Genomic DNA, 55,359 nt, shown 5'->3' on the forward strand with positions numbered 1-55,359 from the left:
ACGCGCGTGGGCACGGGAGCCGGCGATGTCGTAGGGCGCCAGGCGCCAGTCGAAGTGGACGGACGCGGACAACTTGGCCAGGGCCTCGGCCGGGCCGTCGGCGAACCGGCCGCCCCAGAGCCGGACGTCACCGTTGTTGCTGCTCACAGCTACTGCTCCTCAAGAGGGTGGATGTACGGCCGGCTCCCTGTCGCGGAGGGAAACAGGGAGCCGGCCTTGGTACTGCGTGAAACGACTCGGCTCAGGCGAGGTCGCGGCGCGCGGCGATCTTCGAGGACAGACCGAAGATCTCGATGAAGCCCTGGGCCTTCGACTGGTCGAAGGTGTCGCCCGAGTCGTAGGTGGCCAGGTTGAAGTCGTACAGCGACGCGTCCGACCTGCGGCCGGTGACGACGGCGCGACCGCCGTGCAGCGTCATCCGGATGTCGCCGGTGACGTGCCGGTTGGCCTCGTCGATGAAGCCGTCCAGGGCTCGCTTGAGCGGGGAGAACCACAGGCCGTCGTAGACCAGCTCGCCCCAGCGCTGCTCGACCTGCCGCTTGTAGCGGGCCAGCTCGCGCTCGACGGTGACGTTCTCCAGCTCCTGGTGGGCGGTGATCAGGGCGATCGCGCCCGGGGCCTCGTACACCTCGCGGGACTTGATGCCGACGAGACGGTCCTCGACGATGTCGATCCGGCCGACGCCCTGGGCGCCGGCGCGCTCGTTGAGCCGCTGGATGGCCTGGAGCACGGTGACGGGCTCGCCGTCCACGGCGACCGGGACGCCCTCCTTGAAGGAGATGACGACCTCGTCGGGCTCGCGCGGGCCGGCCGGGTTCGCGGTGTACTCGTAGATGTCCTCGATCGGGGCGTTCCAGATGTCCTCCAGGAAGCCCGTCTCGACGGCGCGCCCGAAGACGTTCTGGTCGATGGAGTAGGGGGACTTCTTGGTGGTGGCGATCGGGAGGTTCTTCTGCTCGCAGAAGGCGATGGCCTTGTCGCGCGTCATGGCGTAGTCGCGGACCGGGGCGACGCAGGCGAGGTCGGGGCCGAGGGCGGCGATGCCCGCCTCGAAGCGGACCTGGTCGTTGCCCTTGCCGGTGCAGCCGTGGGCGACGGTCGTCGCGCCGTGCTTGCGGGCGGCGGAGACGAGGTGCTTGACGATCGTGGGCCTGGAGAGCGCCGAGACCAGCGGGTAGCGGTCCATGTAGAGGGCGTTCGCCTTGATCGCCGGGAGGCAGTACTCCTCGGCGAATTCGTCCTTGGCGTCCGCGACCTCGGCCTCGACGGCGCCGCAGGCGAGCGCCCGCTTGCGGATGACGTCCAGGTCCTCACCGCCCTGACCGACGTCCACGGCGACGGCGATGACCTCGGCGCCCGTCTCCTCGGCGATCCAGCCGATGGCGACGGAGGTGTCAAGGCCGCCTGAATAGGCGAGTACGACGCGCTCGGTCACGGGCTTCTCCTCACGGTGCAAGCAACAACAGGCATAACTATGCACTGCTCCGTATGTTTCGTCAATCGACCGGCGTCGAGGCCTTGCCGGCGCGGTGAGGTGCGGAGCGTGGCGAACGTGGGCCCGGTGGGTGAGGGGGCGGCCTGTCGGGCGGGGACGGGGTGGGGGCGGGCGTAGCGTCTGGGGCGTGCTGCGTACCGCTCTCCTCGCCGGGTCGCTGGTGGTCGCCTGCCTGCTCCCCCACGGCTCGAAGCCCTTGCCCGCCCGTCTCGCCGACACGGGCGGCGGGAGTCAGCTCATCGTCGCCGTCGCGCCCTCGGAGGGCTCCGACGTCGGGTGGCTGACCTGGTGGGACCGGCGCGCGGGCCGGTGGTACGAGGAGGGGCGGGCGCCCGCGCGGTTCGGGGCGAAGGGGCTGGCGGAGGGGGCGAGCCGGGTCCAGGGGACGAACACCACCCCGACCGGGCTGTACGACCTGCCGTACGCCTTCGGCCTCGCGCACGCCCCGGCGGGTACCGAGTACCCCTACCGTCGGGTGTCGGAGCGCTCCTGGTGGTGCCAGGACAACGCCTCGGACAGCTACAACCGCTGGGTGGAGCCGCTGCCGGCCGACTGCGCGCCGGGCGAGGCGGAACACCTGGCCGCGTACGAGAAGCAGTACGGGCACGTCCTGGTCGTCGGCTTCAACTACGACCGGCCGGTGCGCGGCCGGGGCGCGGGCATCTTCCTGCACGTCGACGGGAAGGGCGCGACGGCCGGTTGCGTATCCGTGCCGGAGCGGAGCATGCGGGCGGTCCTGCGCTGGGCGAACCCGCGCAGGCACCCGCACATCGTGATCGGTACGGAGACCGGGCCCCTGGCCGTGACGCGCTACTAGGGCGGCGCCGGGTCGGTCCTGAGGCGGCGAGCCGGGTCAGCTCTCCTTCTGCGCCAGCCGGAGCAGGTGGTCCGCGAGGGCCTGGCCGCCCGCCGGGTCGCGACTGATCAGCATCAAGGTGTCGTCCCCGGCGATCGTGCCGAGGATCGACCGGAGTTCCGCCTGGTCGATGGCCGAGGCGAGGAACTGGGCCGCCCCCGGCGGGGTGCGCAGGACCACGAGGTTCGCGGACGCCTCCGCCGAGATCAGCAGTTCCCCGGAGAGGCGCCGCATGCGCTCCTCCTTCGCCGACTCGCCGAGCGGTGCCTGCGGGGTGCGGAAGCCGCCCTCGCTCGGAACCGCGTAGATCAGCTCGCCGCCCGTGTTGCGGATCTTGACCGCGCCCAGCTCGTCGAGGTCCCGGGAGAGCGTCGCCTGGGTGACGCTCAGTCCGTCGTCGGCGAGCAGCTTGGCCAGCTGGCTCTGCGAGCGGACCGGCTGCCGGTTGAGGATGTCCACGATCCGGCGGTGGCGGGCGGTGCGGGTCTGCGGAACGGACGGACCGCCCCCGGACTCCGTCTGGGTCGATCCCCAGGGCTCGTGTTCCTGCGCCTGACTCATCGTCGTCTCATTCCCCGGTTCGTCCGTCCCCATTGGCCCCGTCCGACGCGGCCCGGGCCGCGTCGAGGACGCCCGGCAGCGCCCGGACGAACGCGTCCGCCTCGGCCTCGGTCAGTACGAACGGCGGCATGAGCCGTACGACGTCGGGGGCGGGCGCGTTGACCAGGAAGCCGGCGTCCTGAGCCGCCTTCTGCACCAGCGGTGCGAGGGGCTCGGTCAGCACGATACCCAGCAAAAGGCCCGCGCCACGGACGTGCGCGACGAGCCCGTGCCCGGAGCCCTCGATTCCGGAGCGCAACCGCTCCCCCCGCGCCTTGACCCGGTCGAGCAGTCCGTCGGCGGCGATGGTGTCGATCACGGCGAGTCCGGCGGCGCAGGCGACCGGGTTCCCGCCGAAGGTGGTGCCATGCTGTCCGGGCTGGAGCAGGTCGGCGGCGGGACCGAAGGCGACCACCGCGCCGATCGGCAGCCCGCCGCCCAGTCCCTTGGCGAGGGTGACGAGGTCCGGCTCCACGCCCTCGTGCGCCTGGTGCTCGAACCACTGGCCGCAGCGCCCGATGCCGGTCTGTACCTCGTCGAGGACGAGCAGCGTCCCGGTGGCCCGGGTGATCTCGCGGGCGGCCGTCAGATAACCGGCCGGGGGGACGACGACACCGTTCTCGCCCTGGATGGGTTCGATCACCACCAACGCGGTGTCCTCGGTGACGGCGGCCCGCAGGGCCTCCACGTCGCCGTAGGGGACGTGGGTGACGTCACCGGGCAGGGGCAGGAAGGGGGTCTGCTTGCCGGGCTGGCCGGTGAGCGCGAGCGCGCCCATGGTCCGGCCGTGGAAGCCGCCGTCGGTGGCGACCATGTGGGTGCGCCCGGTGAGCCGGCCGATCTTGAAGGCGGCCTCGACGGCCTCGGCGCCGGAGTTGCAGAAGAAGACCCGGCCGGGGCGCCCGAAGAGCTGGAGCAGCCGCTCGCCGAGCGCGAGCACCGGTTCGGAGGCGTACAGGTTGGAGACGTGACCCAGGGTGGAGATCTGGCCGGTCACGGCCGCGACCACCGCCGGGTGCGCGTGCCCGAGGGCGTTGACGGCGATCCCGCCGACGAAGTCGGTGTACTGCCTCCCGTCCGCGTCCCAGACCTGCGCGCCCGCACCGCGTACGAGAGCGAGCGCCGGGGTGCCGTAGTTGTTGGTCAGCGCCCCCTGCCAGCGGGCCGCGTAGTCCTGGTTCCCGGTCGTGCCGGTGTCCTGGTTTCCGGTCGTGCCGGTCGTGCCGGTCATTCGGGTTCCCCTCCCTGTGCGTCGGGCACGACCATGGTGCCGATGCCCTCGTCCGTGAAGATCTCCAGCAGGATCGAGTGCGGGACCCGGCCGTCGATCACGCGGGCGGTGCTGACACCGCCGCGGACGGCGTGCAGGCAGCCCTCCATCTTGGGCACCATGCCGCTGGACAACTCGGGCAGCAGCTTCTCCAACTGGCTCACCGTCAGCCGGCTGATGACCTCGTCGCTGTCGGGCCAGTCCGCGTACAGACCCTCGACGTCGGTGAGGACCATCAGCGTCTCGGCGCCGAGCGCGGCGGCGAGCGCCGCGGCCGCCGTGTCGGCGTTGACGTTGTACACGTGGTGGTCGTCGGCGCTGCGGGCGATGGAGGAGATGACCGGGATGCGGCCGTCCGCCAACAGTGCCTCGATCGCGCCGGTGTCGATGGCGGTGATCTCACCGACCCGCCCGATGTCGACGTGTTCGCCGTCGATCCGCGGGCTGTGCTTGACGGCGGTGATGGTGTGGGCGTCCTCGCCGGTCATGCCGACGGCGAGCGGCCCGTGCTGGTTGAGCAGGCCGACCAGCTCCCGCTGCACCTGACCCGCCAGCACCATCCGTACGACGTCCATGGCCTCGGGGGTGGTGACGCGCAGGCCCGCCTTGAACTCGCTGACCAGGCCCTGCTTGTCGAGCTGGGCGTTGATCTGGGGGCCGCCGCCGTGCACCACGACGGGCTTGAGGCCGGCCTGGCGCAGGAAGACCACGTCCTGGGCGAAGGCCGCCTTCAGGTCCTCGTCGATCATGGCGTTGCCGCCGAACTTGATGACGACGACCTTGCCGTTGTGCCGGGTGAGCCAGGGCAGCGCCTCGATGAGGATCTGCGCCTTGGGCAGCGCGGTGTGCTTGCGCGCGGTTCCGGTGCCGGGCTGTCCGGCCTTGTCGTCGCTCATGAGCTGTAGGCGCTGTTCTCGTGGACGTACTCGGCGGTCAGGTCGTTGGCCCAGATCACGGCGGATTCGGAGCCGGTGGCGAGGTCGGCGGTGATGCGGACCTCGCGGTCCTTCATCGAGACCAGGTCGCGGTCCTCGCCGACGCTGCCGTTCTTGCAGACCCAGACGCCGTTGATGGCGACGTTCAGCCGGTCCGGGTCGAAGGAGGCCTTGGTGGTGCCGATCGCGGAGAGCACCCGGCCCCAGTTGGGGTCCTCACCGTGAATGGCGCACTTGAGGAGGTTGTTTCGGGCGATGGAGCGGCCCACCTCGACCGCGTCGTCTTCGCTCGCCGCCCCGACGACCTCGATGCGGATGTCCTTGCTGGCGCCCTCGGCGTCCCCGATGAGCTGCCGGGCCAGGTCCGCGCACACGGCCCGTACCGCCTCCGCGAACTCCTCGTACGCGGGCACCCGGCCCGACGCGCCGGAGGCGAGGAGCAGCACCGTGTCGTTGGTGGACATGCAGCCGTCGGAGTCGACCCGGTCGAAGGTGGTGCGGGTGGCGGCGCGCAGCGCCTTGTCGAGGGTGGCGCTGTCCAGGTCGGCGTCGGTGGTGAGGACGACGAGCATGGTGGCCAGGCCCGGGGCGAGCATGCCCGCGCCCTTGGCCATGCCGCCGACCGTCCAGCCGCCCCCACCGTCCGGATGGGAGGACCCGCGGCTGACGACGGCCGTCTTGTGGACGGTGTCCGTCGTCTTGATGGCGATGGCGGCATCCTCGCCGCCGTCGGCGGAGAGGGCGGCGACCGCCGTGTCGACGCCCGGGAGCAGCTTGTCCATGGGCAGCAGCACACCGATCAGCCCGGTGGAGGCGACGACGATCTCGCCGGCGTTGTGCTCGGCGCCGCTCCCGTGCCCGTTGAGCGCGGCCGCCACCTTCTCGGCGGTGGCGTGGGTGTCCTGGAAGCCCTTGGGGCCGGTGCAGGCGTTGGCACCGCCGGAGTTGAGGATCACCGCGCTGACGGTGCCGCCGCGCAGTACCTGCTCGGACCAGTGGACGGGCGCGGCCTTGACGCGGTTGGAGGTGAAGACGCCCGCGGCGGCCAGACGCGGTCCGTTGTTGACCACGAGGGCCAGGTCCGGGTTGCCGTTCGCCTTGATCCCGGCGGCGATGCCCGCGGCCGTGAATCCCTGTGCTGCCGTGACGCTCACTGCATCTCCTTGTTCGTGGTGGCCTCGGGGGTGACGCTCACGGAGCGACTCCGACCGCGGAGAGCCCGAGCTGCTCGGGCAGCCCGAGGGCGATGTTCATGCTCTGCACCGCTCCGCCGGCGGTGCCCTTGGTGAGGTTGTCGATGGCGCTGATCGCGATGATCCGTCGGGCGGAGCCGTCGTAGGCGACCTGGACCTGCGCGGCGTTCGAACCCTGCACCGACTGGGTGGCGGGCCACTGCCCCTCCGGGAGGAGGTGGACGAAGGGCTCGTCCGCGTACGCCTTCTCGTACGCGGCGCGGACCGCGTCGGCCGTGGCGCCGGGCAGGGCCTTGGCGGAGCAGGTGGCGAGGATGCCCCGGGCCATGGGCACCAGGGTCGGGGTGAAGGAGACCGACACCCGCTCTCCGGCGAGCGGGCTCAGGTTCTGCACCATCTCGGGGGTGTGCCGGTGGCCGCCGCCCACCCCGTACGGGCTGACGGAGCCCATGACCTCGGAGCCGAGCAGGTGCGGCTTGAGCGCCTTGCCGGCGCCGGAGGTGCCGGTGGCGGCGACGATCACGGCCTCGGGCTCGGCGAGGCCGGCCGCGTACGCCGGGAACAGGGCGAGCGAGACGGCGGTCGGGAAGCAGCCGGGGACGGCGATGCGCTTGGTCCCCTCCAACGCGGCGCGGGCGCCGGGGAGTTCGGGGAGGCCGTAGGGCCAGGTGCCGGCGTGCGGCGCCCCGTAGAAGGCGTCCCAGTCGGCGGAGTCCTTGAGCCGGTGGTCGGCGCCCATGTCGACGACGAGCACGTCCTCGCCGAGTTGCGCGGCGACGGCGGCGGACTGGCCGTGCGGCAGCGCGAGGAAGACGACGTCGTGCCCGGCGAGCACCTCCGGGGTGGTCGCCTCCAGCGTCCGGCCCGCGAGGGGTACGAGGTGCGGCTGGAGCGCGCCGAGGAGCTGTCCCGCGTTGGTGTTGCCGGTCAGCGCGCCGATCTCCACCTCGGGGTGGGCGAGGAGCAGGCGCAGGACTTCCCCGCCCGCGTATCCGCTCGCTCCGGCCACCGCTACACGTACCACCATCGGACCTCCTCCTCGATGGCATGACTATACGGTTCTACGCAGTTTTATGCAAAGGACTTCCCGGGCCGGGCGCGGTGGCTCAGGGTCGAGGCGCGGCCGGCGGCGGGTGGTCGAGCGGGGGTCGGGACCAAGGCGCGTCCAGGCCCTCGGACTCCGGCCGCGGCCCGGGTTCACGGAGCCGGTCGACCGCCGTGACGGCGGTGGGCATCGCGTTCGGGTCGGCACCGCCGCCCGCCGGCGCGGCGACGGCTTCCGCGTGGCCGGCGGCGAACGCGCCCGGCCGGACCTGCGCCTTCCCGCCCGTCAGCTCGTTCCCCTCCGTCAGCCCGGGCGCCGCCTCCAGGAGGGTGGGGGCCCGCTCCACCGGTTCGTCCGCCGCCGGGCCGGGCGCGGGAAGAGGCGCCAACCCCGCGACGCGTTCGAAGGACCGCACCCGGTACGACGTCGACTCCCGCATCCGGTCGAGGTCGGGGGCGGGGACAGGGTGGACCGGCGCGCCCGACTCGTCGGCCAGGTCGTTGTCGGCGACGTGGTCGTCCACCGGCACCACCGGCACGGTCCGTTCGTCGGTCCCGATCAGGTCACCGAGCGCGGCCATGAGCCCTCCCGCGGTCCCGGGCCGGGCGTGCCACCCCTTATGACGAGCCCTGCCGCCCGTTCGAGAGGTCGACCGCCGGTCCTTGCCGACGAGCCTACGCCGCACCCGACGGGGTGTCCTCGGGAAGCCGCCGACCCCGGCGCCGCGGGCACCCCGGACTCCCGGTCATGCGTTGCGGGCGCGGAAGGCCGCGGCCTTGGTGCGGTTCTGGCAGGCGGTGGAGCAGTACTGGCGGGCCGCGTTGCGGGAGGTGTCGACGTACACGCGGTCGCAGCGGTCGGCCCGGCACACGCCGAGCCGGCCGGCGAGGCCCCCGCCCACCGCCAGGGCCAGCGCGGTCGCGCAACCGGCGCCGCATCCCGCGGCGAAGGAGTCGTCCGGACCGTGGAAGTGCACCTGCCACCCCCCGCCGGCGGCGCGGTCCAGCCGGGGGCGCGCCGCGGTGTCGCGCAGCAGGGCGTTCACGGCCCGGGCGGCGACGTCCGGCTCCCCGTCCTGCATCGCCCGGAAGACCTCGCGCATCCGGCGCGCCGTCCCGACCATGTAGTCGGCCTGCGCGGCGTCGATGTCGCGCGGCAGCGAGGCGGCGAACCGCCCCACGGCGGCGTCGATCACCTCCGGCAGGTCCGCGGCATCCGGCGTGGCGTACGGGCGACCGCGCGCCTCCCCGTCGGTCAACGCGTTCACGAGCGAGACGGCTTGTTCCAGCAGTACCGCGACGTGACTGTCGAACATCACTTGACCAGTCACTCCCTCCATGGCTAGCGTTCCCGTGACTGACATTACCCGGTTGGACAGTTACGTGAGGGGCTTGCGGACATGCCGCGGACCGTATGGCTGCTGGTGGTGGCTCGGGCGATCAACCGGCTCGGCGCCTTCTCCCTGCCCTTCCTGACGGTCCTGATCAGTACGGACTTCGGCGCGAGCGCCGCCACCGCCGGCCTGCTCTCCGCCGCCTTCGGCCTCGCGACGATTCCCTCCCGACTGGCCGGCGGGCGCCTGGCGGCCCGCCTCGGGCGGCGGCGCACGATCGTGCTGGGCCTCACGGGTTGCGCCGTCGCGCAACTGGGGATCGCCACGGCCGGCTCCCTGGTCGCGGTGGCGGCCTTCGCGGTCCTGCTCGGACTCGTCTTCGAGCTGTACGAGCCGCCGAGCCAGGCGATGATCGCGGACGCCGTCGAGCCCGCCGAGCGGGTGCGGGCGTTCGGTCTGCTGGGCGCTGCGCTCGCCGCCGGCGGCACCGGCGCCGGCCTGATCGCGGCGGCGCTCGGCCGGTCGGACCTGCGCCTGCTCTTCGTCGCCGACGCGCTCACCTGTCTGGCCTGCGCGCTGGTCCTGCGCTTCACGTTGCCCGCCGACCGCCCCTACCGGGCGCCCTGCGGGCCAGAGGGGCGCCCGGAGCCGGTGCGGCCCTGGCGGGACCGGGCGCTGTGGGCCATGTTCCTCGCCGGCAGCGCCTTCGCGCTGGTGTCGATGCAGATCGTCGTCGCGCTGCCGCTCGGCCTGGCCCGGTCCGGCTTCGAGCCGGCCGACGCGGGACTGTTGTTCACGGTCTCGGCCCTGACCGCCGTCGCGGCCCAGCCGGCGCTGCGCCTGCGCCGCCTCGCCGCACTGTCCGCCTCGACGGCGCTCGCCCTCGGCCACACCCTGATGGCGATCGGCCTGGCGGGGTACGCGGTGGCCCACACCCTGTCCGGGTTCGTGGTGGCCACCGCGGTGTGGAGCCTGGGCGACGTGCTCGTCCTCGGCCGGGCGTTCGGTGTCGTGGCGGGGCTCGCGCCGCCGGGCGGCACGGACCGCTACCTCGCCGTGTACGGCCTCAGTTGGGGCATCGCCACGACCGCCGCCCCGGTCACCGCCACCCAGCTCCTCGCCCACGCCGGGGTCGCCGCCCTGTGGGTCGGCACGGCGGGCCTCTGCCTCGCCCTCGCCGCCGTCCAACTCCTCGTGGTCGGACCGCTCGTCGGCCGCGCGCCGCGACCCCGGGCGGCAGCCGCCGCTCGGGCCGTCCGGGTCGACTCCGGTACGGGCACCCGCTCCGGCGCCGATGCGGGCTCCGGCCCCGGTTCGAACCCCGGCCCCGGCTCCGGCCCGGGCCGGTGACCCCCGGGCCACCGGGCCGATGTCCGCCGGGCCACCGGGCCGCCGAGATGCAGGGCACCCCGTTCGGACGCACACTGAGCTTGGCCCCCGCCGATGCGGCCGGACCGGCCAAGCCAGGCGGAGTTCCTTCGGGTCCCCATGGGGAGGCTCTCGTGCTCTTCGCAGCCCTGTGCGTACCTGTGTTGATGATGCTGTTCCTGATCGGGATGGGCGCCTTCGAGGACCTCGTCTCCCGACCGGCGCCCGACCCCGTCGAGGTCACCGCCGACCAGACACCCGAAGCCTGAGGCCGGCTCCCGCGGCTTACCGCCGAGCGGGCCGGTCGAGCGGGTGGCGGACCCAGACGTTCGGTTCCACGTAGACCGCGTGGTCGTGTTCCGGTTCGCAGTGGACGGGGACGAGGGCGCCGGGCACCCGCACCGGGCCGGGCGCGTCGAACGGCAGGCCCGTCCCACCTCCGCCACTGCCCCAGTGAACCGCTGATCGTCATGGACAGCGGGGCCACCGAGTCGATGACGGCCCCCGCCCGTACGCGTACCCGCAGCCAAGGGTCGACGGGCAGCCCGTCCTCGCGGGTGCGGTACGCGTACTCCCCCATCGGGGTGTCCGGCTCGGCCGGCTTCCCGTTCGGCCGCACGGGCGCCACCACCTCCGCGAAACCGTGCGCCCGGGCGTTGTCTCGCGTGGCGGCGAGCATCCGCCCGGACAGGCCCTCGCCGTGCCGGTCGCGGGTGACCCTGATCTCGATGGCGCTGACCGTGTCCGGCCGGATCCCGGCCCGCCGGTCCGCGAAGGCCCACATCAGGACCTGGTCCCAACCCCGCGCCGGCAGCTCGCCGCCGCGACCGTCGGCGTGCAGGGCGAAGGGCACACTGAACGCCCGGGCGATCACCGCGTCGCCGTCCGTGGCGACGAACACGTACTCCGCCGGCTCCGTCACCATCCACGGGTACAGCAGCGAGGACACGGGGTCGTGGGAGGCGAACGCCGGCCACGGGCTCTTCATGTCCCAGAGCCGCTCGGCGGGTTCGGGGCGCTGGTCGAGGGTGGTGCTCACGATACCGGTCATGCCCGGAGGCCAGGGCGGCGCGGGCGTGCGCCTCAATCCCTTTACCGCGCGCCCCGCGCTCAGGGCCGCCCGCCCAGGCCGTCCCGCAACCGCCGGACCGCCTCGGTCAGTTCGGCCGCGGCCGCGACCCCGGCGAAGCTGAGCCGCACGTAGGGCCCCGGCGGCTCCGCGCAGAAGTACGACCGGCCCGGGGCGACGGCCACGCCCGCCCGCAGTGCGGCCGCCACGAAGGCGGCCTCGTCGGTGCCCTCCCCCGGACGGACCCACAACTGGTAGCCGCCGCGCGGCAGGTGCGGCAGTTCCAGGCCGGGCAGCTCCCGGCGCAACGCGCCCGCGAGCACGTCCCGGCGGTGGCGCAACTCGGCGGCGACGGCGCGCAGGTGGCGCGGCCAGGCGGGCGCGCCGACCAGTTCGAGGGCGGCCTCCTGGAGCGGTCGGGGGACGAAGAAGCTGTCCACGACCTGGATGGCGCGCAGTCGGTCCAGCACGGGGCCCCGGGCGGCCAGTGCCCCCACCCGCAGGCTGGGGGAGGTCACCTTGGTCAGGGACCGGACGTGGACCACCACCCCGTCCTCGTCCTCGGCGGCGAGCGTCGGCGGCAGCGCTCCGGCGTCCTCGTGGGCCAGCGCCCGCGCGTAGTCGTCCTCGACCACGAACGCCCCGGCGGCGCGCGCGATCCGCAGCACCTCGGCGCGGCGCGCGCCCGCCAGCACGGCGCCCGTCGGGTTCTGGAACAGCGGCTGGCATACGAAGACCCGCGCGCCCGTCGCCTCGAAGGCGGCGGCCAACAACTCCGGCCTGACCCCGTCGGAATCGACCGGGACCGGTACGGGCCGGCACCCCGAGGCGCGGGCGATCGCCAGCATGCCGGGGTAGGTCGGCGATTCCACCAGGATCGGGGCCCCGGGCGGGGCGAGCGCCCGCAGCGCGGTGGTCAGCGCGCTCTGGCCGCCCGCGGTGATCAGGACGTCGGCCGCGGTGAGGGCGCGGGTCGTTCCGCCGATCTCCCGGGCGAACCAGTCGCGCAGCTCGGGCAGTCCCTCCACGGGGGTCCGGCCCCAGGCCCCGGGGCGCCGCCCGGCCCGGGCCAGCGCCGCCGCCATGGCCCGCTCGGGCTGGAGCGAGGGGTGCAGGTAGCCGCTGTGCAACTCGATCACCCCGGGCGGCGGCGCCGCCAGCGTCACCAGCACCCCGGAGGCGTCGACGGAGCGCGGCACGACGTCCCCGGCGCCCTCGGCGGTGAGGGCGACCTCCTGCCAGGAGGTGTCCCCGGGCGCGGGGGCCGATGTACGGGGCTGCGCGCGGAACACCCCGGCACCGGGCCGGGTGACCACGAGCCCCTCGGCGGCGAGGTGCGCGAGGGCCCTGGAGACGGTGACGGGGCTGACCCGATAGCGCTCCACCAGAGCGCGACTCGACGGCAGCTTTCCACCTACCGAGTAGCGGTTGAGCTCACTACGCAGGGATTCTGCCAACGCCGCCACACTGCTACCCTCGTACATGACAGCACAGAATAGCGCTACTCTCGCCTCCCCGATAGCGGTCCGGGGATCGGCGAGGGGCGGTACGGCTCTGGCGGCGCTCGGCGTCACCACCTTCTCCCTGACCTTCCCCGGCACCGCCTGGGGCCTGGAGAGCTTCGGCCCCTGGTCGCTCGTCGCCCTGCGCGGCGTCCTCGCGGCCGTGGTGGCGGGCGGCCTGCTGCTCGCCCTTCGCGTACCGCTGCCCGCCCGCGAGCACTGGGCGGGCCTGTCGGTCGTAGCGATGGGGGTCGTCGTCGGCTTCCCGCTGCTGACCACGCTCGCGCTCCAGACCTCCACCACCTCGCACGCCGCCGTCGTGGTGGGACTGCTGCCGCTGACCACGGCGGTGGTGTCCTCGCTGCGCACCGGGGCCCGGCCCTCGGGCCGCTTCTGGTCCGCCGCCGTCACCGGGGCGGCGGTCGTACTGGGGTTCACCCTCGGACAGAGCGGCGGCTCGCTCTCGACCGGCGACCTCTACCTCTTCGGCGCGCTGTTGGTGTGCGCGGCCGGCTACACGGAGGGCGGACGGCTCGCGCGGGTGCTGCCGGGCTGGCAGGTGATCGGCTGGGCGCTGGTGCTGTGCCTGCCCGTCGGGCTGGTCGGCTCGGCGGTCGGGCTCGCGTACGAGCCGGTGCACCTGAACTGGCACGGGGTGGCCGGGCTCGTCTGGGTCGCGGCGGGGTCCTCCTTCTTCGGCCTGTACGTCTGGTACCGGGGCATGGCGGAGATCGGCGCCGTCCGGGCCAGCCAGCTGCAACTCGCCCAACCCCTGCTGACGCTCGTGTGGTCGGTCGCGTTGCTGGGCGAGCGGCTGTCGCCGGCCGCGCCGGTGGCGGCGTGCGCGGTCCTGGTCTGCATCGCGGTGACCCAACGGGTCAAATAGGGTCCTGTCGGCCTAAACTGCTAGCACGGATCGGACCGCCACCGAGGAGGTCAGCTATGCGCGCGACCGAGGGCGACCAGTTGGTGCAGCACGGCAGGATCGTGGGCCAGCACGACAAGGTCGGAGAGATCACGCAGGTCCTGGGGGAGAACGGCACCCCTCCCTACCGGGTCCGCTTCCAGGACGGGCACGAGGCCGTGATGTCACCGGGCCCCGACTGCGTGGTGAAGCACCCGACCGAATCCACCCCGTGACACGGCCAAGCGTCACCATCACGTGACACCGCCACCCGGTGACGCTACCGAGTGGCTCACCCGTTGAAGGTTGAACCCCGCCTTCCCCTCCGCCTCCCTTCCTCCCCCTCTCCCGTGAACCCGCCCGCGGCCGGGTTCAGCGCGGTGGCACGCGCGTCGGATAGTGATCGGCGACCACCCGGGCCATCGCCCCGTTGGGGTCCGCGACCACCTGCTTCGCCGAGAAGTAGACGTGGCCGCGGACCTCGGGGCAGTCCTTGGCAAAGCTCACGTGCCGCGACAGTTCCGCCGGATCGCGCCAGGCCTCGGTCGCGCTCTCGGCGTCGCAGCGGTACAGCGCCTCCCCCACGTACAGGCTCACCCCCGTGCCCGCGACGGTGCGGGCCCACCAGGGCACGATCTCGGCGTAGTCGGCGCTCGGGTGGCCGAGCTGCCAGTAGGCCTGCGGCACGATGTAGTCGACCCAGCCTTCCTTGACCCACTTGCGGGTGTCCGCGTACAAGTCGTCGTACGTCCCCACGCCCGCGCGGGTGCGCGACCCCAGCGGGTCGACGTCGTCGTTGCGCCAGACGGCGAACGGGCTGACGCCGAACCGGGTGGCCGGCCGGATGCGGCGCAGCCGCTCGGACATCTCCCGCACCAGGGTGTCCGTGTTGTTCCGGCGCCAGTCGGCGCGGGAGTCGAAGGAACCGCCGTACTCCTCGAACGCCGCCTCGTCGTCGAAGTCCTCGCCCTGGACCGGATACGGGTAGAAGTAGTCGTCCCAGTGGACCCCGTCCACCGGATAGCGGGCCACCGCGTCGGCCATGGCGTCCTGCACGAACCGCCGCACCTGCGGCAGCCCGGGGTTGTAGTAGAGCTTCCCGCCGTACGGCAGCACCCACTCGGGGTTACGGCGGGCCGGGTGGCCGGCGGCGAGCCGATCGGGGTCGGTGTGGTTGGCCACCCGGTACGGGTTGAACCAGGCGTGCAGCTCCAGCCCCCGCTCGTGCGCGGCGGCGACCGCCGTGCCCAGCGGGTCCCAGCCTGGGTCGCGCCCCTGCGTCCCGGTCAGCCACTGCGACCAGGGCTCCAGCGGCGAGGGCCACAGGGCGTCCGCCGTCGGCCGCACCTGGAGGACGACGGCGTTCAGCCGGCGCTCGACGGCGGTGTCGAGCAGGGCCAGCAGCTCCGCGCGCTGCCGGTCGGCGGACAGGCCGGTCTTCGAGGGCCAGTCCACGTTCTCCACAGAGGCGATCCACATACCGCGGAACTCGGCGGCCGCGCCCCCCGCCGCGCCCCCGCGGCGCTGCGCCGCGGGCTCCCACGCGGCCCGTGCGGGCCCGGCCGCGGCCCCGGCGGCCAGCAGGCCGGCGGCTCCGGCCAGCAGCCCCCGTCGTCCGATGTGCGTCATGTGACGGCTCCGTTCCGTTCTGTGACATCACTCGCGTCCGCCCAGCATGCCCGCCCCGGGCCCGCACCCGGTGGATGGTCGGGGGTAACGTCGTGGGGCGTGGCGGGCGCCGGCCGGCAGTTACCACTGCGGAGCACGGGGGACCCGCCGACGGATGAGCAGCGAAAGGCACGAAGTGACTGACCTCCCTTCCGACATCACTCGAGTCGGCGTAGTGGGCTGTGGCCAGATGGGCGCGGGTATCGCCGAGGTGTGCGCCCGCAGTGGCCTTGAGGTCAAGGTCGCCGAGACCACGGGCGAGGCCCTGGAGATCGGACGTACCCGGCTGTACAACTCCCTGACCAAGGCCGCCGAACGCGGCAAGATCAGCGAGGAGGAGCGGGACGCCACCCTGGCCCGCCTCACGTTCACCACCGACCTCGGCGAGTTCGCCGACCGTGACCTCGTCATCGAGGCGGTCGTCGAGAACGAGCAGGTCAAGACGGAGATCTTCCAGGTCCTGGACCAGGTGGTCACCCGCCCGGACGCGATCTTGGCGTCCAACACCTCCTCGATCCCGCTGGTCAAGCTGGCCGTTTCGACCTCGCGGCCCGACCAGGTCATCGGCATCCACTTCTTCAACCCGGCCCCGGTGCAGCAGCTGGTGGAGCTGATCCCCGCGCTGACCACCGGCGACGAGACCGTCAAGCGGGCCGAGGCCCTGGTGCGGGACGTGCTCGGCAAACACGCGATCCGCGCCCAGGACCGGTCCGGCTTCGTGGTCAACGCGCTGCTCATCCCGTACCTGCTGTCCGCGATCCGGATGTTCGAGTCCGGCATCGCCAGCCGCGAGGACATCGACAACGGCATGGAGCTGGGTTGCGCCCACCCGATGGGCCCGCTGAAGCTGGCGGACCTGATCGGCCTGGACACCGTCGCCTCGGTCGCGGACAGCATGTACGCCGAGTTCAAGGAGCCGCTGTACGCCGCTCCCCCGCTGCTCCAGCGGATGGTGGACGCCGGCCGCCTCGGCCGCAAGACGGGTGCGGGCTTCTACCCGTACGGCTGAACCGGGCGGGACGCACCGGGCGGGCAGGGCGGCGGCCGGGCAGGGCTCAGCCCAGGCGCAGGTGACGCAGCAGGAGCAGGCCGGCCGCCATGTTGGCGGCCGGTATCTCGCCGCGCGTGATCATGTCCGGGACCTGTTTGAGCGGGACCCAGGCGCGGCGCGACGACTCGAAGTCGTCCTCGGGGTGGCCGGTGTACGTCGCCCCTTCCGCCCAGTAGAGGTGGTGGCGGGCGTCGGTCAGCCCGTTGGAGGGCTCGACCGTCATCAGGTGGTGCAGTGGGCCGGGCCGCCAGCCCGATTCCTCCTCCATCTCGCGGGCGGCCGCCGCCGCGAGGTCCTCGCCGTCCTCCACCACCCCGGCGGGCAGCTCCCACCCCCAGCTGTCGGTGATGAAACGGTGGCGCCACAGCAGCAGCACCTCGTTGGCGTCGTTGACGGCCGTGGCCGCGGCGACGGGCCGCAGCCGGATCACGAAGTGGTCCAGGTGCCGCCCGTCGGGGAGTTCCACATCCGCGAGGTTCACATCGAACCAGCGGTTCTTGTACACGGTCTGCTCACTCAGGTTCGTCCACTGCACGGCTTTGCCACCTTTCTTCAACGGGTGGCAACATGGCAGCAGTCGCGGCCGTCACAGGGGAACGCGCAGCGCCCCGTCGATGAGCCGGGCGGTCTCCTCGGCGCCCGCGCAGCCGCTGGTCAACAACTGTTCCCGGACCGTGCGCAACCGGTCGCGCAGTCGCAACGACTCCATCCCCTTGGCCCGTTCCGCCATCTCGGCCGCGGACGCGACCGCCCGGTCCGCCTCCCCCCGGCGCAGTTGCACCTCGCACAGCATGGCCAGCCGGTGGACCCGGCCGCGATCGTGTGCCGGGGTCCCGGCGGCCGCCGCCGCCTGGGCGTGCGCGGCCGCCAGATCGCCCAGGCTGAGCAGCGCCTCGGCCACCTGTACGTTGACCAACCCGGGCTGTACGTACCCGGTCTCGGCGGGCTCCGCGCCCGGGTGGATCCGCTCGGCGGCCGCCTCCGCGCGCCGGATGCAGGCCAACGCGGCCGCGGCGTCGCCGAGTCGGGCGTAGGCCTTGGCCTGCATGGCGTAGAGGTCGGCGGCCAGGGCCGGGGTGGTCTGCCGCCCGGCGGCGCGCAGCGCGGCCTCGGCGAAGGCGACGGCCTGCCGGTGGTCGCGCAGGTGCAGCGACTGGTTGACGAGCAGTGCGATCACGTACGCCCCCAGACCCCGGTCGCCGCTCGCCTTGGCGAGCCGCAGCGCCTGGTGGAAGTACCGCTGCGCGAGACCGTGGGCGTCCGAGTCGTACGCGCAGATCCCCGCCACCGCCACCAGGGACCCCGTCGCGCGGTGCAGTTGGCGTCCGAGGGCGTCGGGGTAGCTCCCGCGCAGCATGGGCGCGGTCTCGCTGCCGAGGAAGCGCACGATGCGGGCGCGGGTGGCCAGGCCGCCCGAGCGGCGGTACATCAGCTCGTAGTGGGCGCGGGCGGCACGCAGGATCTCGATGTGCTCGGGGCCGACGCGGTGGGGGCCCTCGCGGGACACGTCACCGTCCTCGGGCGGGTTCTCCCATTCCCAGACCGGGATCACGGCGGGCGTTCCGGTGAGCGCCTCCGCGGCCGTCGGCAGGGACCGGCCCTGCTCGTCGGCCCGCCAGAGCGCGGCCGCGCGGTCCACGAAGCCGCTGAGCGGGGTCGGATGGAGCGCCGGCCGCCCCGGCGGGCCGAGGCCGGCGTCGTCCAGGGAGACGGGCCGCCGCAGCCGTCCGCCGAGCACCTCGCAGATCAGCTCGGGCACTTGGCCGCGGGGCCGCTGCCCCTTCAACCAGCGGGAGACGGCGGTGTGTTCGTAGCGCAGCGCGAGTCCGCGGGACCGGCCCGCCTGGTTGACGTGCGCGGCGAGGCCCGCGTGTGACATTCCCGCCTCGGCGAGGAGGGCGTCGAGCAGGGCGTTGGGCTGCATGGGCCCCTCCAAGGGCTCTGTCCCGCTCAGGCTAGTGGGTGCGCGCTTCACACGGGGTGTGAACCGAGTACGCGCATAAATGCGATACGCACCCTGCCGCGGGGGCGCCCGGGGGCGCTTCACTTAAGGGCCTCGCCAAGAGGCCGCTCGGGTCGTCGGCTCCCCCTCGTACAGTGCGACGACCCGGCACCGCGCCGCCCGTCCTGTTGTCTGCCCGACACTCCACGGCAGGCGGGCGGCGCGCCGCGGTTCCGCCGCCGCCCGGTTGGTCGCCGGGCCCGGCGGGAACCGCGGCGACCGCGCACCGGGCCCTTCCACCGGGACCCGGTGCGCCGTCCCGCCCGGGGGCCGCTCCACGACGCCGAACCCTCGCGAGGCTGCCCGACCCCCACTCCACTTCGGCCCGAACCCACGCCTCAACACCGGCGGGCTGGACCCACGGCCCCCGCGCCCCGCCCCCGTCGGCAGAGGCGCGGGTGCGGAAGGCGCGGCCCACACTCCGGAGCCGGTCCTTCGGCCGTGCGAGGCAGGAGGCGAGGACCACGGGGCCGAGCCGCTCTCGCGGCCCCGCCTGCGATGGAGGCCTCGGGCGGCGACGAGCGCCGGAAGGTTCCGGGCGGTTCGCGCGGCGGCGCCGCCCCGACCCACGTCCCGGCGCAGGCTACGGACGAGGAAGAACCTCCGGCAAGCGGGCGGGGTCGATGCTGCGGTACCGGGGGCGGGTTGGGCCAGGGGGGAATGAGTGAGGGGCGCATCCGGAATCCGGCTGCGCCCCTCGGCAGAGCCCGCGCCGACTACGCGCCGCGCAGCGCCGCCCCCGTGCGCTCGGCGGCCAGCGCCACGGCCGCGTCGCGCGCCGCCGTCGACTCCTCCGCCGTCAGCGTCCGGTCGGCCGCGCGGAAGCGCAGCGCGTACGCCAGGGACTTTTTGCCCTCCCCGACCTGCTCACCGGTGAACACGTCGAACAGCCGCAGCGACTCCAGCAGTTCGCCCGCGCCCTTGCGCAGCGCGTCCTCCACCGCCGCGGCCGGCACGGAGGCGTCCACGATCAGTGCGACGTCCTGGGTCGCCACCGGGAAGGTGGAGATCCGGGGTGCCTGGACGGCCTCGCCGCCGGCCGCCGCGAGGCGGTCCAGGTCGAGTTCCATGGCGCTGGTGCGCGCCGGCAGACCCATCGCCTTGACCACCCGCGGGTGCAGCTCACCGGCGTGGCCGATGACCGTCTCCACCCCGTCCAGGGTGACGACCAGTTCCGCGCACCGGCCCGGGTGCCAGGGGCCGTACTGGCCCTGACGCACCACCAGCTCGGCGCCGGCCTCGACGGCCAGCGAACGCGCCGCCTGGACTGCGTCCGCCCAGTCCGCCGGACGGCCCTTGCCCCACCAGCCGGCCTGCTCGCGCGCCCCGGCCAGCACGACCGCGGCGTACCGCGGCTGCGCCGGGAGAGCGGCGTTCAGCGTGGCGATCTCCTCGTCCGTGGGACGGCGGTCGACGGGCAGTCGCACGGCGACACCCGGCTGCCCGGCGGCGAGGAAGACCGAACCGGTCTCGAAGAGCGCGAGGTCGTGGCTGCCCCGGCTGTCGTTGCGGCGCAGCGCTCCCAGCAGACCCGGCAGCAGCGTCGTGCGCAGCGCCGGCTCCTCGTCGGAGATCGGGTTGACCAGCTTGACCACCTGACGTGCGGCGTCGTGCCCGGGCAGCTGGAGCTGGTCGAGGACGCCCTCCCCGATGAAGGGGTAGCTGAGCGCCTCGACGTACCCCGCGCCGGCCAGCGCGCGACCGACCCGGCGGTGCAACTGCTGCCGGGCGGTCAGGCCGCGGCCCGAGGGCACCTGCGGCAGGGTCGACGGGAGGTTCCCGTAGCCCTCCAGTCGGATGACCTCTTCGGCGAGGTCGTTGGGCTCGGCGAGGTCGGGCCGCCACGACGGGACGGTGACGACGAGCTCGTCCTGCCCGTACACGTCGCAGCCGATCTCCTGGAGGCGGCGCACGACGGTCTCACGGCCGTACTCCATGCCCGCCACCCGGTCCGGGTGGTCCGCGCGCATCGCGACGGTGCGCGGGGCTCCCGGGGCGGTGAGCTCGGTGACGCCGGCCTCGGCGGTGCCGCCCGCGAGCAGCACGAGCAGGTCCACGGTCCGCTGCGCGGCCGCGGCGGCGGCCTGCGGGTCGACGCCCCGCTCGAAGCGCTTGGACGCCTCCGAGGACAGCTTGAGGCGGCGGGCGGTGCGCGAGATCGACACGGCGTCGAAGTGCGCGGCCTCGATGACCACGTCCGTGGTGCCCGCGACCCGGCCGGTCTCGGGGTCCGTCACGGAGTCGGCGATCTCGGTGTTCGCGCCGCCCATGACACCCGCGAGCCCGATCGGCCCGTTGTTGTCGGTGATCACCAGGTCCTCGGCGTCGAGCGTGCGCTTGACCCCGTCGAGGGTGGTGAACGTCTCGCCCTGCTCGGCGCGGCGGACGCCGATGGCGCCGTCCAGGCGCGAGCGGTCGTACGCGTGCAGCGGCTGGCCGAGCTCCAGCATCACGTAGTTGGTGATGTCGACGGCGAGCGAGATCGGGCGCATGCCCGCCTTCTGCAGGCGGCGCGTGAGCCAGATCGGGGAGCGCGCCTCCGGGTCGAGACCGGTCACCGTGCGGGCGGTGAAGCGGTCGCAGCCGGCCGGGTCGTCGATCTTGACGAGGTAGCCGTAGGAGTTCGGCGCGGGCACGTCCAGCAGCGCCGGGTCGCGCAGCGGCAGGCCGTAGGCGGTGGCGGCCTCGCGGGCCACGCCGCGCATCGACATGCAGTAGCCGCGGTCGGGGGTGATGTCGATGTCCAGGACCTCGTCGACGAGCTGGAGCAGCTCGATCGCGTCGGTGCCGACCTCGTGCTCCGGCGGCAGCACGATGATGCCGTGCGTGCCGTCGTCGCCCATGCCCAGCTCCTCGCCGGAGCAGATCATGCCGTGGGAGGTCTTGCCGTACGTCTTGCGCGAGGCGATCGCGAAGTCGCCGGGCAGCACCGCGCCGGGCAGGACCACGACGACCTTGTCGCCGACGGAGAAGTTCCGGGCGCCGCAGACGATCTCCTGCGGTTCGCCGGTGCCGTTGGCACCGCCGACGTCGACCGTGCAGAACCGGATCGGCTTGCGGAAGCCCTCCAGCTCCTCGATGGTCAGGACCTGACCGACGACGAGGGGGCCCTTGAGCCCGGCGCCGAGCTGCTCGACGGTCTCGACCTCCAGGCCGGCGTCGACGAGCTTGGCCGCGACGTCGCGACCGGTTTCACCCGCGGGGAGGTCGACGTACTCCCGCAGCCAAGAAAGCGGGACCCGCATCAGATCTCCATCCCGAACGGCCGGGTGAAACGGACGTCACCCTCGACCATGTCTCGCATGTCTTCGACGTTGTGGCGGAACATCAGCATCCGTTCGATGCCGAACCCGAAGGCGAACCCGCTGTACTTCTCGGGGTCCACACCGCAGGCGACGAGCACCTTGGGGTTGACCATGCCGCAGCCGCCCAGCTCGATCCAGCCCTCGCTGGAGCAGGTACGGCAGGGGCGGTCGGGGTTGCCCACCGACTCGCCGCGGCAGACGTAGCACTGCATGTCCATCTCGGCGGACGGCTCGGTGAAGGGGAAGAAGTGCGGGCGCAGGCGCGTGGTGGTGCCCTCGCCGAAAAGCTCCTGGACCATGTGGTCCATGGTGCCCTTGAGGTCCGCCATGGTCAGGCCCTCGTCCACGGCGAGCAGCTCGACCTGGTGGAAGACCGGGGTGTGCGTCGCGTCGAGCTCGTCGGTGCGGTACACCCGGCCCGGGCAGACGATGTAGACGGGCGGCTTGCGCTCCAGCAGCGAGCGCGCCTGCACCGGGGAGGTGTGGGTGCGCAGCACGACGCCCGACTCGTCGCCCTCGGTGCCTTCCGGCCCCCGGACGAAGAAGGTGTCCTGCATCTGGCGCGCGGGGTGGTCGGGCGTGAAGTTGAGGGCGTCGAAGTTGAACCACTCCGCCTCGACCTCGGGGCCCTCCGCGACCTCGTACCCCATGGCCGTGAAGATGTCCGCGATGCGGTCCATCAGGGTGGTCAGGGGGTGCCGGGCGCCGGCGGGCACCCGGTCGTAGGGCAGCGTGACGTCCACGGCCTCCTCGACCAGCACCCGCTCGTCGCGCTCGGCTTCGAGCTCGACGGTGCGGGCCCCGAAGGCCTTGTTCACGGCGCCGCGGGCCTGGCCGACGCGCTTGCCGGCCTCGGCCTTGGCCTGGGGCGGCAGGGCGCCGATCTCCCGGTTGGCGAGCGCCAGGGGCGAGCGGTCGCCCATGTGCGCGGTCTTCGCCTCACGGAGCTCGTCGAGGTCGCCGGCGGCCGCGAAGGCGGCGAGCGCCTCGTCCCGCATGCGCTCGATCTCTTCCGGTTTCAGTGCCTCGACCTCGACAGGGTCGTACGACTTGTTCGGTGCCGACATCTCTTCCCGTACTTCCGATGGCTGGCTGGTGGTCCCCGTACGACTCGATCAGACCGATCGAAGCAGAGACACAAAGGTGCCAAAGCACGAGTCTAAAGGTCGCCCGGGGTTGAAGGAGCCCGTGGGCCGCCTGGCGAGACGCTCCGCAGGGTTACTGCGTGAGGTAGGCCGGGGCGGCGACGGGCAGGATAAATCGGAACTCGGCGCCGCCGCCCGGGCCGCGGCCGACGGTGATGGTGCCGCCGTGGGCCTCGACGATGCCCTTGACGATGTAGAGGCCGAGGCCGGTGCCGCCGCGTTTGCTGCCCCGCCAGAAGCGGGTGAACACGCGGCCCATCGACTCCTCGGGGATACCGGGGCCCTCGTCGGTCACGGTGACGGCGGTTCCCTTCTCGGTTTTCCCCGCGGCGTTCGCGAAGGTGGTCGGCGATACGTCGATGGTGACGGTTCCCTCACCGTGCCGCACCGCATTTTCGAGCAGGTTGCCCAGGATCTGGTCGATCTTGTCCGGGTCGGCCCACAGGTCGGGGAGCGGTCGGCCGACCCGTACGAGGAACCGGTCCGGGGCCTGCCCGTTGGCGGTGAGCGCCTGGACGTGGCGGCCGACGGCGGTGGCGATGTCCACCGGCTGGCGGCGCACCTCCAGCCGCCCCGAGTCGATGCGGGAGATGTCGAGCAGTTCCGTGATCAGCCGCGTGACGCGGTTGGCGTCCGCGTCGACGGTTTCCAGCATCAACCGCTTCTGGTCGTCCGTGAAGCGGCCCCACTTGGCGAGCAGGGTCGCGGTGAAGCCCTTGACGGAGGTCAGCGGCGAGCGCAGCTCGTGCGCGACGGTGGCGATCAGCTCGGCGTGACTGCGTTCGGTGCGCCGCCGGGCCTCGGTGCCGCGCAGGGTGATCACCAGGCGGCGCAGCGGGCCGGTGGGGTGGGTACGCACGTAGCGGGCGGACACCAGGACCTCCCGGCCGCCCGGGAGCAGCAGGTTCCGCTCGGGCTGCCCACGCCGCGTGGCCAGGCCCCCGTACGGGTCGGTCAGCGCCCACCAGCGGCGGCCTTCGAGGTCCTCCAGCGGCAGCGCCCGGTCGATCCGCGCCCCGAGGGCCTCGCCGGGTGCGAGCGCGGTGATCCGGGCGGCGGCGGCGTTGAAGCAGATGACCCGACCGGTGGCGTCGGCGACGACCAGCCCGTCGGGGAGGTCGTCGGCGTCTATCCCGAGGGCCCCGAGGTCCGCCGGGCCGGCCTCCGCGGGAACGGCGCTGCCCGCCGGCCCGGCCGCTCCGGCGGCCGCCGGCGAGCTGTTCGTACCGACGCTCATGTCCCCGTACCCCACATCTCCGAGTACCGCGGTGGGTCCCCGGGCCGCCACATTACTAGCTGGGGGTCACGGAGCGGCACCCTCCGGGCGCCCGCTGTGCACGCGCGGAGGCGTACAGGCACACCGCGGCGGCCGTGGCGAGGTTCAGGCTCTCCGCCTTGCCGTGGATCGGGACGCGTACGACGGCGTCCGCCAGCGCCCGCGTCTCCTCGGGCAGCCCCCACGCCTCGTTGCCGAAGACCCAGGCGGTGGGCCCGCCCATGGTGCCCGCGTCCAGCTCGGCGTCCAGGTCGTCCGTGCCCGCCCCGTCGGCCGCGAGGATGCGCACGCCCGCGGCCCGCAGCCCCTCCACGGCCTGCTCCACCGGCACGCCGACGGCCACCGGCAGGTGGAAGAGGGAGCCCACCGAGGCCCGGACCGACTTCGGGTTGTACAGGTCCACGGAGGCGTCGGTCAGCACCACGGCGTCGGCGCCGGCCGCGTCCGCGCAGCGCAGCACCGTACCGGCGTTGCCGGGGTCGCGTACGTGCGCGAGGACGGCCACCAGCTTGGGGCCGGCCGCGAGGATGTCCTCGAACGGCGAGTCCAGGAACCGGCAGACTCCGACCAGGCCCTGGGGGGTGACGGTCTGCGAGACCTCGGCCAGCACCTCGTCGCAGGCGTAGTGCACCCGTGCCCCGGCGAGCAGCGCGGCCTCGACGATGTCGGCGTAGCGCTCGGCGGCCTCGACGGTGGCGAACAGCTCGATCAGGGTCGGCGCGCCGTCGGGGCCGCGGTGCTCGACGGCCTCCCGGACCGCCTGCGGGCCCTCGGCGATGAACCGGCGCTCCTTGGTGCGGAAGTTGCGCCGCGCCAGGCGCCTGGCGGCGGCCACCCGCGGGGACCGGGGGGAGATCAGCTCGGCGGGGGTGCCCATGGCGTCAGCGGTTCTTTCTCGGGTGTCCTGGGGCCGGCTCCGGCGGGATGCGGGCCCTCGGGGGCCCGGCCGGTCGGAGACGGGCGGGGGTTCGCGGGCCCCGGCGCGCGGGGCGAAAGCGCACGGACCCGCAGGCGATTCGCCTGCGGGTCCGTGGGTGCCGACTGCGTCAAGCGGCCGGCCAAGTCCTTAGGCAGCGGCCTTCGGGGCGTTGACGTCGGCCGGGAGGGCCTTCTGCGCGACCTCGACGAGCGCGGCGAACGCGTTGGCGTCGTTGACGGCCAGCTCCGCGAGGATCTTGCGGTCCACCTCGATGTTGGCGGCCTTGAGACCCTGGATGAGGCGGTTGTACGTCATGCCGTTCTGGCGGGCAGCGGCGTTGATGCGCTGGATCCACAGCTGACGGAAGTCGCCCTTGCGCTTCTTGCGGTCGTTGAAGTTGTAGACCAGCGAGTGGGTGACCTGCTCCTTGGCCTTGCGGTACAGGCGCGAACGCTGACCGCGGTAGCCGGAGGCCGCCTCGAGGATCGCCCGGCGCTTCTTGTGGGCGTTTACTGCCCGCTTGACGCGTGCCACTTTTTAACTCCTTGTAGCGGGGCCGTGGGTGTCTTCACACGGCCCGAATTCAGATGGGGTCCCGGTCGTGAACCGCCCGCTCCCGGCACGGGAGCGGAAGCGGATCAGATGCCGAGAAGCTTCTTGATCTTCGCGGCGTCGCCGGGGGCCATCTCCGCGTTGCCGGTCAGGCGGCGGGTGACACGGGACGACTTGTGCTCGAGCAGGTGGCGCTTGCCGGCGCGCTCACGGAGCACCTTGCCGGAGCCGGTGACCTTGAAGCGCTTCTTGGTACCGCTGTGCGTCTTGTTCTTCGGCATGGCGCCGTTATCTCCTCGTCGGTGGCGCTCCCGCCGGTCCTGGGGACCGGCTCACGGGAGCGTCATGTTGTGTCGGTGATTCCGAGACGGGCTGCCTCGGGATCAGGCCTCGGCAGATGCCTCGTGGGAGGTGTCCGCCTCGTCGGAGGCGGCCTCGGCGGAGACCACTGCCTCGTCTGCGTCGGCCTCGACGGCGGTGGCGGCTTCCTCGGAAGCCTCCTCCTCGCCGGCGGGGGCGACACCCTGGCGCTCGGCCTTGCGGGCGGCCTGCGCCTCGCGGGCTTCGGCCATCGCCTCGGTCTTCTTCTTGTGCGGACCGAGAACCATGATCATGTTTCGGCCGTCCTGCTTCGGGTTCGACTCGATGAACCCGAGGTCCTCGACGTCCGAAGCGAGGCGCTGCAGCAGTCGGTAGCCGAGTTCCGGCCTGGACTGCTCGCGACCGCGGAACATGATCGTGATCTTGACCTTGTCGCCCTGCTTGAGGAACCGAACGACGTGACCCTTCTTGGTGTCATAGTCGTGCGGGTCGATCTTCGGCCGGAGCTTCATTTCCTTGATGACCGTGTGCGCCTGGTTCTTGCGCGCCTCACGGGCCTTCATGGCCGACTCGTACTTGAACTTGCCGTAGTCCATGAGCTTGCAGACCGGCGGGCGTGCGGACGCCGCGACCTCGACCAGGTCGAGGTCGTACTCCTGCGCGAGCTCAAGCGCCTTGGCAAGCGGCACGATGCCGACCTGCTCGCCGCTGGGACCGACGAGTCGTACCTCGGGAACGCGAATCCGGTCGTTGATGCGGGGCTCGGTGCTGATGGATCCTCCTCGGTAGCACCACACGACTGCCTGGCAGACAGCCGTTGACGTTGGTGTCGTCAGACCGGCCTCGGCGGGATATGAAAAAAGCCCCGCCGGGACACAGGCAGGGGCTCCAACACAACCGGAGCACCGTCGCGTGCGAACCGCGGGGCGCAGACTCGGGCGGCTTTCCATCGTCCGTACGGAACGATGGATGCCACCTGACCGGTGACCCGCCGCCCCGGAAGGCGGTCAGGTGGGAGAATCGGAGCCTCCACTTGTGGGCCGGGGACACAGGTCTCCGGCCGGTCGTAGCCCAATATAGCATTCCGCACCAGAGCCGCTCACCCCGAGCGGGCGGTCGGCGGCCCGGGCGACCCGGCTTATCGTGTGAGGCATGACTGACGCGACCCCCACCCCCGCCACCGAGGCCGGCTCCACGCCGGACGCTCCCGACTACGACGCCATGACCCGCGACATCGCGGACGTGCCCGCCGTCGAGGTGATCACCACGGTGGCCGTGCACCTGCTGAGCGCCGCGGCGGTCAATCTGGGGCTGGACAAGCCCGACTCCGAGCACAAGGACCTCGACGAGGCCCGCAAGCTGATCACCGCCCTCGCCGGACTGGTCACCGCGAGCGCCACCGAGATCAGCTCCTTCCACGCGGCCCCGCTGCGCGACGGCCTCAAGTCGCTCCAGCTCGCCTTCCGCGAGGCGTTGATCGTCCCGGACGAGCCGGGCCAGGGGCCGGGCGAGAAGTTCACGGGGCCGGTCTACTCCTAGCCCTCGCCCGACGACCCCGAAGGGCCGGGACCGCCGCGCGGCGGTCCCGGCCCTTCGTCGTACGTACGCGACGCGCGCGCCCGGCCGGTGGCCTCAGCGGGTGAAGAGCGGCTCCCCCGGCGGCGCCGCGGCGGTCGCCGGCAGCAGGGCCAGGTCCAGCCCGCGTACCAGTCGGCCGCGCAAGGTCTCGTCGGCCGCGAGTGCCTCGGCCACCCGCCGGGCGGCGGCCGGGCCGCCCGCGTCGGAGCTCGGCACGATCGCGAGGGTGCCGTCGGAGCCCGCGCCCCCGGGGCCGAGGTGGGCGCGCAGCACGTCCGGCTCCCCCGCCACCGCCGCCCGCACGGCCTCGCGCACCGCGGGGTCCGCGAGCGGGTCGGGGTCGGTCCGGCCCTCGGCGAGGGCCAGCAGCGCGGGGCCGGTGAGCTGGTACGGGACGGGACCGGCCAGGTCCAGCACGATCGTGTCGGCCTTCTCGTGCGCGGCCGCCGCCAGGGCCTGGTGCAGCGGGACCGCCACGGGGCGGGCCGCCGGGTCCCACAGCGCCAGGGAGGCCGTCGAGGTGAAGGCGGGCAGCGCCCGGCGGTCGCCCGCGGTCAGGGTGGGCACCGCCATGTCGCTGGTCTTCTCGCGCTTCAGGCCCGTCTCGGGGTCGGTCTCGACCTCGCCGAGCATGGCGACGACGGGGACCAGCAGACGGGCGCCCTTCAAGGCGGCCAGTACCTGCGGTTCGCGCGAGCGGTCCTGCGCCCAGGCGGCCAGGGCCGCCCTCAGGGCGGGATCGGCGGAGCCGTCGTCGTCGGAGAAACCGGGGTCGGGGATGTTCTTGTTCGCCACAATCAACCGACCCTATCCCGCCGAGCGACGCGCGGACGCCGGGCCAGTACGCCGGCCACCCCCAGCAGCGCCACGCCCGCGACGGCCGCCGCCCCGGCGCCCAGCCGGGGCCGGCGCTCGGGGTGGGCGGCCCGCTCCGGGCCGGGGCCGAAGTAGGGCCGTCCGGCCGCCACGGGCGTGGGCAGCGGGGCTTCCGGGCGCAGTCGCTCCGCGCCGTGGAGCGCCGCGACGGCGTCGACGGTGCCGTAGCCGCGGGCGTCGTCGCGTCCGCCCGCCGGGGCGTCCGCGGCGGTGTCCCGCAGAAGCTTCTTGATCTGGGCCGGGGACAGTCCGGGGTGGGCGGCCTTGACCAGGGCGACCGTGCCGGAGACGAAGGCGGCGGCGGCACTGGTGCCCCAGCCCTCGTAGTAGCTGCGGTCGGGGTCGGCGCTGACCACGTCGACGCCCGGGGCGCTGACGGTGGCGTACCAGTGGCGGGTGGAGAAGTCGGCCCTGCGGCCCTTTCGGTCGACGGCGGCGACCGCGATCACGCCGGGGTAGGCGGCCGGGTAGGAGATGGGGTCGCCGTGTTCACCGCCGTTGCCGGCGGAGGCGACGACCACCGCGCCCTTGCCGAGGGCGTACTGGACCGCCTCGTCCTCGGCTCCCTCGTGGTGGGCGGATTCGCTGTCGTCGCCCAGGGAGAGGTTGATGACGTCGGCGCCGTGGTCGGCGGCCCAGCGGATGCCTTCGGCGAGGGCGCCCGCCTTGCTGTCGCGGGCCTTGGCCCGGCCGGGGTCGCTCTCCTCCAGGATCACCCGGACCGGGAGGATCTTGGCGTGCGGGGCGACGCCGAGCACACCGTCGGCGTGGTCCGGGCCGTGGCCGCGCCCGGCGATGATGGCGGCCATCGCGGTGCCGTGGCGGGCCCAGGCGCGGTCGCCCCGGCCGGCGCCCATGCCGACGAGGTCGGCGCCGTCGAGTACCTGGCCGGTGAGGTCGGGGTGGCTGCCGTCGACGCCGGTGTCGACGACGGCGACCGTGACCCCCTCGCCCTGGGTGGTGCCCCAGGCCTCTTCGGCGCGCAGGGTGAGCAGGCCCCACTGGTGGTCGCGGACGGTGTCGGCGCTCGCGGGGTGGGCGGTGGCGGCGGTGACGAGGGCGGCGACGGTCAGGGCCGTCGCGGTACGGGTTCGGCTCATCGGGCGGACTCCGGGTCCGTGCGGTGCGGCGCCGGCGGGACGGCGAGGTCCTCGACGGCGCGTTCGAGGCGCCCGGCGACCGCCTTGGCCTCGTACCCCAGTCCCGCCTGCGCCGCGGCCCCGGTGGCGGCGGGCCGCGCGGCCTCCTCGGCCGGCTGGGGCGCGTCCTGGACGCGTCCGTCGGCGAAGGCGGAGACGGCGTAGACGACGGCCGGCGCCCCGGGGACGACGCCCGCGGCCCAGGTGGCGCGTTGCGGGTCGGCGAAGCCGTAGCCGGAGGGGGCCGGGAGTCGGCCGCGCAGCCCGTCCATGGTGGCGGGGTCGGCGGTGGTGAAGACCAGGCCGACGCTGACCAGGGAGCTGCGGGTCGAGTCGGTGTAGGTGGCGCGCAGGACGCGGGCGCAGCCGGTGGTGGCCAGGGCGGCCCGCCAGTCGGCGCCCAGGGCGGCGGGGCCGCAGTCGGCGTCGGGGGCGAGGGCGATCCTGGTCCAGGTCCGGTCGGCGCCGCCGGGACCGTCGCCGGGTCCGTCGAGCACGGGCGGGAAGAGGCGGTCGACGGGGGCGTCGCGCCACAGCGACGCGGCCGCGTGGTAGGCGGCTCGGGCCGGCGGGGGGCGGTGGGCGGTGCGGTGGTCGTTCCAGGCGGTGGCGGCGGCCCCGGCGGTGAGGCCGGTGCCGAGCAGCGCGCAGAGCACGGCGGCGGTGACACGGGCGGGGCTCCGGCGGCCGGTACCCGCCCCCGGTCGGGGCTCGGCGAGGTCCGCGGGCAGCGGTGTGGACGTCGTCATCCGGCGGCTCGGCCCCCCGTTCGTCAGCTGCGGCCTTCGTCCGTACTCTACGAGGTCGCGCGGGCCGGCCGGCGGCGTCCCGGATGGTGGGACGTCCCCATGGAGCGCGGCCGACCCCTTACCCGCGGGTACACCCGCGTGGCAGGCTGCGGCCATGACTTCCGACCGTGCCCGGTACGACGCGGCCACCGCCCACCTCGACGCCCCGCTGGCGATCGTCGACCTGGAGGCGTTCGACGCCAATGCCGACGACCTCGTCCGCCGCGCCGGCGGCAAGCCGATCCGCGTGGCCAGCAAGTCCGTGCGCTGCCGGGCGCTGCTCGAACGGGTGCTGGCCCGGCCCGGGTTCGCCGGGATCATGTCGTACACCCTGGCGGAGAGCGTCTGGTTGGCGCGCTCCGGTTTCGAGGACGTGCTCCTCGCCTACCCCTCCGCCGACCGCGCCGGTTTCGCCGAGCTCGCCGACGACCCGAAACTCGCCTCCGCCGTCACCGTGATGGTCGACGACCCCGCGCAGTTGGACCTGATCGACCGCTCCCGCGACGGCGGCGCCCAGGAGATCCGGGTCTGTCTGGAGCTGGACACCTCGCTGCGCCTGCTCGGCGGCAGGGTCCGCGTCGGAGCCCGCCGTTCGCCGCTGCGCGAGCCTGCCGAGCTCGCGGCGCTCGCCCGCGCGGTGAGCGCGCGGCCGGGGTTCCGGGTGGTGGGGCTGATGGGCTACGAGGGCCACGTCGCCGGGGTCGGTGACCTCCTCGCGGGACGCCCGCTGCGCTCCCGGGCGATCCGGCTGATGCAGGCCGCGGCGCGCAAGGAGCTCGCCGCCCGCCGCGCCGAGGCGGTACGGGCCGTGCGCGCCGTCGTCCCGGACCTGGAGTTCGTCAACGGCGGCGGCACCGGCAGCGTGCAGCAGACCGCCGCCGAGGATGCCGTCACGGAGATCGCCGCCGGATCGGGGCTGTACGTGCCTCGATTGTTCGACAACTACACCTCCTTCCGGGGCCGGCCGGCCGCGCTCTTCGCCCAGCCGGTGGTCCGCAGGCCCGGCGTAGGCGTGGTCACGGTGCTGGGCGGCGGCTACCCGGCCTCAGGCGCGGCCGGCGCGGACCGGCTGCCCGAGCCGTACCTGCCGCGGGGGCTGCGCTACGACCCGCAGGAGGGCGCGGGCGAGGTGCAGACACCGCTGCTGGGCAGCCCGGCCGACGACCTGCTGATCGGGGACCGGGTCTGGTTCCGCCACGCGAAGGCCGGTGAGCTGTGTGAGCGCTTCGACGCCCTGCACCTGGTAGAGGGCGATCGGGTGACGGCCACCGCCGCGACCTACCGGGGCGAGGGCCGCACCTTCCTGTGACCGCGAACGGCGGCGACGGACCAGGAGGGGGGCCGGGGGGAATATCGGATGACCCGGCTCCGTACCGGCACGTAACCTGCCGCCCATGGACCCGCTCACCGAACAACAGATCCGTTCGTCCTTCGTGAACTGCAGCAAGGGCGAGGCGGCCCGGCTGAAGCTGCCCCTGGACTTCGCCGAACTGCCCTGGGACGACTTGGACTTCCTCGGCTGGGTGGATCCCGGCGCGCCGCTGCGCGCCCACATCGTGCGTCCCGGGACGGACGGTCCCCCCGTCGGCATCACCCTGCGGGTGCCCGGCGCGAACCGGGCGGGCGCCTTCAAGTCCAGCATCTGCCAGATATGCCTGACCGGGCACGCCTCCTCCGGCGTCGCCCTCCTCGTCGCCCCCTTGGCGGGGGCCCGGGGCCGGGAGGGCAACAGCGTGGGGACGTACGTCTGCGCCGACCTGGCCTGCTCCCTCTACATGCGGGGCAAGCGGCAGCCGAAGCTGCGGACGCGCGGCTACGAGGAGACGCTGACCCTGGAGGAGCGGGTGGCGCGCGCCGAGGCGAATCTGGACGCCTTCGCCGCCAAGGTCACGGGCTGACGGCCGCGGGCGGGAACACCGAGTCCGTCTGATCGGGGACGACGCTCCCGTCGGCGCGGCGGACGGGGCCGGGCGTGCCGTCGTGGTCGACGTAGCCCGTCGTCGCGCAGGGGTACGGGGCGATCCTGCGCTTCTTGGGCTCGATGAACATCGGGTTCACGATCCACGCGCCGTCGCCGTTGTCGTAGGCGCGGCACATCAGTTCGTCCTTGTTCCGGTTCAGCACGAGCCGCAGCGCGGTCGCGTCGCTCAGGAACGAGACGTCGGTGTCGGAGTCGCCCGCCGCGAAGACCTGTCGCCGGGCGGCCGGCCCGATCTTCTGCGCGGCGGCTCCGCGCACGTGGAAGACCTCCTGGTTGATCCAGCAGCGCTTGCCGTCGATGTAGGTGATCATCGTGTCCGCGCCGTCCGGCACCGACCCGCAGCCCTTGAGGTGGGTGGTGAACCTGCCGTCGGGTGCGGTGGTGTTGCGGATGCCGATGACGTGGTCGGCGGCGACGCCCACGCCCTTCGCCCAGACCTCCACGACGGGCTGGGGCGAGGCAGAGGTGATCCACACGTCGAAGCCGGCCTTCCGGAGTACGTCGATGAGGTCCTTCTGCTGGTCGTAGTAGCGGACCCAGCCGGTGACGGTGGCGCTGCCGACCCGCTGTGTGGCGTCTACGGGCGCGGCGAGGTTCTCGGCGCGGGCGGCGGCGGCGAAGGCGCGGACCTCGGCGGCGCTCCGCCCTTGCGTCAGTTGGGCGAGCCAGGCGTAGGCGGGTTCGACCGTGCGGTGGTCCCAGCCGGTGAAGGCGGGTGCGCCGGCCCGGGTGGCGGCGGTGCCGTAGACGGCCGTCACCTCGTCCGCGCAGGCCGTGCCCGACGGGGTGCCGGTGGGCAGCGGGGCGCCGGGGCGGGCCAGGGCGTCGCAGGCGTCGGCGAGGGCCGAGGCGGCGGCCGGGGTGAGGTAGCGGCTGGTGGACGCCCAGTCGCCGGTGTCGGGCCGGCGGATCTTCCCGTTGCGCAGCATCCAGTACATCGTGGCGTCCCCGACGTCGTTCTTGACGACGGTGTTGTCCCAGTCGAAGACGGCGACGGGCTTGGCGCGGGCGGCCCGGTAGGGGGCGCACCGCGCGTACCGGTCGATCAGGCGCTGGAGCCGCTCCCGGTTCTCCCCGTACCAGCCGCCCGCGACCTCGGGGGTGGCGCAGCGGGCGCCGGGCACGGCCTGGGCGGTGGGGACGGTGGCCGCGAGGGCGCCGGCGGCGAGGGTGAGGGCGGCGGCCGCGGCCCGGAGCCGGCGCGCGCGGGTGGGTCGGGTCATGGGGGTCGCTCCTGCTCTGCGAAGAACACCGGGAGGTACGGGGGACGGTCCGGAGCACGACAGCCGGGCGTCGTGCGACGCCCGGCTGTCGGGGGTGCGGGACGGGACGGGCGTGGGGGCCCGGGCGTCCTACAGGGGGGTGACGTACGCGCCGGCGATTCCGCCGTCCACGAGGAAGTCGGTGGCGTTGACGAAGGAGGAGTCGTCGCTGGCGAGGAACGCGACGGCGGCGGCGATCTCGGTGGGCTCGGCGAACCGGCCGAGCGGGATGTGCACCAGGCGCCGGGCGGCCCGCTCGGGGTCCTTGGCGAACAGCTCCTGGAGCAGCGGGGTGTTGACGGGTCCCGGGCACAAGGCGTTGACGCGGATGCCCTCGCGGGCGAACTGCACGCCCAGTTCGCGGGACATGGCCAGGACGCCGCCCTTGGACGCGGTGTAGGAGATCTGCGAGGTGGCGGCGCCCATGACGGCCACGAAGGAGGCGGTGTTGATGATGGAGCCGCGGCCCTGGCGCCGCATGTAGGGCAGCGCGGCCTTGCAGCAGAGGTAGACGGAGGTGAGGTTGACGTCCTGGACGCGCTTCCAGGCCTCCAGGCCCGTGGTGAGGATGGAGTCGTCCTCCGGCGGGGAGATGCCGGCGTTGTTGAAGGCGATGTCGACGGAGCCGTAGGTGTCGAAGGCGGTCTTGAAGAGGGCTTCGACTTCCTCGGGGCTGGTGACGTCGACCTTGACGAAGGTGCCGCCGACTTCCTCGGCCGCGGCCTTGCCCGCGGTCTCGTCGATGTCGCCGCAGACGACGTGGGCGCCCTCGGAGGCCAGGCGGCGGGCGGCGGCGAGGCCGATGCCGCTGCCGGCGCCGGTGATGACGGCGGTACGGCCGACCAGGCGGCGGCAGACGATCTCTTCGTTCACTCGACTGGACATGGGTTTTCAGGCCTCCGTGCTGATGAAGACGTTCTTCGTCTCGGTGAATGCGGTCAGGGCGTCGGGTCCGAGCTCCCGGCCTAGGCCGGACTGCTTGTAGCCGCCGAAGGGGGTCCAGTAGCGGACGCTGCTGTGGGAGTTGACGGACAGGTTCCCGGCGGCGACGGCGCGCGAGACGCGCAGGGCGCGGCCGATGTCACGGGTCCACAGGGAGCCGGAGAGGCCGTAATCGGTGGCGTTGGCCAGGCGTACGGCGTCCTCCTCGTCCTCGAAGGGCAGGACGACGGCGACGGGTCCGAAGACTTCCTCGACGGCCACGGGCGCGGTGGGGGCGACGTCCGTGACGAGGGTCGGCGGGTACCAGAAGCCGGGTCCCTCGGGGGCCGTGCCGCGGACGGCGGTGAGGTCGTCGGTGACGTATCCGCGGACGCGTTCGAGCTGGGCGCGCGAGATGAGCGGGCCCATCTGGGTCTTCTCGTCGGTCGGGTCGCCGACGCGTACGGCTTCGACGGCGGGGGCGACGAGTTCGAGGAACCGGTCGTAGGCGGAGCGCTGGACGAGGATGCGGGTGCGCGCGCAGCAGTCCTGGCCGGTGTTGTCGAGGAAGGCCATGGGGGCGGCGGCGGCCGCGGCCTCGATGTCGGCGTCCGCGAAGACGATGTTGGGGCTCTTGCCGCCGAGTTCGAGGGTGAGCCGTTTCACCCGGTCGGCGCACTTGGACATGATCTGCTTGCCGACCGCCGTGGAGCCGGTGAAGACGATCTTCGCGACTGTGGGGTGGTCCACGAGCGCGTCGCCGGTGACGGTGCCCGGCCCGGGGAGCACCTGGAAGAGGTGCTCGGGGATCCCGGCTTCCAGGGCCAGTTCGGCCAGGCGCAGGGCGGTGAGGGGGGTGGTCTCGGCGGGTTTGAGGAGGACGGCGTTGCCCGCGGCGAGGGCCGGCGCCAGCGCCCAGGCGGCGATCGGCATGGGGAAGTTCCAGGGGGCGATCACGCCGATGACGCCGAGGGGTTCGAGGAAGGTGACGTCGATGCCGCCGGCGACGGGGATCTGGCGGCCGGAGAGCCGTTCGACTCCCCCGGCGGCGAAGTCGAGGAGGTCGCGTACGTTGCCCGCTTCCCAGCGGGCGTTGCCGATGGTGTGGCCGGCTTCACGGACCTCCAGCAGGGCGAGTTCCTCGATGTGTCCGTCCACCACGGCGGCGAAGCGGCGCAGCAGCCGGGCCCGGTCGGCGGGGGCCGCCGCCGCCCAGCCCCGCTGCGCGGCGGCGGCTCTGGCGACGGCCGCGTCGACGTCGTCCCGTGTGGCGGTCGGGACGGTGGCGACGAGTTCCTCGGTGGCCGGGTTCAGCACGCGCAGGGCGGAAGGGGCCAACACATCGGACACGTGGTGCCTCACAGACTTCTCCAGGGGGTTACAGGCGTTCGAAGGAGCGGCGCAGTTCCCAGTCGGTGACCGCCGAGTCGTAGGCGTCCAGTTCGACGCGGGCCATGTTGCGGTAGTGGGCGACGACCTCGGGGCCGAAGGCGGCCTTGGCGATCTCGCTGTTCTCCCAGAGTTCCGCGGCCTCGCGCAGGGTGCTCGGGACGTGCGCGTAGTCGGCGGTGTAGGCGTTGCCGGTGCAGGCCTGGGGCGGTTCGAGGCGGTTCTCGATCCCGTAGAGCCCGGCCGCGACCAGTCCGGCGACGGCGAGGTAGGGGTTGACGTCGCCGCCGGGGAGGCGGTTCTCGAAGCGTGTGGAGCGGCCGTGACCGACCACGCGCAGGGCGCAGGTCCGGTTGTCCACGCCCCAGGCGACGGCGGTCGGGGCGAAGGAACCGGGCCGGAAACGCTTGTACGAGTTGATGTTCGGGGCGTAGAGAAGGGAGAAGTCGCGCAGCGCGGCGAGTTGGCCGGCCAGGAAGTGCCGCATCACCGTGGACATGCCGTCGGGGCCGTCCCCGGCCATCGCGTTGTGTCCGTCGGCGTCGGCGAGCGAGAGGTGGATGTGGCAGGAATTGCCCTCGCGCTCGTCGTACTTGGCCATGAAGGTGAGCGAGACGCCTTCCTGGGCGGCGATCTCCTTGGCCCCCGTCTTGTAGACGGAGTGCTGGTCGCACGTGGTGAGCGCCTCGTCGTAGCGGAAGACGATCTCGTGCTGTCCGAGGTTGCACTCGCCCTTGGCGGACTCGACGACCAGACCGGCGGCCTGCATCTCGTTGCGGATGCGGCGCAGCAGGGGCTCGACCCGGCCGGTGCCGAGGACCGAGTAGTCGATGTTGTACTGGTTGGCGGGGGTCAGGCCGCGGTAGCCGGAGTTCCAAGCCTGTTCGTAGGTGTCCTTGAACACCATGAACTCCAGCTCGGTGCCGACCATCGCCTGGTACCCGTGTTCGGCGAGGCGCTCCAGTTGGCGGCGCAGGATCTGCCGGGGCGCGGTGACGACGGGCGTGCCGTCGTTCCAGGCCAGATCGGCCAGGACGAAGGCGCTGCCGGGGTTCCACGGGATGCGGCGCAGGGTGGCGAGGTCGGGGTGCATGGCGAAGTCGCCGTAGCCGCGGTCCCAGGAGGACATCTCGTACCCGTCGACGGTGTTCATCTCGGTGTCGACGGCGAGCAGGTAGTTGCAGCCCTCGGTGCCGTGGGCGAGGACCTCGTCGAGGAAGAACTGTGCGGCGAACCGCTTGCCCTGGAGGCGCCCTTGCATGTCGGGGAAGGCCAGGACGACTGTGTCGATCTCGCCGTCCGCGACCAGGGAGCGGAGCTCCTCGGGCGCGAGCGGCGGCTTGCGGTCTACCACTGGAATCTCTCCTTCGGTGAGCCGAGTGGGCCTAAGGTATTGAACAGAACCATTGCTTGGGAAGGGGTGGAGCCCAGATGACCGACACGGCGGGCGAGGGCGACGCGATCGCGCGGTTGAATCCCGTGCTGCGGCAGGTGCGGGCCGGCAACGGTTTCGAGGAGGCGCTGGAGCAGATCCTCCAGGTGGTCCGACTGGGGCTGGTGCCGGGCGGGGAACGACTGCCGCCCGAGCGGGAGTTGGCGGAGCGGATGGGCATCAGCCGGGTCACGTTGCGCGAGGTGCTGAAGGTGCTCCAGGACCAGGGGCTGGTGGAGGCCCGGCGCGGCCGGTACGGCGGAACGTTTGTGCTGGCCCGCCCCGACACACCGGCCGACGGCGCGGAGCGGGAGCTGCGCCGTCGGGTCGCACGGGTGGACATCGAGGACGCCCTGCGGTTCCGCGAGGTCCTGGAGGTGGGCGCGGCGGGGCTGTGCGCCGCGCACGGGCTCACCGAGGAGGGGACGGAACGGCTGCTGGCCGCCTTGGCCGCCACCCACGACGCCCCGCTCCAGGACTACCGCCGCCAGGACACCCTGTTCCACCTCACCCTGTGCGAACTGGCCGGGTCCCCCACCCTGACGGCCCAGTACGCCGCGGTCCGGGCCACCGTCAACGAGCTGCTGGACTGCATCCCGCTGCTGGTGCGCAACCTGGAGCACTCGCAGCAGCAGCACACCGCGCTCGTCGAGGCGGTGCTGGAGCGGGACGCGGACACGGCCCGCGAGACGATGCGCGAGCACTGCTGCGGCACGGCCGCTCTGCTGCGGGGCTTCCTGGCGTGAACGGTCGGCGGCGGCGCCGGGTCGAGGGGGTTTCGTAACGCCTGTTTAACGCGGGGGACTTGCGCGTTCCACCCACATGACGCAAAGGTACGCCTCACAACCATTGCCTTGACCACCCTCGCACGCGCCACCCCACCACCCGTTGCACCACCTTGCCCCAGGCAGGAGCGCACATGGCCGACGACATCGAGGCCCGGCTGACCGCCGCGCCCGGACCCACCAAGGCCCCCGAGGCCGGCGACACGTACCTGGAACGGCGCACGCTGCGCCGCGGCAGCGCCGGTTGGCTGCTGCTCACGGGCCTCGGCGTCGCCTACGTCGTCTCGGGGGACTTCTCCGGCTGGAACGTCGGCCTCGCCCAGGGCGGGTTCGGCGGCCTCGCCATCGCCACCGCCCTGATGGGCGCGATGTACGCCTGCCTGGTGTTCTCGCTGGCCGAGCTGTCCGCCATCCTGCCCACGGCGGGCGGCGGTTACGGCTTCGCCCGCCGGGCGCTGGGCACCTGGGGCGGCTTCCTCACCGGCACCGCCATCCTCATCGAGTACATCCTCGCGCCCGCCGCGATCTCCATCTTCATCGGCGACTACGTCGAGTCCCTCCACCTCTTCGGACTCACCTCCGGCTGGCCCGTCTACCTCGCCTGCTTCGCCGTGTTCATCGGCATCCACCTGTGGGGGGTGGGCGAGGCCCTGCGCTTCTCGCTCGTCGTCACCGCCGTCGCCGTGCTCGCCCTCCTCGTCTTCGCGCTCGGCGCGTTCACCGAGTTCGATCCGGCCCGTCTGGACGACATCGCCGTCGACACCTCGGCCGCCGGCGCGAGTTCGTGGCTGCCGCTCGGCTTCCTCGGCATCTGGGCCGCGTTCCCCTTCGGGATGTGGTTCTTCCTCGGGGTGGAGGGCGTCCCGCTGGCGGCCGAGGAGGCCAAGGACCCGGTGCGCTCCATGCCCCGCGCGCTGTCGATCTCCATGGGCATCCTCGTCCTGCTGGCCCTGATGACGTTCCTGGCCTCCACCGGCGCGCGCGGCGCGGACGCCATCAAGGACGCGGGCAACCCGCTGGTCGTCGCGCTGGAGGGCGACGCGGGGCTGTCCTGGCTCAAGACCTTCGTCAACTACGCCGGTCTCGCCGGGCTCGTGGCCTCCTTCTTCTCGCTCATCTTCGCGGGCTCCCGCCAGCTCTTCGCGCTCTCGCGGGCCGGCTACCTGCCGCGCTTCCTGTCGCTCACCTCGAAGCGCAAGGCCCCGTACCTGGGCCTGCTGATCCCCGGCGCGATCGGTTTCGCGCTGGCCGCCGCCACCGGCAACGGCCCGCGCATGCTGAACATCGCGGTGTTCGGCGCGACCATCTCCTACGCCCTGATGGCCCTGTCCCACATCGTGTTGCGGCGCCGCGAGCCGGGTCTGGAGCGCCCGTACCGCACCCCGGGCGGCGCCGTCACCTCGTCCGTGGCCTTCGTCCTGGCCCTGTCGGCCCTGGTCGCCACCTTCCTGGTGGACAAGGACGCGGCCCTCATCGCGCTGGCCGTCTACGCCGTCGCCCTCGCCTACTTCGCCTTCTACAGTCGCCACCGGCTCGTCGCCTCCGCGCCCGAGGAGGAGTTCGCGGCGCTGGCCGAAGCCGAGGCGGAATTGACCCGTGACTGAAATCCTGACGCCGACTCGGCTCCCGTCCACCCGGAGGTAGAAACGTGCCCAGGCCGCTCATCGGCATCACCACCTACGTGGAGGAGTCCACCCGCTACGGCGTGTGGGACCTCGCGACGTCCCTCGTCCCCTCCGGGTACTACGAACTGGTCCAGGCGGCGGGCGGGGCGGCCGTCCTGCTGCCCCCGGACGACCCGTCCCGGGCGGCGGAGGTGCTGGGCCGGGTGGACGGTCTGGTCGTCGCGGGCGGCCCCGACGTGGACCCGGTGCACTACGGCGCCCCGCGCGACCCCCGTACGGGCGCGCCCGCGACGGTCCGCGACACGTGGGAGCTCGCGCTCATCCGGGCCTCGCTGGACTCCGGCGCCCCGCTGCTCGGCATCTGCCGGGGCATGCAGGCGCTGAACGTGGCCCTGGGGGGCACCCTGATCCAGCACATCGACGGTCATGTGCACACCCCGGGCGTCACCTCGTGGCACCCGGTCCGCCCCGTCGACGGCACCCGTTACGCGTCACTGGTCCCGCAGGAGGCGGAGGTCCCCACCTACCACCACCAGGCGGTGGACCGGCTGGGCGAGGGGCTGGTGGTCTCGGCACACGCGCTGGACGGCACGATCGAGGCGATCGAACTGCCCGACCCGGACCGGTGGGTGCTGGGCGTGCAGTGGCACCCGGAGCGCGACAGGGACACAAGGGTGATGGCGGCCCTGGTGGATGCGGCCGCCACCGTCCCGGCCCTCGTCGTCTGACGACTCAGGCGTGCTGCGGGACCTCGTCCTTCATGGCCGTCTTGAGCTGCTCGCGCAGTTCCGGGCCCGCCGTGTGCCCGTGCACGGACACGGCGTGCTCCTCCGCGGCGCGGACGAGTTCCGCCTCCTCGCCCGACATGAAGAGGCTGCAGTTCGATTCACTCGGGAATTCGCGACAGTCGATCATCTTGCGCATCACGCGCCTCCTCGGATCCGACTGCCTCCATTGTCCGCCCGTACCGTCACGGTGGCGAACACGGGTTCCGGCCGGCCGTGGTCGGCTCGGGCCGGTGGTCAGGAACGCGCCCGGGTCAGCGACAGCAGGTCGCGGGCCGGACCGGCCGGGCGGGCGCCCGTCGGCCAGACGGCCCGCAGCGCCCGCGCCAGCCCCGCCCCGACGACCGGGACCTCCACCAGTCGCCGGGACCCCAGCTCGTCCCCCACCGCCAGCTCCGACAGCACGCACGGCCCCGCCCCGCTGAGCGCCGCCGACTTCACCGCGGTGGTCGACGCCAGCTCAAGCAGCGGCTGCGCCGACCCCCCGGACGCGGCCAGCGCCGCGTCCAGGACCTGCCGGGTCCCCGACCCCCGCTCGCGCAGGATCAGCGGGGTCGCCGCCAGTTCCGCGGCCTCGACCCCCCGCGAGCGCCGGGCCCAGGGGTGCCCCGGCGCGACCGCCACCACGAGCCGGTCCTGCGCGATGACCACGGCGTCCAGTCCGTCGGGTACCGAGAGCCCCTCCACGAAGCCCAGGTCCGCGTCGTGCGCGAGGACCAGCTCGGCGACGAGCGCCGAGTTCCCCGCGTGCAGGGACACCGCCGTCCCCGGCCGTTGCCCCCGCAGCGCGATCAGCCACCCCGGCAGCAGGTACTCCGCGATCGTCATGCTGGCCGCCACCCGCAGCCGCGAGTCCCGCCGGCCGCGCAGCGCCTGAGCGCCCACGTCGAAGGCCTCGGCCGCCTCCACCACCCGCCGGGCCCAGTCCGTGACCAGGGCGCCCTCCGCGGTCAGCGTCGATCCGCGCGGCGAGCGGTCCACCAGGGCCACGCCCAGCCGGGTCTCCATCGCCCTGATCCGGCTGCTCGCCGCCGGCTGGGTGATCCCCAGCCGGCGGGCCGCCCCGCTCAGGCTGCCGACCCGCGCGACCGCCAGCAGCAGCTCCAGCGCGCCCAGGTCCGGCACGCGGTGCGCCAGCGGCACCCAATCCTCGTTACCCATAAATGCAGTTTATGCCCTCATACGAAACCACCCCCTGCCCCCGACCCCGCCCCGACGCGAGGCTGGGACCATGGTCACCACCCTCGTGCGACCCCGCACCGCCACCGAAACCGAGCCGCGCGCCCACAAGGCCCCCGCGCTCCGGCACCTCGGCCCCAACTGGTACGCCTCCGTGATGGGCACGGCGATCGTCGCCAACGCGGGCGCCACCCTCCCGTACCAGCTCCCCGGCCAACCGGTGGCCTGCCGGCTCGTCTGGGCACTGTCCGCCGCGGCCCTCGCCGTGCTGCTCACCGCCCGCGCCGGGCACTGGCTCCACCACCGCGACCAGGCGCGCGCCCACCTCCGCGACCCCGCCGTCGCGCCCTTCTACGGCTGCCTGGCCATGGCCCTGCTGGCCGTCGGCGCCGGCGCCGTGATCGTCGGCAAGGACCTCGTCGGCATCCGCGCGGCCGTCGCCGCCGACGCGGCGCTGTACACCGCCGGGACCGCGATCGGGCTGCTGACGGCCGTACTGATCCCCTACCTGATGGTGGTGCGGCACGAGGTCGAGCCGCGGCAGGCCACACCCGTGTGGCTGCTGCCCCTGGTCTCCCCGATGGTCTCCGCCGCCCTCGGCCCCCTGCTCATCCCCCACCTGCCCGCCGGCCAGGCCCGCGAGGCGATGCTGCTGGGCTGCTACGCCATGTTCGGCCTCAGCCTGCTGGCCACCCTGACGGTGCTGCCCCTGGTGTTCGGCCGCCTGCTCGTGAGCGGGCCGCTGCCCCTGGTACTGACCCCCACGCTGTTCCTGGTCCTCGGCCCCCTCGGTCAGTCGACCACCGCCGTCAACCAGCTCGCCGACGTGGCCCCCCTGTCGATCGGCGCCCCCTACGCGGAGGCGTTCGGCGCCTTCGCCGTCGTGTACGGCGTGCCCGTGCTGGGATTCGCCCTGCTGTGGCTGGCCCTCGCCGCCGCGATGCTGCTCCGGGCGGCCCGGGCCGGCATGGGCTTCGCGATGACCTGGTGGGCGCTGACCTTCCCCGTCGGCACCTGTGTGACCGGGGCCGCCGGGCTGGCCCGCCACACCGGTCTGACCGCCTTCTCGTGGCTGGCCTGCGCCCTGTTCCTGACCCTGCTCACCACCTGGTTCCTCGCCGCCGGGCACACCCTGCGCGGTCTGTTCTCGGGCCGGCTGTTGCCCCGCTAACGGGCGGCCCGCAGGGCCCGCGCCAGTACCGTCGGAGCCTCCACCAGCGACGGCCCGTACCAGGTCAGGTGCCGACCGCTGACGAGCGCGGCCGGCAGGCCCGGGAAGGCCTCGGGGCCGTCCTGCGCGGTGAACCGGTACGGCTCGTCCGGCAGGACCACCAGATCGCAGCCCGCGGCGTCCGCCTCGGCCGGCGTCACCCGCGGATATCGCTCGGCGTGCCCGGCGAAGACGTTGCGCACCCCGAGGCGGCCCAGCAGGTCCCCGGCGAAGGTGTCCCGCCCCAGGACCATCCACGGTCGCCGCCACACCGGTACGACGGCGCGCAGGGCGTCCGCGGGCTCCACCGCCGCCCACGCCTTCTCGGCGTCGTCCAGCCAACCCGGACGCGCCGACCCCAACGCCTCGACCAGCAGGCGGTCCAGCTCGCGGAAGGCCTGCGGCAGCGAGCGGACCTCGGTGACCAGCACCCGCACCCCGGCCGCCCGCAGGGCCGCCAGGTCCGGGGCCCGGTTCTCCTCCTCGTTGGCGACGACGAGGTCCGGGCGCAGTGCGACGATCGCGGACACGTCGGGGTTCTTCGTCCCGCCGATCCGCAGCGCTCCCCCGAGGTCCTCGGGACGCGAGCACCAGTCGGTGACCCCGACGAGCAGGCCGGGGGCGCTGACCGCCACCGCCTCGGTCAGCGACGGGACCAGCGAGACGATCCGCCGCACGCCGCTCAGTGCTCCGGCGAGGGCGGCTCGGACGTCGCGTGGATGTGCTCGCCCACCGCCACCACCAGGATGCGGGTGTCCTCGCTCACCGCCCGCCAGCGGTGACGCACACCGCCGGACAGGAACAGCGCGTCGCCGTTCTCCAGCCGGTACGCCCGTCCCTCGGCCTCGACCTGGCAGGCGCCCGCGACGACGTACATCAGCTCGTCGTTGCGGTGCTGGTACTCACGGCCGGCGTCCTGGTCCCCGGTGAACTCCAGGGCGTGCAATTGGTGGTGCCCGCGCACGAGGGGACGCACGCCCGGGGCCGGCGCCAGACCGGAGTCGTCCCCGGCCCGCACGAGGTCCACCGTGCGCGCGGTGTCGGAGGCGGCCAGCAACTCGACGGCCGTGGTCTCCAGCGCGTCCGCGACCCGCTCCAGGGACCGCATGCTCGGCCGGGCCCGCTCATTCTCTATCTGGCTCAGGAAGGGAACGGACAGGCCGCTGCGCGCCGATACGACGGCCAGGGTCAGGTGGAGCGCGCGGCGCCGCTTGCGCACGGCCACGCCCACCCGAAGCGGTTGCTCCTTGGCGTCCTTCTCCTTCTCGTCCCCGTCCTGCGTGCCGATCTTGCCGTCCCTGCCGTCCTTGCCGTTCATGTCGGGGCTGCCCTCCCCTAATCCACTCGTCGCACATCGGTGTGCTGTAAGCACCTTACGCAGCAACCGCCCCCGGATTCGCGTTCACGGCAGGACCGGCCGGCGTCGGCGGCCGGCGCGGCGGCTGCGGCATCATCGTCAGCGTGACGACACGACGCCTGATGCTCCTGGACACCGCCTCCCTCTACTTCCGCGCGTACTTCGGCGTGCCGGACTCCGTGAAGGCCCCCGACGGCACGCCGGTCAACGCCGTGCGCGGCCTGCTCGACTTCATCGGGCGACTGGTCCAGGACCACCGCCCCGACGACCTCGTGGCCTGCATGGACGCCGACTGGCGGCCGCAGTGGCGGGTGGACCTGATCCCTTCGTACAAGGCGCACCGGGTCGCCGAGGAGACCGAGAGCGGCCCCGACGTGGAGGAGACGCCGGACACCCTCACGCCTCAGGTGCCGATCATCGAGGCCGCGCTGGACGCGTTCGGCATCGCCCGGGTGGGCGTCGCCGGGTACGAGGCGGACGACGTCATCGGGACCCTCACCGCCCGGGCGACCGGCCCGGTGGACATCGTCACGGGCGACCGGGACCTGTACCAGCTGATCGACGACGGGAAGCGGCGACGCGTCCTCTACCCGCTCAAGGGCGTCGGCTCGCTCCAGGTGACGGACGAGGCGTGGCTGCGGGAGAAGTACGGGGTGGACGGTCCCGGCTACGCGGATCTGGCGCTGCTGCGGGGCGACCCCAGTGACGGCCTGCCGGGGGTCCCCGGGATCGGCGAGAAGACGGCGGCGAAGCTGCTGGACGCGTTCGGCGACCTGGCCGGGATCATCGCGGCGATCGACGACCCGAAGTCGGGGCTGACCCCCACGCAGCGCAAGCGGTTGGACGAGTCGCGGCCGTACCTGGCGGTGGCCCCGAAGGTGGTCAAGGTCGCCTCGGACGTCCCGCTTCCCCCCTTCGACCCGGCCCTTCCGGCGGCTCCGGCCCGGCCCGAGATGGTCGACGCGCTCGCCCGCCGATGGGGTCTGGGCGGAGCCGTGGCCAGGCTGAGCAGCGCGCTGCACCACTGAGGTGCTAACTTAGGGGAACCTAAGTTTCTGGGGAGTCAGGGGAGAAGCCGTGGCAGAAGGACGCGTTCGCACCGTCGGCACCGCCGTCGTCGTACGCACCGAGCGGCTGACGCCGCACATGGTGCGCGTGGTGCTGGGCGGTGACGGCCTGGCCGGATTCGACGCGGGCGAGTTCACCGACCACTACGTGAAGCTCCTCTTCGCCCCCGAGGGCGTCCGTTACGCGGCTCCCTGGGACCTGGAACGGATCCGCGCGGAGCACCCGCGCGAGGAGTGGCCGCGCCAGCGGGCGTACACGGTCCGCAGTTGGGACCCGGTGCACCGGGAGCTGGCCCTCGACTTCGTGGTGCACGGCGACGAGGGCGTGGCCGGACCGTGGGCCGCCGCCGTCGAGCCGGGCGAGGAGGTCCGTTTCCTCGGTCCCGGCGGTGCCTATGCCCCCTCCCCGACGGCGGGCTGGCACCTGCTGGCGGGCGACGAGAGCGCCCTGCCGGCGATCGGCGCGGCGATGGAGCGGATGCCGGTCGGCGCGGTGGTGCACGCGTTCGTGGAGATCGAGGGCCCGGCGGACGAGCAGAAGATCGTCACCCCGGACGGTGTCGTCCCGGTCTGGCTCCACCGCGGCGACCGCCCGATCGGCGAGGCGTTGCTGGCGGCGGTCTCGGCGCTGGAGTTCCCCTCCCGGGACGTCCACGCCTTCGTCCACGGCGAGGCGGGCTTCGTGAAGGACCTCCGCCACCACCTCCGCGTGGATCGCGGCATCCCGCGCGAACGCCTCTCCATCTCGGGCTACTGGCGCCTGGGCCAGACGGACGAGGCATGGCGCGCGATCAAGCGCGACTGGAACGCCAGGGTCGAGGCGGAACAAGAACCCGCCACGGCAGCCTGACCCCCACCGCACCCCGGCCGCCCACCCGGCACCGCCGCACCCGACCCGGCCCTGCCGCCCGAACCGCCACTACCACCCAACCCAACCCCGCCCCGCCGACGACTGAGGCGCGGGGCGGAGCCCCACAAGGCCCGGCGCGGCCGCGACGGCGTCGGCGAGACCGACCTTCACCCGGCAGTAGCCGCCCCCTGACGCCGACCGGGCAGCGCCTACGCTGGACCCCGATGAGACGCAGATCCCACATCCCTCCCGCGCCCCTGCCCCAGCGGGCCGGCATCGACCCGGTCCGGCTGCGGCTGCCCCCCGACCCGGACGGGCTGTGGCCCGACCTCGGCGCCTACCTGACCGCCCGCTACGCCGGTACCCGCGGCGCCGAGTCCATGGCGCGCCTGTTGGAGTCGGGCCGGGTGCTCGGCCCCGGCGGGCGCGTCCTACGCCCGGAGGACCCGTACGAGCCGGGCGCGTTCCTGTGGTTCCACCGGGACATGCCGCCCGAGCCCGTCGTGCCGTTCCCGATCCGGGTCGTCCACCGTGACGAGCACCTGCTGGTGGTGGACAAGCCGCACTTCCTGGCCACGACCCCGCGCGGCACCCACGTCTTCCAGACCGCCCTGGCCCGGTTGCGCGCGGAGCTGGAGCTGCCCGCCCTCAGCCCGGCGCACCGCCTCGACCGGATGACGGCCGGACTGGTGATGTTCAGCATCCGTCCGGAGGACCGCGGAGCCTACCAGTCCCTGTTCGAGCAGCGGAAGGTGTTCAAGGAGTACGAGGCCGTCGCACGGCACGACCCGCGGGTCGGCCTTCCCCGTACCGTGCGCAGCCACATCGAGAAGGTCCGCGGGCAGATGGCCGCGGTGGAGGTCCCCGGCGCCGAACCCAATGCCGAGAGCGTCGTGGAGCTGATCGCCACCCGCGGGGAGCTGGGCCGCTACCGGCTGACCCCGCGCACGGGGCGCACCCATCAGCTGCGGGTGCACATGAACAGTCTGGGCCTGCCGATCCTGGGCGACCCGGTGTACCCGGCCGTCGCCCCGGCGGCCGATCCGGCGGACTACCGGCGCCCGCTCCAACTACTGGCCCGCACCCTCGCGTTCACCGACCCGCTGACGGGGACGGAGCACCGCCTGGAGAGCGGCCTGACGCTGCGGGCCTGGGACGACCTGCCCGGCTGGGAGTCCGGACCCTGAACCACTCCGCGCCCCGCGCGCTCACCCGCCCCGGACCTTCTCCCTGACCCCCGCGACCCGCAACGCCGCGTCGGCGGCCGCCTCCGCGAAGGCCGCGACCGGTCGCGCCGGGTCGGAGCGGTGGACGAGCATGACGCCCTCGACGAGTCCGAAGACGAGGTCGTTGCGCAGCGCCAGGCCGGCCTCGTCCCCGGCCAGTTCGGCCCCGACCGAGGTGGCGCGCAGCAACTCCCGGTACGAGTCGCGCAGTTCCCGGCGCATCCGGTGGAACCGCGCGAAGCGTGCTCCGCCCACTTCGGGCAACAGGTAGAGCGCCCCCAGGTTGTACGGGCCCCCGCACAACAGCAGGACATCCGAGCGGCACAGCTCCCACAGTCGGCGTGCGCCGGGCAGTGCGGTATCGGCCACCAGCCGCCGGGCCAGCGCCAACGAGGGCGCGACCGTGGACTCCAGCAGTTCGGCGAGGAGTTCCTCCTTGCCGCCGAAGTAGTGGTACATCGTCGCCTGGCGCATTCCGGCCCGTTCGGCGACGGTGCGCGTGGTGGTCGCCGCATACCCGTGCACCGTGAACAACTCGGCCGCCGCACAGAGGAGTTCCTCGCGCGGCGGCCGGTCGCCGTGCCGTCTCGCCTGATCGGCGCGTGGCCGACCGACCCGTCTCGGCCCTTCGTCCGCTCCCGCACTCATGCGTCGATCGTCGCACAGGACACGTCGGATCGATCATGGCAAGAGATGAGATCCGGCCTTCCCGCCTCTCGGAGGAAGACCCAAATCCGCTTAGCCGACAGAGCTGTAGGCCACCACACCGCGAAGGAGCTGGTCGACGGCCTTGCGGGCGTTTCGCGCCACCGTGCTGCCGCCCTGGGAGGACGGCGGGGCGGAGGACGAGGGGGCCGCCGCGGCGATCTGCCCGAGCACGTCGATGACCTGCTTGCACCAGCGCACGAAGTCGCCCGCCGGCATCTCCGCCTCGCGCAGCACCTCGTCCAGGCTCTTGTCGGACGCCCACTGGTAGGCGGCCCACGCGAAGCCGAGGTCCGGCTCGCGTTGGCCCACGCCCTCCGCCTGGTTGATGCGGTGCTCCTCCTCCAGCGCGTCGAGCCGGCCCCAGATCCGGACCATCTCGCCGAGCGCCGCCTTCGCCGCGCCGCCCGGCACCTTGGGCGCCACCGCGTCGTCGGACTGGCGCGCCTCGAACACCAACGCCGAGACGCACGCGGCCAGTTCGGCCGGGCTCAGGCCCTCCCAGACTCCCTCGCGCAGGCACTCGGACGCCAACAGGTCCAGCTCCCCGTAGAGCCGGGCGAGCCGCTTGCCGTGCACGGTGACCTCGTCCTCGCGCAGGTAGTCCAGCTCGGTCAGCAGGGCGTGGATGCGGTCGAAGGTGCGGGCGATGGTGTTCGTCCGCCCCTCGATGCGCCGTTCCAGTTGCACGGTGTCCCGCTTGAGCCGGTGGTAGCGCTCCGCCCAGCGGGCGTGGTCCTCCCGCTCGTCACAGCCGTGACAGGGGTGCGCCCGCAGTTCGGCGCGAAGCCGGGCGATCTCGCGGTCGTCGGCCGCGGCGGCCCGCCCGCGCCCGCGCCGTTCCGGGACTATGTGCCCGGCCTTGGCCCGCAGCGCGGACGCCAGGTCCCTGCGGGACTGCGGCGAACGGGGGTTGAAGGTCTTCGGGATGCGCATCCGGTCGATGGCCTCCACCGGCACCGGGAAGTCGATCGCCGCGAGCCGCTTGACCTGCCGTTCCACGGTGAGCACCAGCGGCCGCGGGCCCTCGGTGTACTCGTACCCGCGGTGCCCGTTGGACCGGCCCGCCGGCATGCCCGGGTCCAGGACGAGCGCGAGGCCGGCGAACTTGCCGGTCGGCACGTGGATGACGTCGCCCGGCTTGAGCTTCTCCAGCGAGCCGGCCGCCTGGACGCGCCGCTGCGCCGCGCCCTGCTTGGCCAGCTCCGTCTCGCGGTCCTTGAGGTCGCGGCGCAGCCGCGCGTACTCCTCGAAGTTCCCGAGGTGGCAGGTCATGCCCTCCCGGTAGCCGTCCAGGCCCTCCTCGTTGCGCTGCACCTGCCGGGAGATCCCGACGACCGAGCGGTCGGCCTGGAACTGCGCGAACGAGGTCTCCAGCAGCTCGCGCGAGCGATGCCGCCCGAACTGCTGCACGAGGTTGACGGCCATGTTGTAGGAGGGCTTGAAGCTGGAGCGCAGCGGGTAGGTACGGGTGCCCGCGAGCCCGGCGAGCGCCACGGGGTCCATGCCCCGCTGCCACAACACCACCGCGTGGCCCTCGACGTCGATGCCGCGTCGCCCGGCCCGGCCGGTGAGCTGCGTGTACTCGCCGGGGGTGATGTCGGCGTGCTGCTCGCCGTTCCACTTGACCAGCTTCTCCAGAATCACCGTGCGCGCGGGCATGTTGATGCCGAGCGCGAGGGTCTCGGTGGCGAAGACGGCCTTGACCAGGCCGCGGACGAACAGTTCCTCCACGACCTCCTTGAAGGTCGGCAGCATTCCGGCGTGGTGCGCGGCGATGCCCCGCTCCAGCCCCTCCAGCCATTCGTAGTACCCCAGGACGTGGAGGTCCTCGGTGGGGATGGAAGCGGTCCGTTCCTCGACGATCTCCCGGACCCGCAGGCGGGCGCTGTCGTCGTTGAGCCGCAGCCCCGCGTACAGGCACTGCTGGACGGCGGCCTCGCAGCCGGCGCGGCTGAAGATGAAGTTGATGGCCGGGAGGAGGTCCTCGTTGTCGAGGCGGGCGATGACCTCGGGCCGGCTGGGGGTCCAGATCCGACCGCGGGAGCGCCGCTCGCGCTCGCGGTCGGCCTCGCGGACCATCTTGCCGCGCCGCCGGTCCTTCGGGTTGTACGTGCGGCTGTTCTCCTCCCGCGCCATGCGCAGCAGGTCGGGGTTGACCTCGCGGCGGCCGGAGCCGCGGCCGCCGTGGTCGGACTCCTCCTCGAAGAGGTCGTAGACCTTGCGGCCGGCCATGACGTGCTGCCACAGCGGTACGGGCCGCTCCTCGGAGACGATGACCTCGGTGTCCCCGCGCACGGTGTCGAGCCAGTCGCCGAACTCCTCGGCGTTGGAGACGGTGGCGGAGAGCGAGACCAGGGTCACCGACTCCGGGAGGTGGATGATCACTTCCTCCCAGACGGCGCCGCGGAACCGGTCGGAGAGGTAGTGCACCTCGTCCATGACCACGTAGCCGAGGCCGCGCAGCGACTGGGAGCCCGCGTAGAGCATGTTGCGGAGCACCTCGGTGGTCATCACGACCACCGGCGCCTCGGAGTTGACGCTGTTGTCACCGGTCAGCAGGCCGACCTTCTCGGCGCCGTAGCGCTTGACGAGGTCGGCGTACTTCTGGTTGGACAGCGCCTTGATCGGCGTGGTGTAGAAGCACTTGCGGCCCTGCGCCAGCGCCAGGTGCACGGCGAACTCGCCGACGATCGTCTTGCCGGAGCCGGTGGGGGCGGCGACGAGGACGCCCTTGCCCGCCTCCAGGGCCCGGCAGGCCTCGACCTGGTACGGGTCCAGGTCGAATTCGTACATCTCGCGGAAGGGAGCCAGGGCGGTGGCCTCTTCGGCGGCGCGGAGCCGGGCGGCGGCGTACCGCTGCGCGGGTGAGAGTTCTTCGGTCATCTTGTCTTCGAGCCTACCCGCCGCCTGTGACAACAGTCGGATCTTTACGGGGAGCGCGACGACCGGGCCTTGGCCGCGCCGCGGGCCGGGGACGGGCCCTTCGGGGGCCCGTCAGGTCGCGTCGTCGTAGCCGTTGATCCGCTCGCGCCCGCCGTCGTCCTGTACGGGCAGCGCCGAGGGGAGCGGGGCGGCCTCGACCGCGCCGATGGGCGCGGGCGTCAGGTCCAAGACGGAGGCCTCGTCGTCGTCGAGGTCGGCGTCGGGGTTGCGGCGCTTGCGCCTGCGGTCGTTGATCAGGCACAGGCCGAGCGCGAGGAAGTACAGGGCGATGATCGGGGCGGCCAGCGACATCATGGTGAGCGGGTCACCGGTGGGCGTCGCGAACGCCGCGAAGATCGTGATGCCGAGCACCATGATCCGCCACCAGCTCGCCAGCCGCTTCGCGGTCAGCACACCGGTGAAGTTCAGCAGGATCAGCAGCAGCGGCAGCTCGAAGGCGAGACCGAAGACGACGACCATGCGCGTGACCAGGTCGAGGTAGTCGTCGACCGGCAACAGGTTGCGCGCGTTGTCCGGCGTGAACTCCAGCAGGATCATCGCGGTCTGCGGGAGGATCTTGTACGCGAGGACGGCGCCCGCGGCGAACAGCGGCGCTCCGGCCCCGACGAACCCGACGGCGTACTTCTTCTCGTGGCTGTGCAGACCGGGGGCTACGAACGCCCACAGCTGGTACAGCCACACCGGCGCCGAGAGCACCACACCGGCGGTGAGCGAGACCTTCAGGGCGATCGAGAACGGCGCGATGAGGCCGTTCACCGTCATATCGGCGCAGGGACGGCCGTTGCGCTGGGAGACCACACCGTTGGTGCAGCCCACGGAGTCCAGCATCGGCTTAAGCATGAAGTCGATGAGGTTCTTGTAGAAGAAGGCCGCCACCACGGTGATCACGAGGATCGCCAGGACCGACTTCATCAAGCGGTTTCTCAGCTCACGCAGGTGCTCGACAAGGGGCATACGCCCTTCGGCGTCCTTGTTCGCTTGACCCTGCTTGCGGGCAGACTTGAGCAACCCACGTCCCTTGTCTCGTTGCAGATGACTGGCGTGACCGGTGAGGTCGCGAACCGTCAGCCCTGGGTGGTGCGGTTCGGCTCGCCGACCGGACGGGCGCTGGTGACGTCACCGGGCGAGGCCTGGATCGTGCGCGCGGCGGTCGGCTGCTGCGGGGCCTGGTCGGCGACGGGGGCCGCGACGTCCTCGGCCTGGCCGTCCTGCTTCATCGCCTTGGCCTCGCTCTTGAGGATGCGGGCCGACTTGCCGAGGGAGCGCGCCATGTCGGGGAGCTTCTTGGCACCGAACAGCAGGAAGATCACGGCGATGATCAGGAGGAGTTCAAGAGGCTTCAGGTTGCCGATCATGGGCTGACTTCCTTCTCACCGAAACGGCTGGTTGGGGTGGCGGGCGGCCCGGGCCGAATATCCCGTCACCGCTCCTGCATGGATCGTAACCCCCGGCGGTTAACGCCAGGCAATCCCCCGGCTCTCCCCGCCCACTGCGGCGCGATCGGACCCGGGTCCGGTCAGGGGATGGTACGACCCCGTACCAGAGGTTTCTACGAGGGTACGCCTACCGGCTCGCGGCCCGACCGGCGCGGGCCAGGTCCGAGGCGGCCCGCTCCAGGTCGCCCGCCGCCTCGGTGACCCGGCGGTTGGCCTCGGCCACCTGCGCCGACAGCCGCCGCACCTCCAGGAAGACCCGCACGGCCGGCACCGCCAGCACGACGAGACCCAGGAAACCCAAGGCAATTGCGAGCATCGGCCACATCATGGGAGGAGCCTAGCGCCGCCGGCGCCTCAGACGCTGCGCAGGGTGCTCACACCCCCGCCCGTGAGCAACTCCACGATCCGCTCCCCTGCGGGCTTGCGCACCTGCGCCCCGCACTCGGGACACGTGAAGGAGTAGAAGGTGCTGCGGCGGCTGCCGCCGATCGCCAGGCGCAGCGCACCCGCCGCGAGCTCGAAACGCCCCCGGCACTGCGGACACCCCGCCTTGAAGGTGACCGGACCGCCCCCCGGTGATGACGGCATCGCTCCCCCTAGCCCTGTTCCCCGTATCCCGCGAGTGCCGCGCGTGCGGCGCTGCGCGCGCTCTCCGCCAGCTCCGGGGGGGACACGATCCGCCCCTCGCGGCCGAGCCGCAGCGCGAGCCGGCGCAGCGACGCCGGGTCGGGGCTGCGCAGCGTGATCCGCAGACCGCCGCCGGCCAGCTCCTCGGCGCTGTCGTGCGGGTAGTACTCGGCGACCCAGCGCCCGCCGGGGCCGACCTCGACCACGACCTCCGGGTCCTCGGCGGCCGGCTGCACCAGCCCCTCGGACAGGTCACGGGGCTCGATCGCGGGCGGCTCGGCCCGCTCGTCCAACAGCCGGATCTCCGCGACCCGGTCCAGGCGGAAGGTGCGCCGGGCCTCGGAGAGGTGGCACCACCCCTCCATGTACGTGTGGCCCACCGCGAACAGCCGGATCGGGTCGACCTTGCGCTCGGTCAGCTCGTCCCGGGCGGGCGAGTAGTACCGCAGCCACAGCCGGCGGCGCTCCGCGATGGCCCGGTCGACGTCCGCGAAGACCCCGCCCTCGGACTCGAAGGTCACCGACAGGCGGGAGCTGGCCCCCGCCGCCTCGCCGGCGGCCGCCTCCAGCTTCGCGGTGGCCCGCAGCAGGGCGTCCCGGTCGCTCTCGCGCAACCCGGGCAGGGTCGCCACCGCGCGGGCCGCGACCAACAGCGCGGTCGCCTCGTCCGCGGCCAACCGCAGCGGCTCGGCCGTCGACTCCCCCGACGCGTCGGGGTTGCGCCACCAGATGCGCTCCCCGTCGGTGTCGATGTCGAGCAGGTCCCCGCCCCGGAAGCTCGTCCCGCACATGGGCAGCACGTCGAGGTCCGAGATCAGCTCGTCCTCGGTGATCCCGAAGGCACGCGCGACGTCGGCGACGTGCGCCCCGGGGCGTTCACGCAGATACGTCACCAAGGACAGCATCCGGCGGGTCTGGTCAATGGCGTTCGCAGCCATGCTGGTACGTCTCCCCCTCAGGGCGTGCGTTCATGACATCCGAGCGGTACGGATTTCCCCGGCGCGGCCGCTCCCCGCCGCGGCCGGTCAGCCGAGCGCGACGGCGCGCAACCGGTCCACCACGTCCGCGCGCAGGTCGGCGGGCTCCACCACCACCACGTCCGGGCCGAACTCCACGAGCCAGGCGTCCAGTCCGTGCCCGTACGGGATCTCCAGTTCGTCCCAGCCGTCGCCGCCCTCCTTGACCGAGGCGGCCTTGGCCCGCAGCGGGTAACCGGACCCGGCGCGCAGCCGGATGCGCGCGGTGCGGTCCGCGCTCTCCCCGGCCCAGCTCGCCACGGTCTCCCGCACCGTCACCACGTCCGGCACCGGCGCCGTGTACTTGCCGGCCCGCGAGCGGACCTTGCCGGTGATCCGCGACAGCCGGAAGACGCGCTCCGCCCCGCGGTCGCGGTCGAAGCCCGCCAGGTACCAGTGGCCCCGCCAGCACTCCAGCGCCCACGGCTCGACCTGTCGGGTCTCGGGGTGGGCCGCCGTGGACTTGCGGTAGTCGAACACCACCGGCCGCCGGTCCCGGCAGGCCAGCATCAGCGGCTCGAAGGCCGCCTCGTGCACCGGGATGCGCGGCTCGATCGCGCTGTGCTGGCCCTCGTACGGGTCACCCGCCTCCGGCATCCCGCCCGCGCGCAGCTTCTGGAGCGCCCCGCTGGCGGCGCCCGCCAGCCGGGCCTGCTGCCACACCTTGGCCGCGAGCCCGAGGGCGGCGGCCTCCTCGGCGTCCAGGGAGACGGGCGGCAGCCGGTTGCTGTCCCGACGGGCCAGATAGCCGGTCTCCCCCTCCAGGTTCTCCACCGTCTCGATCACCAGACCGAGTTCCCGCAGATCGTCCTTGTCGCGCTCGAACATGCGGTTGAAGGACTCGTCGTTCCCCGCTTCCAGGTACGCCTCGATGGACCCCCGCAGCTCACGCTTGCTCAGCGGCCTACGGGTCCCCAGCAGGCACAACGCCAGGTTCATCAGCCGCTCGGCCTTGGCAATCGCCATCGACGCCCTTCCGCCCTTCCCCACGTACACCCGCCGGTGTACACACCCGTGACCGTGACCGTACCGCCCCGGCGGTCCCGCGCAAAAGCGAGGGCCCCCGCCTCACGGCAGGGGCCCCACGGCTGTGACAGCGCGGTCGATCAGGCCGACACCAGGTCACAGACGAAGATCAGCGTCTCGCCCGGGGCGATCACGCCGCCGCCCGCGCCACGGTCACCGTACGCGAGGTCCGCGGGGATCGTGATCTTGCGGCGGCCGCCGACCTTCATGCCCTGGACACCCTGGTCCCAGCCCTTGATGACCTGGCCGACACCGAGCTGGAAGTCCAGCGGGGCGCCGCGGTTCCAGGAGGCGTCGAACTCCTCGCCGGTCGAGAACGCCACACCCACGTAGTGGACCTTGAC

At 73.1% G+C, this 55,359-nt stretch carries 56 protein-coding genes and 1 pseudogene (2 of these 57 only partly in view); 16 read left to right on the forward strand and 41 right to left on the reverse strand.

Going from position 1 to position 55,359, the window contains the following annotated elements:
- Nucleotides 1-147 carry the 5' end (the start) of an argininosuccinate lyase gene (argH, locus tag E6R62_RS02975; protein WP_136211033.1) on the reverse strand. It extends 1,281 nt beyond the left edge of the window, so 147 of the gene's 1,428 nt are visible here — the first part of the coding sequence; its start codon is at nt 145-147; its stop codon lies beyond the left edge, outside the window.
- Nucleotides 148-241: 94 nt separating this feature from the next.
- On the reverse strand, nt 242-1,435 hold the full coding sequence (locus tag E6R62_RS02980) for an argininosuccinate synthase (protein ID WP_136211035.1): 1,194 nt from the start codon (nt 1,433-1,435) through the stop codon (nt 242-244).
- A gap of 217 nt (nt 1,436-1,652) precedes the next feature.
- Between E6R62_RS02980 and E6R62_RS02985 the strand changes: the two genes are divergently transcribed.
- Complete coding sequence (locus E6R62_RS02985; RefSeq protein WP_240801450.1) at nt 1,653-2,312, forward strand: L,D-transpeptidase family protein; 660 nt, start codon at nt 1,653-1,655, stop codon at nt 2,310-2,312.
- 36 nt (nt 2,313-2,348) lie between these two features.
- On the opposite strand, the gene E6R62_RS02990 is transcribed toward E6R62_RS02985, so the two are convergent.
- The 7 genes from E6R62_RS02990 to E6R62_RS03020 all read right to left on the reverse strand — a co-directional run bounded on the left by E6R62_RS02990 (nt 2,349) and on the right by E6R62_RS03020 (nt 8,709).
- Entirely contained in the window at nt 2,349-2,912 is a 564-nt protein-coding gene (locus E6R62_RS02990) for an arginine repressor (RefSeq protein WP_136211039.1), read from the reverse strand.
- A gap of 7 nt (nt 2,913-2,919) precedes the next feature.
- A complete protein-coding gene (locus E6R62_RS02995) occupies nt 2,920-4,182 on the reverse strand; it encodes an acetylornithine transaminase (protein ID WP_136211041.1) in 1,263 nt (420 codons plus the stop codon).
- Nucleotides 4,179-5,117: an acetylglutamate kinase gene (gene argB, locus E6R62_RS03000; protein ID WP_136211043.1), complete on the reverse strand. Its 939-nt coding sequence runs from the start codon at nt 5,115-5,117 to the stop codon at nt 4,179-4,181. Before argB ends, E6R62_RS02995 begins: the two co-directional genes overlap by 4 nt.
- Nucleotides 5,114-6,310 carry a bifunctional glutamate N-acetyltransferase/amino-acid acetyltransferase ArgJ gene (argJ, locus tag E6R62_RS03005; protein WP_136211045.1) on the reverse strand — a complete coding sequence of 399 codons (1,197 nt, stop codon included), beginning with the start codon at nt 6,308-6,310 and terminating at the stop codon, nt 5,114-5,116. The genes argB and argJ overlap by 4 nt, the downstream gene beginning before the upstream one ends.
- 37 nt (nt 6,311-6,347) lie before the next feature.
- Nucleotides 6,348-7,376, reverse strand: a complete 1,029-nt coding sequence (argC, locus tag E6R62_RS03010; RefSeq protein WP_136211047.1) for an N-acetyl-gamma-glutamyl-phosphate reductase — start codon at nt 7,374-7,376, stop codon at nt 6,348-6,350.
- Between the two features lie 79 nt (nt 7,377-7,455).
- Complete coding sequence (locus tag E6R62_RS03015) at nt 7,456-7,974, reverse strand: hypothetical protein (protein WP_136211049.1); 519 nt, start codon at nt 7,972-7,974, stop codon at nt 7,456-7,458.
- A 165-nt stretch (nt 7,975-8,139) separates the two neighbouring features.
- Nucleotides 8,140-8,709: a CGNR zinc finger domain-containing protein gene (locus E6R62_RS03020; protein ID WP_136211173.1), complete on the reverse strand. Its 570-nt coding sequence runs from the start codon at nt 8,707-8,709 to the stop codon at nt 8,140-8,142.
- Between the two features lie 84 nt (nt 8,710-8,793).
- Here E6R62_RS03020 and E6R62_RS03025 point away from each other — a divergent pair, with 84 nt between their 5' ends.
- Together E6R62_RS03025 and E6R62_RS41655 are read left to right on the forward strand one after the other, a co-directional pair.
- Nucleotides 8,794-10,077 carry an MFS transporter gene (locus tag E6R62_RS03025; protein ID WP_136211051.1) on the forward strand — a complete coding sequence of 428 codons (1,284 nt, stop codon included), beginning with the start codon at nt 8,794-8,796 and terminating at the stop codon, nt 10,075-10,077.
- Between the two features lie 152 nt (nt 10,078-10,229).
- Nucleotides 10,230-10,364: a hypothetical protein gene (locus tag E6R62_RS41655; protein WP_276615516.1), complete on the forward strand. Its 135-nt coding sequence runs from the start codon at nt 10,230-10,232 to the stop codon at nt 10,362-10,364.
- A gap of 16 nt (nt 10,365-10,380) precedes the next feature.
- On the opposite strand, the pseudogene E6R62_RS40610 reads toward E6R62_RS41655, so the two are convergent.
- Both E6R62_RS40610 and E6R62_RS03035 read right to left on the reverse strand, forming a co-directional pair.
- Nucleotides 10,381-11,146 (reverse strand): annotated as a pseudogene (locus E6R62_RS40610) (N-acetyltransferase).
- 59 nt (nt 11,147-11,205) lie between these two features.
- Nucleotides 11,206-12,648 (reverse strand): PLP-dependent aminotransferase family protein, encoded by a 1,443-nt coding sequence (locus E6R62_RS03035; RefSeq protein ID WP_136211053.1) that lies wholly within the window; start codon nt 12,646-12,648, stop codon nt 11,206-11,208.
- On the opposite strand from E6R62_RS03035, the gene E6R62_RS03040 reads away from it, so the two are divergent.
- Both E6R62_RS03040 and E6R62_RS03045 read left to right on the forward strand, forming a co-directional pair.
- The gene (locus tag E6R62_RS03040; RefSeq protein ID WP_136211055.1) at nt 12,647-13,552 is read left to right on the forward strand and encodes a DMT family transporter; all 906 of its coding nucleotides are present in this window, start codon (nt 12,647-12,649) and stop codon (nt 13,550-13,552) included. The genes E6R62_RS03035 and E6R62_RS03040 overlap by 2 nt on opposite strands.
- A gap of 56 nt (nt 13,553-13,608) precedes the next feature.
- The gene (locus E6R62_RS03045; RefSeq protein WP_136211057.1) at nt 13,609-13,806 is read left to right on the forward strand and encodes a DUF1918 domain-containing protein; all 198 of its coding nucleotides are present in this window, start codon (nt 13,609-13,611) and stop codon (nt 13,804-13,806) included.
- A 136-nt stretch (nt 13,807-13,942) separates the two neighbouring features.
- Here E6R62_RS03045 and E6R62_RS03050 read toward each other — a convergent pair whose 3' ends face one another.
- Nucleotides 13,943-15,199: a glycoside hydrolase family 10 protein gene (locus tag E6R62_RS03050; RefSeq protein ID WP_136211059.1), complete on the reverse strand. Its 1,257-nt coding sequence runs from the start codon at nt 15,197-15,199 to the stop codon at nt 13,943-13,945.
- A 154-nt stretch (nt 15,200-15,353) separates the two neighbouring features.
- Between E6R62_RS03050 and E6R62_RS03055 the strand changes: the two genes are divergently transcribed.
- A complete protein-coding gene (locus tag E6R62_RS03055) occupies nt 15,354-16,247 on the forward strand; it encodes a 3-hydroxybutyryl-CoA dehydrogenase (protein ID WP_136211061.1) in 894 nt (297 codons plus the stop codon).
- Nucleotides 16,248-16,293: 46 nt separating this feature from the next.
- Here the strand turns inward: E6R62_RS03055 and E6R62_RS03060 are convergent, their stop codons facing one another.
- From E6R62_RS03060 to infC, 9 genes are all read right to left on the reverse strand, one after another.
- Nucleotides 16,294-16,824 (reverse strand): NUDIX hydrolase, encoded by a 531-nt coding sequence (locus E6R62_RS03060; protein WP_136211063.1) that lies wholly within the window; start codon nt 16,822-16,824, stop codon nt 16,294-16,296.
- 51 nt (nt 16,825-16,875) lie between these two features.
- A complete protein-coding gene (locus E6R62_RS03065; RefSeq protein ID WP_136211065.1) occupies nt 16,876-18,213 on the reverse strand; it encodes a transcriptional regulator in 1,338 nt (445 codons plus the stop codon).
- Between the two features lie 794 nt (nt 18,214-19,007).
- Nucleotides 19,008-21,536: a phenylalanine--tRNA ligase subunit beta gene (gene pheT, locus E6R62_RS03070; RefSeq protein ID WP_136211067.1), complete on the reverse strand. Its 2,529-nt coding sequence runs from the start codon at nt 21,534-21,536 to the stop codon at nt 19,008-19,010.
- Nucleotides 21,536-22,663 (reverse strand): phenylalanine--tRNA ligase subunit alpha, encoded by a 1,128-nt coding sequence (gene pheS, locus E6R62_RS03075; RefSeq protein WP_136211069.1) that lies wholly within the window; start codon nt 22,661-22,663, stop codon nt 21,536-21,538. Before pheS ends, pheT begins: the two co-directional genes overlap by 1 nt.
- Nucleotides 22,664-22,814: 151 nt before the next feature.
- Nucleotides 22,815-23,978, reverse strand: a complete 1,164-nt coding sequence (locus tag E6R62_RS03080) for a sensor histidine kinase KdpD (RefSeq protein WP_136211071.1) — start codon at nt 23,976-23,978, stop codon at nt 22,815-22,817.
- Between the two features lie 55 nt (nt 23,979-24,033).
- The gene (locus tag E6R62_RS03085; protein WP_136211073.1) at nt 24,034-24,894 is read right to left on the reverse strand and encodes an RNA methyltransferase; all 861 of its coding nucleotides are present in this window, start codon (nt 24,892-24,894) and stop codon (nt 24,034-24,036) included.
- Between the two features lie 189 nt (nt 24,895-25,083).
- Nucleotides 25,084-25,470, reverse strand: a complete 387-nt coding sequence (rplT, locus tag E6R62_RS03090; RefSeq protein ID WP_007263143.1) for a 50S ribosomal protein L20 — start codon at nt 25,468-25,470, stop codon at nt 25,084-25,086.
- A 104-nt stretch (nt 25,471-25,574) separates the two neighbouring features.
- On the reverse strand, nt 25,575-25,769 hold the full coding sequence (rpmI, locus tag E6R62_RS03095; RefSeq protein ID WP_030012385.1) for a 50S ribosomal protein L35: 195 nt from the start codon (nt 25,767-25,769) through the stop codon (nt 25,575-25,577).
- 102 nt (nt 25,770-25,871) lie between these two features.
- Entirely contained in the window at nt 25,872-26,606 is a 735-nt protein-coding gene (gene infC, locus E6R62_RS03100; RefSeq protein WP_136211074.1) for a translation initiation factor IF-3, read from the reverse strand.
- Between the two features lie 355 nt (nt 26,607-26,961).
- Between infC and E6R62_RS03105 the strand changes: the two genes are divergently transcribed.
- Complete coding sequence (locus E6R62_RS03105; protein ID WP_136211075.1) at nt 26,962-27,348, forward strand: DUF1844 domain-containing protein; 387 nt, start codon at nt 26,962-26,964, stop codon at nt 27,346-27,348.
- Nucleotides 27,349-27,441: 93 nt separating this feature from the next.
- On the opposite strand, the gene E6R62_RS03110 is transcribed toward E6R62_RS03105, so the two are convergent.
- The 3 genes from E6R62_RS03110 to E6R62_RS03120 are packed head-to-tail and all read right to left on the reverse strand — an operon-like array spanning nt 27,442 to nt 30,151.
- Nucleotides 27,442-28,182 carry an SseB family protein gene (locus tag E6R62_RS03110; RefSeq protein ID WP_136211076.1) on the reverse strand — a complete coding sequence of 247 codons (741 nt, stop codon included), beginning with the start codon at nt 28,180-28,182 and terminating at the stop codon, nt 27,442-27,444.
- Nucleotides 28,183-28,184: 2 nt separating this feature from the next.
- On the reverse strand, nt 28,185-29,363 hold the full coding sequence (mycP, locus tag E6R62_RS03115; protein ID WP_136211077.1) for a type VII secretion-associated serine protease mycosin: 1,179 nt from the start codon (nt 29,361-29,363) through the stop codon (nt 28,185-28,187).
- A complete protein-coding gene (locus tag E6R62_RS03120) occupies nt 29,360-30,151 on the reverse strand; it encodes a hypothetical protein (protein WP_136211078.1) in 792 nt (263 codons plus the stop codon). Before E6R62_RS03120 ends, mycP begins: the two co-directional genes overlap by 4 nt.
- A 154-nt stretch (nt 30,152-30,305) precedes the next feature.
- On the opposite strand from E6R62_RS03120, the gene E6R62_RS03125 reads away from it, so the two are divergent.
- Nucleotides 30,306-31,499, forward strand: coding sequence for an amino acid deaminase/aldolase (locus E6R62_RS03125; RefSeq protein WP_136211079.1), 1,194 nt, complete (start codon nt 30,306-30,308; stop codon nt 31,497-31,499).
- Nucleotides 31,500-31,584: 85 nt separating this feature from the next.
- Nucleotides 31,585-32,088, forward strand: coding sequence for an FBP domain-containing protein (locus tag E6R62_RS03130; RefSeq protein ID WP_136211080.1), 504 nt, complete (start codon nt 31,585-31,587; stop codon nt 32,086-32,088).
- On the opposite strand, the gene E6R62_RS03135 is transcribed toward E6R62_RS03130, so the two are convergent.
- The 4 genes from E6R62_RS03135 to E6R62_RS03150 form a co-directional block, all read right to left on the reverse strand.
- On the reverse strand, nt 32,078-33,394 hold the full coding sequence (locus E6R62_RS03135) for a haloacid dehalogenase-like hydrolase (RefSeq protein ID WP_136211081.1): 1,317 nt from the start codon (nt 33,392-33,394) through the stop codon (nt 32,078-32,080). The genes E6R62_RS03130 and E6R62_RS03135 overlap by 11 nt on opposite strands.
- 129 nt (nt 33,395-33,523) lie before the next feature.
- Nucleotides 33,524-34,306, reverse strand: coding sequence for a 3-oxoacyl-ACP reductase (locus E6R62_RS03140; protein ID WP_136211174.1), 783 nt, complete (start codon nt 34,304-34,306; stop codon nt 33,524-33,526).
- Nucleotides 34,307-34,324: 18 nt separating this feature from the next.
- Nucleotides 34,325-35,695: an aldehyde dehydrogenase gene (locus E6R62_RS03145; RefSeq protein WP_136211176.1), complete on the reverse strand. Its 1,371-nt coding sequence runs from the start codon at nt 35,693-35,695 to the stop codon at nt 34,325-34,327.
- A gap of 37 nt (nt 35,696-35,732) precedes the next feature.
- Entirely contained in the window at nt 35,733-37,097 is a 1,365-nt protein-coding gene (locus E6R62_RS03150) for a glutamine synthetase family protein (RefSeq protein WP_136211082.1), read from the reverse strand.
- Nucleotides 37,098-37,174: 77 nt separating this feature from the next.
- Between E6R62_RS03150 and E6R62_RS03155 the strand changes: the two genes are divergently transcribed.
- From E6R62_RS03155 to E6R62_RS03165, 3 genes are all read left to right on the forward strand, one after another.
- Nucleotides 37,175-37,921, forward strand: coding sequence for a FadR/GntR family transcriptional regulator (locus E6R62_RS03155; RefSeq protein ID WP_136211083.1), 747 nt, complete (start codon nt 37,175-37,177; stop codon nt 37,919-37,921).
- Between the two features lie 173 nt (nt 37,922-38,094).
- Nucleotides 38,095-39,564, forward strand: coding sequence for an ethanolamine permease (eat, locus tag E6R62_RS03160; protein ID WP_206308629.1), 1,470 nt, complete (start codon nt 38,095-38,097; stop codon nt 39,562-39,564).
- Nucleotides 39,565-39,608: 44 nt separating this feature from the next.
- Complete coding sequence (locus tag E6R62_RS03165) at nt 39,609-40,313, forward strand: gamma-glutamyl-gamma-aminobutyrate hydrolase family protein (RefSeq protein ID WP_136211084.1); 705 nt, start codon at nt 39,609-39,611, stop codon at nt 40,311-40,313.
- Nucleotides 40,314-40,317: 4 nt separating this feature from the next.
- Here E6R62_RS03165 and E6R62_RS03170 read toward each other — a convergent pair whose 3' ends face one another.
- Nucleotides 40,318-40,509 (reverse strand): DUF1059 domain-containing protein, encoded by a 192-nt coding sequence (locus tag E6R62_RS03170; protein WP_136211086.1) that lies wholly within the window; start codon nt 40,507-40,509, stop codon nt 40,318-40,320.
- 98 nt (nt 40,510-40,607) lie between these two features.
- Nucleotides 40,608-41,531 (reverse strand): LysR family transcriptional regulator, encoded by a 924-nt coding sequence (locus tag E6R62_RS03175; RefSeq protein WP_136211088.1) that lies wholly within the window; start codon nt 41,529-41,531, stop codon nt 40,608-40,610.
- Nucleotides 41,532-41,601: 70 nt separating this feature from the next.
- Between E6R62_RS03175 and E6R62_RS03180 the strand changes: the two genes are divergently transcribed.
- Nucleotides 41,602-42,720 carry a TDT family transporter gene (locus E6R62_RS03180; protein WP_136211090.1) on the forward strand — a complete coding sequence of 373 codons (1,119 nt, stop codon included), beginning with the start codon at nt 41,602-41,604 and terminating at the stop codon, nt 42,718-42,720.
- Here E6R62_RS03180 and E6R62_RS03185 read toward each other — a convergent pair.
- Complete coding sequence (locus E6R62_RS03185; RefSeq protein WP_136211092.1) at nt 42,717-43,436, reverse strand: helical backbone metal receptor; 720 nt, start codon at nt 43,434-43,436, stop codon at nt 42,717-42,719. The two genes, E6R62_RS03180 and E6R62_RS03185, sit on opposite strands and share 4 nt — an antisense overlap.
- Before the next feature lie 5 nt (nt 43,437-43,441).
- Nucleotides 43,442-43,990 (reverse strand): helix-turn-helix domain-containing protein, encoded by a 549-nt coding sequence (locus E6R62_RS03190; protein WP_206308636.1) that lies wholly within the window; start codon nt 43,988-43,990, stop codon nt 43,442-43,444.
- Between the two features lie 248 nt (nt 43,991-44,238).
- Here E6R62_RS03190 and E6R62_RS03195 point away from each other — a divergent pair, with 248 nt between their 5' ends.
- The 3 genes from E6R62_RS03195 (at nt 44,239) to E6R62_RS03205 (ending at nt 47,220) form a co-directional block, all read left to right on the forward strand.
- Nucleotides 44,239-45,144: a 5'-3' exonuclease gene (locus E6R62_RS03195; RefSeq protein WP_206308637.1), complete on the forward strand. Its 906-nt coding sequence runs from the start codon at nt 44,239-44,241 to the stop codon at nt 45,142-45,144.
- A 49-nt stretch (nt 45,145-45,193) separates the two neighbouring features.
- Nucleotides 45,194-46,033, forward strand: coding sequence for a siderophore-interacting protein (locus E6R62_RS03200; protein ID WP_136211096.1), 840 nt, complete (start codon nt 45,194-45,196; stop codon nt 46,031-46,033).
- Nucleotides 46,034-46,257: 224 nt separating this feature from the next.
- Nucleotides 46,258-47,220, forward strand: a complete 963-nt coding sequence (locus E6R62_RS03205) for a pseudouridine synthase (protein WP_136211098.1) — start codon at nt 46,258-46,260, stop codon at nt 47,218-47,220.
- A 21-nt stretch (nt 47,221-47,241) separates the two neighbouring features.
- Here E6R62_RS03205 and E6R62_RS03210 read toward each other — a convergent pair whose 3' ends face one another.
- The 9 genes from E6R62_RS03210 to E6R62_RS03250 form a co-directional block, all read right to left on the reverse strand.
- Nucleotides 47,242-47,907, reverse strand: coding sequence for a TetR/AcrR family transcriptional regulator (locus tag E6R62_RS03210; protein WP_136211100.1), 666 nt, complete (start codon nt 47,905-47,907; stop codon nt 47,242-47,244).
- Nucleotides 47,908-47,997: 90 nt separating this feature from the next.
- Nucleotides 47,998-50,850, reverse strand: a complete 2,853-nt coding sequence (locus E6R62_RS03215) for an RNA helicase (RefSeq protein WP_136211101.1) — start codon at nt 50,848-50,850, stop codon at nt 47,998-48,000.
- Between the two features lie 111 nt (nt 50,851-50,961).
- Nucleotides 50,962-51,918 carry a twin-arginine translocase subunit TatC gene (gene tatC, locus E6R62_RS03220; RefSeq protein ID WP_136211103.1) on the reverse strand — a complete coding sequence of 319 codons (957 nt, stop codon included), beginning with the start codon at nt 51,916-51,918 and terminating at the stop codon, nt 50,962-50,964.
- 56 nt (nt 51,919-51,974) lie between these two features.
- Nucleotides 51,975-52,265: a Sec-independent protein translocase subunit TatA gene (gene tatA, locus E6R62_RS03225; protein WP_136211105.1), complete on the reverse strand. Its 291-nt coding sequence runs from the start codon at nt 52,263-52,265 to the stop codon at nt 51,975-51,977.
- Nucleotides 52,266-52,473: 208 nt separating this feature from the next.
- Nucleotides 52,474-52,674 carry a hypothetical protein gene (locus E6R62_RS03230; protein ID WP_136211107.1) on the reverse strand — a complete coding sequence of 67 codons (201 nt, stop codon included), beginning with the start codon at nt 52,672-52,674 and terminating at the stop codon, nt 52,474-52,476.
- A 26-nt stretch (nt 52,675-52,700) separates the two neighbouring features.
- Nucleotides 52,701-52,934 (reverse strand): hypothetical protein, encoded by a 234-nt coding sequence (locus tag E6R62_RS03235; protein ID WP_136211109.1) that lies wholly within the window; start codon nt 52,932-52,934, stop codon nt 52,701-52,703.
- A gap of 8 nt (nt 52,935-52,942) precedes the next feature.
- Nucleotides 52,943-53,911: a YafY family protein gene (locus E6R62_RS03240; RefSeq protein WP_136211111.1), complete on the reverse strand. Its 969-nt coding sequence runs from the start codon at nt 53,909-53,911 to the stop codon at nt 52,943-52,945.
- Nucleotides 53,912-53,998: 87 nt separating this feature from the next.
- On the reverse strand, nt 53,999-54,955 hold the full coding sequence (locus E6R62_RS03245) for a YafY family protein (RefSeq protein WP_136211113.1): 957 nt from the start codon (nt 54,953-54,955) through the stop codon (nt 53,999-54,001).
- 140 nt (nt 54,956-55,095) lie between these two features.
- Nucleotides 55,096-55,359: the 3' portion of an FKBP-type peptidyl-prolyl cis-trans isomerase gene (locus E6R62_RS03250; protein ID WP_240801440.1), read on the reverse strand. Its footprint extends 117 nt past the window's final position; 264 of the gene's 381 nt are visible here — the last part of the coding sequence; its start codon lies off the right edge, out of view — the gene reads right to left on this strand; it ends in the stop codon at nt 55,096-55,098.

The organism is Streptomyces sp. A1136 (assembly GCF_004795055.1).
Classification (GTDB): Bacteria; Actinomycetota; Actinomycetes; order Streptomycetales; family Streptomycetaceae; genus Streptomyces.

Coding starts and splice junctions, on each gene's coding strand:
- E6R62_RS03035 (WP_136211053.1), bottom strand. CDS start 12,648: ATGTACGAGGGTAGCAGTGTGGCGGCGTTGGCAGAATCCCTGCGTAGT.
- E6R62_RS03175 (WP_136211088.1), bottom strand. CDS start 41,531: ATGGGTAACGAGGATTGGGTGCCGCTGGCGCACCGCGTGCCGGACCTG.
- E6R62_RS03125 (WP_136211079.1), top strand. CDS start 30,306: ATGACTTCCGACCGTGCCCGGTACGACGCGGCCACCGCCCACCTCGAC.
- E6R62_RS03065 (WP_136211065.1), bottom strand. CDS start 18,213: ATGCAGCCCAACGCCCTGCTCGACGCCCTCCTCGCCGAGGCGGGAATG.
- pheS (WP_136211069.1), bottom strand. CDS start 22,663: ATGTCGGCACCGAACAAGTCGTACGACCCTGTCGAGGTCGAGGCACTG.
- E6R62_RS03235 (WP_136211109.1), bottom strand. CDS start 52,934: ATGCCGTCATCACCGGGGGGCGGTCCGGTCACCTTCAAGGCGGGGTGT.
- E6R62_RS03205 (WP_136211098.1), top strand. CDS start 46,258: ATGAGACGCAGATCCCACATCCCTCCCGCGCCCCTGCCCCAGCGGGCC.
- E6R62_RS03135 (WP_136211081.1), bottom strand. CDS start 33,394: ATGACCCGACCCACCCGCGCGCGCCGGCTCCGGGCCGCGGCCGCCGCC.
- E6R62_RS03080 (WP_136211071.1), bottom strand. CDS start 23,978: ATGAGCGTCGGTACGAACAGCTCGCCGGCGGCCGCCGGAGCGGCCGGG.
- E6R62_RS03155 (WP_136211083.1), top strand. CDS start 37,175: ATGACCGACACGGCGGGCGAGGGCGACGCGATCGCGCGGTTGAATCCC.
- E6R62_RS03180 (WP_136211090.1), top strand. CDS start 41,602: ATGGTCACCACCCTCGTGCGACCCCGCACCGCCACCGAAACCGAGCCG.
- E6R62_RS03215 (WP_136211101.1), bottom strand. CDS start 50,850: ATGACCGAAGAACTCTCACCCGCGCAGCGGTACGCCGCCGCCCGGCTC.
- E6R62_RS03105 (WP_136211075.1), top strand. CDS start 26,962: ATGACTGACGCGACCCCCACCCCCGCCACCGAGGCCGGCTCCACGCCG.
- E6R62_RS03015 (WP_136211049.1), bottom strand. CDS start 7,974: ATGGCCGCGCTCGGTGACCTGATCGGGACCGACGAACGGACCGTGCCG.
- E6R62_RS03040 (WP_136211055.1), top strand. CDS start 12,647: ATGACAGCACAGAATAGCGCTACTCTCGCCTCCCCGATAGCGGTCCGG.
- E6R62_RS02990 (WP_136211039.1), bottom strand. CDS start 2,912: ATGAGTCAGGCGCAGGAACACGAGCCCTGGGGATCGACCCAGACGGAG.
- E6R62_RS03230 (WP_136211107.1), bottom strand. CDS start 52,674: ATGATGTGGCCGATGCTCGCAATTGCCTTGGGTTTCCTGGGTCTCGTC.
- E6R62_RS03050 (WP_136211059.1), bottom strand. CDS start 15,199: ATGACGCACATCGGACGACGGGGGCTGCTGGCCGGAGCCGCCGGCCTG.
- E6R62_RS03210 (WP_136211100.1), bottom strand. CDS start 47,907: ATGAGTGCGGGAGCGGACGAAGGGCCGAGACGGGTCGGTCGGCCACGC.
- E6R62_RS03170 (WP_136211086.1), bottom strand. CDS start 40,509: ATGCGCAAGATGATCGACTGTCGCGAATTCCCGAGTGAATCGAACTGC.
- argC (WP_136211047.1), bottom strand. CDS start 7,376: ATGGTGGTACGTGTAGCGGTGGCCGGAGCGAGCGGATACGCGGGCGGG.
- E6R62_RS03195 (WP_206308637.1), top strand. CDS start 44,239: ATGCTCCTGGACACCGCCTCCCTCTACTTCCGCGCGTACTTCGGCGTG.
- E6R62_RS03055 (WP_136211061.1), top strand. CDS start 15,354: ATGAGCAGCGAAAGGCACGAAGTGACTGACCTCCCTTCCGACATCACT.
- E6R62_RS02995 (WP_136211041.1), bottom strand. CDS start 4,182: ATGACCGGCACGACCGGCACGACCGGAAACCAGGACACCGGCACGACC.
- rpmI (WP_030012385.1), bottom strand. CDS start 25,769: ATGCCGAAGAACAAGACGCACAGCGGTACCAAGAAGCGCTTCAAGGTC.
- mycP (WP_136211077.1), bottom strand. CDS start 29,363: ATGAGCCGAACCCGTACCGCGACGGCCCTGACCGTCGCCGCCCTCGTC.
- E6R62_RS03240 (WP_136211111.1), bottom strand. CDS start 53,911: ATGGCTGCGAACGCCATTGACCAGACCCGCCGGATGCTGTCCTTGGTG.
- E6R62_RS03025 (WP_136211051.1), top strand. CDS start 8,794: ATGCCGCGGACCGTATGGCTGCTGGTGGTGGCTCGGGCGATCAACCGG.
- argB (WP_136211043.1), bottom strand. CDS start 5,117: ATGAGCGACGACAAGGCCGGACAGCCCGGCACCGGAACCGCGCGCAAG.
- E6R62_RS03130 (WP_136211080.1), top strand. CDS start 31,585: ATGGACCCGCTCACCGAACAACAGATCCGTTCGTCCTTCGTGAACTGC.
- eat (WP_206308629.1), top strand. CDS start 38,095: ATGGCCGACGACATCGAGGCCCGGCTGACCGCCGCGCCCGGACCCACC.
- pheT (WP_136211067.1), bottom strand. CDS start 21,536: ATGCGGGTCCCGCTTTCTTGGCTGCGGGAGTACGTCGACCTCCCCGCG.
- tatA (WP_136211105.1), bottom strand. CDS start 52,265: ATGATCGGCAACCTGAAGCCTCTTGAACTCCTCCTGATCATCGCCGTG.
- E6R62_RS03085 (WP_136211073.1), bottom strand. CDS start 24,894: ATGGGCACCCCCGCCGAGCTGATCTCCCCCCGGTCCCCGCGGGTGGCC.
- E6R62_RS03020 (WP_136211173.1), bottom strand. CDS start 8,709: ATGTTCGACAGTCACGTCGCGGTACTGCTGGAACAAGCCGTCTCGCTC.
- E6R62_RS03120 (WP_136211078.1), bottom strand. CDS start 30,151: ATGACGACGTCCACACCGCTGCCCGCGGACCTCGCCGAGCCCCGACCG.
- E6R62_RS03045 (WP_136211057.1), top strand. CDS start 13,609: ATGCGCGCGACCGAGGGCGACCAGTTGGTGCAGCACGGCAGGATCGTG.
- E6R62_RS03245 (WP_136211113.1), bottom strand. CDS start 54,955: ATGGCGATTGCCAAGGCCGAGCGGCTGATGAACCTGGCGTTGTGCCTG.